The sequence below is a fragment of the Burkholderia cepacia complex sp. TUM26381 genome (genome assembly GCF_057439935.1).
On record NZ_CM172006.1, the window covers coordinates 2150851 to 2205829 of the forward strand.

The window sequence follows — 54979 nt, forward strand, 5'->3', positions numbered from 1 at the left end:
TGATTCCTCCAACGAGATTCCGCCATGAAAACCCTGTCTCCGGATGCCGCACTCTCGCCCGACGGCCGCGCGTCGACATTCGCGCGCTCGACGCTCGCCGCACTCGTCGTGTTCGCGGCGATCACGCCGCTGTTGCTGCTCGTCGCACCGGCCGTCGCCGGCCAGCTCGCGACGCAGCTCGGGCTGTCCGCGTCGCAGATCGGCACGTACTTCTTCGTCGAACTCGGTGCGTTCAGCCTCGCGACCGTGCCGTCGTACCTGTGGCTCGGTCGTGTCGACGCGCGCCGCGTCGCGGCATTCGCCGTCGCGCTGTTCGGCGCGGGCAACCTGCTGACCGCGCTGTGGATGCCGGGCTTTGCCGCGCTGCTCGCGCTGCGCGCCGTCACCGCGCTCGGCGGCGGCTCGCTGATGGTGCTCTGCATGACGAGTGCGGCAACGAGCAGGAACAGCGACCGCGTATACGGCCTGTGGGTCGTCGGCCAGCTGATCGCGGGCGCGGTCGGCCTGTTCGTGCTGCCGCACGTGTTCGCCGCATTCGGGCTGCGCGCGCTGTACGTTGCGCTCGCCGCGCTCGCCCTGCTCGCGGCGCCGCTGTCGCGCGGCTTCCCGTCGTCGCTCGGCACGCAGCCGGCAGCCGCGCACACGGCGCGCGGCGACGCGACGCAAACGCCGCGCAGCTTCGTCGTGCTCGCCATCGGTGCCGTGCTGACGTTCTATCTCGCGATCGGCAGCGTGTGGACGTTCGCGAGCCGCGCGGCGGCCGAGGCCGGGCTCGATCCGCAGTCGACCGGCAACATGCTCGCGATCGCGAGCGTGATGGGGATCGCCGGCGCGGTGCTCGCCTCGTGCGCGGGCGGCCGGCTCGCGCGGCGCGCGATGCTGGCGGCCGGCTATGCGCTGCTTGCGGCGTCACTCGTCGCGCTTGCCACGATGCGTCACACCGGCGGCTACAGCGCGGCGATCTTCGCGTTCAAGTTCGCGTGGACGTTCGTGCTGCCGTTCATCCTCGCGACCGTCGCGCAGATCGACACGTCGGGCCGCCTCGTCGCGACGCTCAATTTCGTGATCGGCGCAGGCCTTGCCGCCGGCCCGCTGCTTGCGGGCCTGATGCTCGACGCCGGCGGCACGATGCGCGCGCTGTTCGTGGCCGCGACGGCCGTCGCGATCGTGTCGTTCGCCGCGCTGCGCCATATCGATCGCCGCGCGCGCCCCACCCTTTCTCCCCAACCGTGACAGGTCACGCACATCCATGAATCGCACTGCCTTTTTCACCGACGAACGCACCTTCTGGCACACCGGCGGCACGCACGCGCTGTTCTTCCCGGTCGGCGGCTGGGTGCAGCCGCCGTCGAGCGCGGGCTACGCGGAATCTCCCGATTCGAAGCGCCGCTTCCTGTCGCTCGTGCAGGCGTCGGGCCTCGCCGCGCAACTCGACCTGCGCGGCGCCGAGCCGGCCACGACCGCCGACCTGCTGCGGATTCATCCGGCGCATTATCTCGACGCGTTCCGCGCCCTCAGCGACGCGAACGGCGGCGACCTCGGCGATCTCGCGCCGTTCGGCAAGGGCAGCTACGAGATCGCCGCGCTGTCGGCCGGCCTCGCGATCGCGGCGGTCGATACGGTCGTCGGCGAGCGCGCGGCGAATGCGTTCTCGCTGTCGCGGCCGCCCGGCCATCACTGCCTGCGCGACCGGCCGATGGGCTTCTGCATGCTGGCGAACATCCCGATCGCGATCGAGGCCGCCCGCGCGAAATACGGCATCGAGCGCGTTGCCGTGATCGACTGGGACGTGCATCACGGCAACGGCACGCAGTCGATCTACTACGACGATCCGGACACGCTGACGATCTCGCTGCACCAGGACCGCTGCTTCCCGCCCGGCTACAGCGGTGCGGACGATCGCGGCGAAGGCGCGGGCGTGGGCGCGAACCTGAACGTGCCGCTGCTCGCGGGCAGCGGCGACGATGCGTATCGCTACGCGTTCGAGCGGATCGTCGTGCCCGCGCTGGAGCGCTTTCGCCCCGAGCTGATCGTCGTGGCAAGCGGCCTCGACGCGAGCGCGGTCGATCCGCTCGCGCGCATGCAGCTGCATACCGACAGCTACCGGTTCATGACGCGCGCGGTGAAGGATGCCGCGCAGCGCCATTGCGGCGGGCGGCTCGTGATCGTTCACGAAGGCGGGTATTCGGAGGCGTACGTGCCTTTCTGCGGGCTCGCGATCGTCGAGGAACTAGCCGGCATTCGCACCGATGTCGACGATCCGATGCTCGATCTCGCGATCGCGCAGCAACCCGGCGAGCGATTCGTTGCGTTCCAGCGCGAGCTGCTCGACGAACTGGCGGCATCGTTCGGGTTCTGACGCGCGGGAACGGACATGAGGGGCCGGCAGGCGCCGGCCCTTGCGCGATCCGCGCGGATGGGGTTTGCTGTGCTTTTATCCATGTTCCGGCCCGATGCCGCACTCATCCGATGAAATCGTCCCCGCGCGATGACAACGACAACGCCAAAACGCGCCGCCAGCCATCGAAGCTGGTCCTGAACATCGCTGCCGTCACGGTCGGCCTCATCACGTTCGCGATCGGCGCGGCGTGGGTGATCTACAGCTGGGTCGTCGATCGCGAAGCGCAGTATTTCGCGATTCCGCTGGTGTTCTCGGTGCCGGTGATCGTGGCCGTCGCAATCCGGAGCTTCTGGGAGTAGGCGCGCCTGTAATGATGAAGCGCAGCGGGTCGGGTGACGCGCGGCGCCGGGTATCGGGCTTGTCCTAGATAACGCGGCGGGCACCGCGATTCGCATGCACGCCGGTCACAGGCCGGGACGCGGGCACGGATTGGAGACCCCGCCCTGATATCCGCCAGTGACGACGCCCAGCAAGGCGCCCGCCAGCGACGTGCCGAGCGCTTTCAGCACGTTCTCGGCCGACAGCGACTCGCCGCTCGACATCACCCGCCCCGAGTACGCGGAACACGCCGACGACGTCGACGTAACCGTCTGTACCGGTTTGGCACTCCACGCGATGTTGTCGGCAGGCGTATTGGCGAATGCCGGCGCGGCCAGCATCAGCGTCAGAACGGAAATCGGGATGCGTATGGTGTTTTTCATCGGCGGCCTCTCGGTTTTGTTGTGCTTCTTGCATGAAACGTGAGCACGATATTACACGCGACTCGGTTTTCCGTGCGAGGCCTGCCTGTCCGGAGAAAATTCGCACCAACAAAAAAGCGCTGCGGTCAGCCGACCGGCAGCGCTTTTTCGTGAACGGCCCCTGACGGGGGGCGTCCGACTTCTGGTGCGTGAGGCCGGACTCGAACCGGCACACCCTTGCGGGCGTCAGGACCTAAACCTGGTGCGTCTACCAATTTCGCCACTCACGCGCAATTTCCGTCGCCTGACCGCGCGGCACGCAAGATACATGCGCCACGCGCCCGGGACATCACGCCGGCCCGAAAACCGGCACGCCCGATCAGGCGAGCGCGAGATTCTACCCGATCCGCGCGGCCTTGTCTCGCCCTGCCGGCACCCGTCGTGCCGCGGTGCTAGAATGCCGCGCTCGACGTTTCGGCACCGCGCCGCCGCGCGTCCCCCGAACCCGCCCCCACCCGATTCCGCCCGTGAACTTCGACGACTACTGTCAGCAAAAGGCTGCCCCCGCAGGCTCCAGCGCCTACTACGCGCTACGCCAGGCGCCACTCGCCACGCAGCCGCGCCTCACCGCGCTGTTCGCGCTGCGCCGCGAACTCGAGGAAACCGTCAAGGAAACCAGCGACCCGACCGTCGGGCACACGAAGCTCGCGTGGTGGCACAAGGAACTCGCAGCGCTCGCCGACGGCCAGCCGTCGCACCCCGTCACGAAGGCGCTCGCGCAACATCATCCGGCGATCGCCGCCGAGGCCGATGCGTTGCGCACACTCGTCAACGGCTACGGGATGGACCTCGAACAGGCGCGCTACCTCGATTTCGCGAACCTGCAGCGCTATATCGCGCAGGTCGGCGGCACGTTCGCGTCGCTGGTTGCGCGCGCCAGTTCCACGAACCCGGCCGACCCGCAACCGTGGGCCGCGGATGCCGGCCGCGCGCTGATGCTCGCGCAGTTCGTGCAGGAACTCGGCAACGACGCGCGCCACGGCCGCATCTATTTGCCGATCGACGAACTGCAACGCTACAACGTGACCGCGGCCGATCTGCTGAATGGCCGCTACAGCCCGGCCTTCACCGAATTGCTGCAATTCCAGACGGCCCGCGCACGCGAAGCGCTCGCGGCCGCCGAAGCGGCGATCCCCGCGACCGAACGCCGCGCGCAGCGCACGCTGCGCGCGCAGCTCGCACTGGCCGGCGCGCTGCTCGACGAAATCGAGCGCGACGGCTACCAGGTGCTGCACCAGCGCATCGCGCTGACGCCGATCCGCAAGCTGTGGATCGCGTGGCGCGCGTCGCGCCGCCGCTGACCCCCACGCGTCACGCCTTCAACAGCGGCAGCGTGTCGAAGCGCTGCTGCAGCACGCGCGTCGCGTCGAGCCCCCACCACGGCCCGAGCACGGTCGCGTAGAGCTGGCGGAAATCCACCGAGACCGGCAGGTTGCCGTTGCCGTCGAGCCGGCCGAGCGCCGGCGGCGCACCGTACAGCCCGCCGGCCACGCGGCCGCCCATCACGAAATGCGGCGCGGCCGTGCCGTGATCGGTGCCGTTGCTCTGGTTCTCGCGCACGCGCCGCCCGAATTCCGCATACGTCATCACGAGCGTCTGGTTCCAGCGCCCGAGTTCGATCAACGCGCCGCGCATCGCACTCATCCCTTCCGCGAACTGCTTGAGCAGCGCGGCCTGCTGCCCCGGCTGGTTCTGGTGCGTGTCGAAGCCGTTGAGCGTCAGGCGCAGCACCGCGACGCCATCCTGCGCGCCGGGCCCGGACGCCTCGCATGCGGCCAGCACCTGCATCGCGGTCTTCACCGACGTGCCGAACGCGCCGGCCGGAAAGGCCGTCCTGAATTCACGCATCCCGCCACGCGGGCGCAGCCGGTCGGCCGCCTTCACGATGTCGTTCTCGACGTCGATGATGTGCGCGAGCGCAGGGTTCTGCTCGCGCAGCGACGACGGCTCGGCGAGCCGGGCCGCCCGGATGAACTGCGCGGGATTGACGAGCGCGATCGCACGCGCGCCGTTCGACAGCGGCCCCATTTCGGCGCTGCCGAGCACGACGCCGTCCGCCGCGAAACCGGGCGGCACGGGCGCCTGCGCAAACGTGCGCGTGAGCCAGCCTTCATGCAGGTACTGGTCCGAGCGCGATGCGGTGTCCCAGATCTCGATCGAGCGGAAATGCGACAGGTTCGGCTGCGGATAGCCGACGCCCTGCACGACCGCGACCTGCCCGTCGCGCCACAGCGGCATCAGCGGCGCAAGCGACGGGTGCAGCCCCGTGTGCGCATCGAGCTGCAGCACCTGCTCGCGCTTGATGCCGATGCTGCGCCGGAACGTGTAGTACAGCGGGTCCGCGTACGGCACCACCGTGTTGAGGCCGTCGTTGCCGCCCTTCAGCTCGACGAGGATCAGCACGTTCGCATACCCGGCCGCCGGCTGCCGCCCCGCCTGCGTCGCGGCAGCCGCCATCGCGGGCGCTTGCCACATCGACACGCCGGCCGCGGCCGCAGCGCCCGTCAGCGTCAGAAAATCACGTCGGTTCATCGCGCATCCTTTGGTTCGCCGTCCGGCACCTTGGCCGCGGCGGCGCCCCGCTTCGTCGTCGTTCGAATCATTTCAGTTGATAGGCCGGATCCATCAGCAGCGCCTCGAGGTACGCGCTGCCGGTCGAATCCGTGTCGATCGCCGCGACCGGCGACAGCTGCAGCACCGCGTGCTGCAGTTGAAGCTCGGTCGACAATCCCGCGATCGCCTGCGGCCGCGCACGATACTGTGCCAGCCAGCGTTCGAGGTCGAAACGCAGGCCGCCGCGCGCCGGTTTCGCGGGCGTGCCGCGCATGCCGGCCGCGGACGCCGTGTCGGCCACCGGCATCGCGTGCGCACGCGCATTCGGCGGCGGCGCCATCGGGTGCGCCGGCGGGTGCATGCCGGCCGTCTCCGTCGCACGGAACAACTGCTCGACGAACTGCTTGCGCGACAGCAGCGTGGTGCTGTTGATCCACAGCGCACCGCCCGGCCAGCCCTTCACGTTCGGCGGATAGAACAGGTTCTGCCCGAGCGTGCGCACGGTGTTCGCGAGCATCTGCGGATCGCCGTACGCCACGTCGAACAGCCGCACCGACCCGACGACGAATTCCGCCGGCGACTTGACGAGCACGCCGCGGTTGCGCGGATCCCAGAACGCGTCGGTCGACCACAGCGCGGCGAGCGCCGCGCGAATATCGTAGCCGCTCGCGCGAAACCGTTCGGCCACCGCATCGAGCGCACCGGGATCGGGCGTATCGGACACGAACTCGCGCCACAGCTTGCCGGCGATGAAACGTGCAGTGCCAGGCCGCTTCAGCAGGACGTCGAGAAAGCCGTCGCCGTCGAACGGCCCCGTTTCGCCGAGGATCGTCTTGTCGCCGGCATCGTGCCACTCGGGCCGCGCCTCGAAGCGCAGCGTGTCGGGATCGACCGTCCAGCCCGTCATCGCGCGCGCGGCTTCGGTCACGTCGTACTGCGTGTAATGCCCTTCGCCGAGCGTGAACAGCTCCATCACCTCGCGCGCGAAATTTTCGTTCGGACGCCCCTTGCGATTGCTCGCGCCGTCGAGATACTGCAGCATCGCCGGATCCTTCGCGACCGCGTGCAGCAGCGTGCCGAAGTTGCCGAGCGCCTCGCGGCGAAACAGCGCGTTCTGCGCGGCCATCGTCTGCGGGTAAGGCACCTTGTCCTGCCCCGACGTGAAGTGCCCGTGCCAGAACAGCGTCATGCGCTCGGTCAGCGGCGACGGCGTGACGACCATCTCGTTGACCCAGGCCGCGCGCAACGCATCGTAACGGACGTTGCGCTCGCGCTGCTCGTCGCGCCGCATGTCGGGGGTCAGCGCCTGGCGCTGCGCGCGCGTCGGCGGCAGCTCGGCGATCCAGTCGGGCCAGGTCGTGACGGGTTCGTGCCGCACGCTGCCGAGGGTGTCGGCCACGGCCTGCGCGCGTGTCATGCCGACGATGCGCGCGACGTCGGCGGGCGCGGGGGAGAAACCGGTGCGGCTCAGGAAAAACAGTGCGTCGTCGGCATCGAGCGGCGACTGCATGGCAGGCGACGGCGCCGGTGCGGCAGCGTTCGCTTTCATCGTCATGGACTCCCGGAACGCACCGGCGGTGCGGATGCCAGTACAACGGCATTCGGCAGGCGAAAGTTGACGGAAAAAGTGCTACGAATTCTTTCCGCGCGGGATGGCCGCGCAGGGGGAAAGACCGCGCATGTCAGCGCTTGTACAGCTCGCGAACGGCGTCTTCGATGTGCTGGCGCAGCAGGTGCCGCTCCTCGGGCGTCATGTGCCCGTCGCGGCGGTGCTGATCGAGATCGGGAGGCACGGCGGAACGAACCGTCATCTCGGCGGTACGGTCGGACTGCGGCGCCTTGCCGCGCGGCAGCTTGCGCGACGGTGCGCCCTGCTCGGGGCGCTGCGCATACGCGAAGTTCGACGCATACGGACCGGCAAGCGCGATCGTCAGCATCAGTGCAATCCGGGCAGATCGCATGACCGTCCTCGCTTCTTTGGTCGATTTGTTCCCTTCGTCACGCGGCAACCGGCTACCTCTGGTACTTGAAAAACCCTGCGGAAATCGGGTGTACAAAGATGAATGATGGAGTGCAGGGGAGTATCTACCGAATTTCGGCTTCGAGTAAAGGAATCTCTATAGCCTGCCTTTACTCGGCGCGACACTACGGGTAAATTTTGTAACCGACTGTAACGCACGAAAATACGTGGCCGTGCGTCAATTCCCATTCGCGATAAGATGCCGATCATGGAAACGAAAAACCCCTCCAAGATTCTCGTCGTCGACGACGACCCTCGCCTGCGCGATCTGCTGCGCCGCTATCTCGGCGAGCAGGGTTTCAACGTATACGTCGCGGAAAACGCGACCGCGATGAACAAGCTCTGGGTACGCGAGCGTTTCGACCTGCTCGTGCTCGACCTGATGCTGCCTGGCGAAGACGGCCTGTCGATCTGCCGCCGCCTGCGCGGCAGCAACGACCGCACGCCGATCATCATGCTCACCGCGAAGGGCGAGGACGTCGATCGCATCGTCGGCCTCGAAATGGGCGCCGACGACTACCTGCCGAAGCCGTTCAACCCGCGCGAACTCGTCGCGCGCATTCATGCGGTGCTGCGCCGCCAGGCGCCGGCCGAACTGCCGGGCGCACCGTCGGAAACCACCGAGGTGTTCGAGTTCGGCGAATTCTCGCTGAACCTCGCCACGCGCACGCTGACGAAGTCGGGCCAGGAAATTCCGTTGACGACCGGCGAATTCTCGGTGCTGAAGGTGTTCGCACGCCATCCGCGCCAGCCGCTGTCGCGTGAAAAGCTGATGGAGCTCGCACGCGGCCGTGAATACGAAGTGTTCGACCGCAGCCTCGACGTGCAGATCTCGCGCCTGCGCAAGCTGATCGAACCGGATCCGGGCAGCCCGCGCTTCATCCAGACCGTCTGGGGCCTCGGCTACGTGTTCATCCCCGACGGCGCCGCCTGACCTTTTTCCTTCCCGGTTTCGCCCGCCCACGGCCCGTCCCATGCGTATCGACCGGCGCCTCCTGCAGCTCGCGTTCGGCGGGCTGTTCTGGCGCACCTTCCTGCTGATCGCGCTGCTGATCTCGGTCAGTCTCGCCGCGTGGTTCCAGAGCTTTCGCGTGATCGAGCGCGAGCCGCGTGCGCAGCGCGTCGCGCTGCAGCTCGTCGCGGTCGTGAAGCTCACGCGCACCGCCCTGCTCTATTCCGATCCCGATCTGCGGCGCGCGCTGCTGCAGGATCTCGAGAGCAACGAGGGCGTGCGCGTGTACCCGCGCGAGAAAACCGACAAGTTCAAGCTGCAGCCCGACGAATCGCTGAACCGCCTGATCGAACACGACATCCGCAGCCGCCTCGGCGACGACACCGTGATCGCGCAGTCGGTCAACGACATTCCCGGCGTGTGGATCAGCTTCAAGATCGACGACGACGATTACTGGGTCGCGCTCGACCGCGACCAGCTCGACAACGTCACGGGCCTGCAGTGGGCCGGCTGGGGGCTGTTCGCACTCGCGCTGTCGCTGTTCGGCTCCGCGTTCATCACGAGCCTCGTGAACCGGCCGTTCTCGCGGCTCGCGCTCGCCGCGCGGCAGATCGGCTCGGGCCAGACACCCGAGCTGCTGCCCGAGCGCGGCATGGGCGTCGCGGCCGAGACCAACCGCAGCTTCAACCAGATGGTGCGCGATCTCGAACAGCTCGAGGCCGATCGCGCGCTGATGCTCGCGGGCATTTCGCACGACCTGCGCACGCCGCTCGCGCGGCTGCGGCTCGAAACCGAGATGAGCCCGTCCGACCAGGCGACCAAGGACGCAATGGTCGACGACATCGAGCAGATGGACCGCATCATCGCGGCCTTCATCGACTACGCGCGCCCGTCGCAGCGCAAGCCCGAGCCGATCGACCTGTCGTCGATCGCGCAGGAAGTTGCCGCGCGCGTGTCGGGCGAGGACGGCGTCGAGATCCGCACGCGGCTCGCGCCGAGCGCGATCATCGAAGCCGACGAGACCGACATGCGCCGCGTGATCGGCAACCTCGTCGAGAATGCGCGCAAGTACGGCCAGAGCAAGCACGACGGCATCTCGCGCATCACGGTCGAGACGCGCGTGACGCATGCGCGCGTCGAGCTGTCGGTGAGCGACGAAGGCCCCGGCATCCCCGAGGATCAACTGCCGCTGGTGATGCGGCCGTTCTACCGCGTCGACACCGCGCGCACCAAGGCGGACGGCACCGGCCTCGGGATGGCGATCGTGCTGCGGCTCGTCGGCCGCTATCGCGGCGCGCTGCGCCTGCGCAACCGCAACCCCGAAGCGGGCCTCGAAGCCACGGTCGAATTCCCCGGCGCCGGCAAGGCGCGTGCGACCGCGTGACGCGCTCGCGCACGCATCCTGCACGTCACACTATCGGTCCGGTTGAAAAAAGCTATGAAGATCGTTAGTCAAAATCTATTGAAGTACTTTACTAATAGTGTTATAGTTTTGCCCATGCTGTCACACCATCGTTGCAGCACCGAGGTAGCTTGACTCAGTCTTCTTCCCAACTCATACAGGAGTATCCGCATGAAAACCGTGGGCGATAAACTCGAAGCTTTCACCGTCGTAGCCGCGAAGCCGGGCTTCAACCATCACGAGGAAAACGGCCAGTCGGCATTCGAGACCGTCACCGAAGCGTCGTTCCCGGGCAAGTGGAAGATCATCTACTTCTATCCGAAGGATTTCACGTTCGTGTGCCCGACGGAAATCGTCGAGTTCGCGAAGCTCACGAAGCAGTTCGAAGAGCGCGATGCCATCCTGCTGGGCGGCAGCTCGGACAACGAATTCGTCAAGCTCGCATGGCGCCGTGAGCACAAGGACCTCGACAAGCTGAACCACTACGCGTTCGGCGACGTCAAGGGCGAGCTGATCGACCAGCTCGGCGTGCGCGACAAGGAAGCCGGCGTGGCCCTGCGTGCAACGTTCATCGTCGATCCGGACAACACGATCCAGCACGTTTCGGTGAACAACCTGAACGTCGGCCGCAGCCCGGAAGAAGTCCTGCGTATTCTGGACGGCCTGCAAACGGACGAACTGTGCCCGTGCAACCGTGCAGTCGGCGGCGCAACGCTGTAAGCGCATCGATGCACGAAGCCCGCGGCGCACGTCCTGCCTGCGGGCTTTTTTAACGGCCAACCCATAGGAGATATCAATGGAATTCATCGACTCGATTAAGGCACGTATCCCCGACTACGCGAAGGACATTCGCCTGAACCTCGACGGCACGATCTCGCGCTCGTCGCTCGAAGGCACCGACGCGGTCGGCGTCGCGCTGGCGGCGGCCATCGCCGCGAAGAGCACGGTGCTCATCAAGACGATCCGCGAAGCCGGCGTCCTGTCGCCCGAAGAAACGAACGCCGTGCTGACGGCGGCCGCGCTGATGGGGATGAACAACACCTGGTATCCGTATGTCGAAATGGCCGACGACGCCGACCTGAAGACGCAACGCGCCGAGCTGCGGATGGGCGCGTATGCGACGCACGGTGGCGTCGACAAGCGCAAGTTCGAGATGTACGCGCTCGCCGCGTCGATCGTCGGCAAGTGCCACTTCTGCGTGAAGTCGCACTATGCGCTGCTGAAGAACGAGCAAGGGATGACCGTCACGCAACTGCGCGACGTCGGCCGCATCGCGTCGGTGATCAATGCCGCCGCGCAAGTGATCGCCGCCGAAGGCGAATAAGCGGTTGCGCCGCCCGACCGGCAGCGATGCCGCGCGCGGCGTCCGTTTCAAACGAAAATGCCACGCTGATGCGTGGCATTTTTCATTTCCGCGGCCCGGTGCGCGGCGCGAACCGCGCGCCGCCGCACGCGGCCGTCAGGCGCCCTGCTTCACCAGCAGCGCGGCGGCCTGCGCCTCGATGCCTTCGCCGCGGCCGAGATAGCCGAGCTTCTCGTTGGTCTTCGCCTTCACGTTCACGCGATCGAGCGGCAGCCCGAGATCGGCCGCGATGTTCGCGCGCATCCCGTCGATATGCGGCGCGAGCTTCGGCGCCTGGGCGATCACGGTGCTGTCCACGTTCTGGATCGTGAAACCGGCCGCCTTCACGCGCTCGGCGCATGCGCGCAGCAGCACGCGGCTGTCGGCGCCCTTGAATGCCGCGTCCGTGTCGGAGAAATGGCGGCCGATGTCGCCGAGCGCCGCCGCGCCGAACAGCGCGTCGGTGATCGCGTGCAGCAGCACGTCCGCATCCGAGTGGCCGAGCAGGCCGCGCTCGTACGGAATCGTCACGCCGCCGATGATGAGGGGGCGCCCTTCGACGAGCTGGTGCACGTCGTAGCCTTGTCCGATTCTGAAATCCATGCGTGTTCCGATTGAGATGGGGGTGAAAGTCAGGAAGCGTTCGCGGGGCGCGCGAGGATCGCCTCCGCGAGCGCGAAATCTTCCGGATACGTGACCTTGAAATTGCGCAGGCTGCCCTGCACGACGCGCGGCGTGTGGCCCGCCCATTCGATCGCGCTGGCTTCGTCGGTCAGGTCGTGCCCTTCGCGCTGCGCGCGCAGGATCGCCTCGCGCAGCATGCCGATGCGGAACATCTGCGGCGTCTGCGCCTGCCACAGCGCGTCGCGCGACTCGGTGCGCGCGATCGCGTCGCCGCCGGCCGGCACGCGCTTGAGCGTATCGGCCACCGGCAGCGCGACGATGCCGCCGACCGGGTCGTCCTTCAGCGTCGCGACGAGCGTGCGGATCAGCTCCGGCGTGATGCCGGGGCGCGCCGCGTCGTGCACGAGCACCCAGTCCTGGTCGGTCGCGCCGAATTCGGCCAGCTCGAGCAGCCCGTTCAGCACCGACGCCTGCCGCGAGCCGCCGCCGCAGCGGCGTACCGCAAAGCGCAGGCCCGCGAAGCGGCGCGCGTCGAAATGGGAATCGTCGGGCGCGAGCACGACGAGCGTCTGCGCGAACTCGCTGCACGCGTCGAACGCGGCGAGCGTGTAGTGCAGCAGCGCGCGGCCGGCCAGCGTGCGGTATTGCTTCGGCACGGCGGAGCCGGAACGGCTGCCGGTGCCGGCACAGGGAATCAGGGCGAAAAGTCGGGGAGTCACGAAGGGAAACGCCGGAAAGATGAAATCGAGAAGCGGATTTTATAATAGGTCTTTCGTCTCGACCGGCGCACCGCGATGCGCCCGTGCACGCCACCCCTGTCGTCCCTATGCCAGATAACGCCTCCAACCCGTCCGCCTCACCCGTTGCGCGCGTCAAACCCGGCCAGCGCTTCGCCTTCGACGGCACGCACGGCTCCGCCGACGCGCTCGCCATCGCCCGCTATCTCGCCGACAATCGCCAGGACGTGCCGCTCCTCGCGGTGATCTGCGCGAACGCGGTCGACGCGCAACGGCTGTCGCAGGAAATCCGCTATTTTTCGCCCGACGCGCGCGTGCGCCTGCTGCCGGACTGGGAAACGCTGCCGTACGACACGTTCTCGCCCCACCAGGACCTCGTGTCCGAGCGGCTTGCCACGCTGCACGACCTCGGCGAAGGCCGCTGCGACATCCTGCTCGTGCCCGCGACCACCGCGCTGTACCGGATGCCGCCTGCGTCGTTCATGGCCGCGTACACGTTCGCGTTCGCGCAGGGCGAGCGGCTCGACGAGGCGAAGCTGAAGGCGCAGCTGACGCTGGCCGGCTACGAGCACGTGAGCCAGGTCGTGCGGCCCGGCGAATACTGCGTCCGCGGCTCGCTGATCGACCTGTACCCGATGGGCTCGCCGCTGCCGTACCGGATCGACCTGTTCGACGACCAGGTCGACTCGATCCGCGCGTTCGACCCCGACACGCAGCGCAGCCTCTACCCGGTGCGCGACGTGCGCCTGTTGCCCGGCCGCGAGTTCCCGTTCGACGAAGCCGCGCGCACGGCCTTCCGCAGCCGCTGGCGCGAAACTTTCGAGGGCGACCCGAGCCGCGCGCCGATCTACAAGGACATCGGCAACGGCGTGCCGTCGGCCGGCATCGAGTATTACCTGCCGCTGTTCTTCGACGAAACGGCCACGCTGTTCCACTACCTGCCGCAGGACGCGCACCTCGTGTTCACCGGCGATCTCGAAGCGTCGATCCGCCGCTTCACCGCCGATACGAAGCAGCGCCACGCGTTCCTCGCGCACGATCGCGAGCGGCCGATCCTCGAGCCGCAGCGGCTGTTCCTGTCCGACGAGGATTTCTTCGCGTTCGCGAAGCCGTTCGCGCGCGTCGTGCTGCCCGCGCAGCCGCCCGGCGGCTGGGCGACCGCGCTGCCCGAGCTGACCGTCGACCGCCATGCGGACGACCCGCTCGCGTCGCTGCGCACCTTCGTCGAATCGTCGGGCAAGCGCGTGCTGCTGACGGTCGAATCGGCCGGCCGCCGCGAAACGATCCTGCAACTGCTCGCCGAGCACCACCTGCGCCCCGCATCGAACGACCACTTCGCGGGCTGGCTCGCGAGCGACGAACGCTTCGCGCTCGGCGTCGCGCCGCTGTCGAGCGGTTTCTCGGTGCCGGGCGAAGGCTACGCGATCGTCACCGAAACCGAGCTGTACGGCGCGCTCGGCCGCCGCGCGGGCCGCCGCCGGCAGGAACAGGCCAGCAACGTCGACGCGATGGTGCGCGACCTGTCCGAGCTGAAGGTCGGCGACCCGGTCGTCCATGCGCAGCACGGCATCGGCCGCTACATGGGCCTCGTGTCGATGGACCTCGGCGAAGGCGAAACCGAATTCCTGCATCTCGAATACTCGGGCGACAGCAAGCTCTACGTGCCCGTCGCCCAATTGCACGTGATCTCGCGCTACAGCGGCGCCGATCCCGACAGCGCACCGCTGCACGCGCTCGGCTCCGGCCAGTGGGAGCGCGCGAAGCGCAAGGCCGCGCAGCAGATCCGCGACACGGCCGCCGAACTGCTGAACCTGTACGCGCGCCGCGCGGCCCGCGAAGGCCACGCGTTCTCGCTCGACCCGCGCGACTACGTGAAATTCGCGGAAAGCTTCGGCTTCGAGGAGACGCCCGACCAGGCCGCCGCGATCGCGGCCGTGATCGGCGACATGACGAGCGGCAAGCCGATGGATCGCCTCGTGTGCGGCGACGTCGGCTTCGGCAAGACCGAGGTCGCGCTGCGCGCCGCGTTCATCGCGGTGCTGGGCGGCAAGCAGGTCGCGCTGCTGTCGCCGACCACGCTGCTCGCCGAACAGCACACGCAGACCTTCGCCGACCGCTTCGCCGACTGGCCGGTGCGGATCGTCGAGCTGTCGCGCTTCAAGACCGCGAAGGAAGTGAACGCGGCCATCGCGCAGATCAACGAAGGCAGCGTCGACATCGTGATCGGCACGCACAAGCTGCTGTCGTCGGACGTGCAGTTCAAGCGCCTCGGCCTCGTGATCATCGACGAGGAACACCGCTTCGGCGTGCGCCAGAAGGAAGCGCTGAAGGCGCTGCGCGCGGAAGTCGACGTGCTGACGCTCACCGCGACGCCGATCCCGCGTACGCTCGGGATGGCGCTCGAAGGGCTGCGCGATTTCTCGGTCATCGCGACCGCGCCGCAGAAGCGGCTCGCGATCAAGACCTTCGTGCGCCGCGAGGAAGAAAGCGTGATCCGCGAGGCGATGCTGCGCGAACTGAAGCGCGGCGGCCAGGTGTACTTCCTGCACAACGAGGTCGAGACGATCGAGAACCGCAAGGCGATGCTCGAGGCGCTCGTGCCCGAGGCGCGGATCGTGATCGCGCACGGCCAGATGCACGAGCGCGAACTCGAACGCGTGATGCGCGATTTCGTCGCGCAGCGCGCGAACGTGCTGCTGTGCACGACCATCATCGAGACCGGCATCGACGTGCCGAGCGCGAACACGATCATCATGCACCGCTCGGACAAGTTCGGCCTCGCGCAGCTGCACCAGCTGCGCGGCCGCGTCGGCCGCTCGCACCACCAGGCCTATGCGTACCTGCTGGTCCACGATCCGCAGTCGCTGACCAAGCAGGCGCAGCGCCGGCTCGAGGCGATCCAGCAGATGGAGGAACTCGGTTCGGGCTTCTATCTCGCGATGCACGACCTGGAGATCCGCGGCACCGGCGAAGTGCTCGGAGACAAGCAGTCGGGCGAGATCCACGAGATCGGCTTCCAGCTCTACACGGACATGCTGAACGACGCGGTGAAGGCGCTGAAGAACGGCAAGGAGCCCGACCTCACCGCCCCGCTCGCCGCCACGACGGAAATCAACTTGCACGCGCCGGCGATCCTGCCGGCCGACTACTGCGCAGACGTGCAGGAGCGGCTGTCGCTGTACAAGCGGCTCGCGAACTGCGAACACGGCGACGCGATCGACGGCATCCAGGAAGAACTGATCGACCGCTTCGGCAAGTTGCCGCCGCAGGCGCACGCACTCGTCGAGACGCACCGGCTGCGGATCGCCGCGAAGCCGCTCGGCATCGTGAAGATCGACGCGAGCGAGGTGGCGATCGGGCTGCAGTTCGAGCCGAATCCGCCGATCGATCCGATGCGGATCATCGAGATGGTGCAGAAGCATCGCCACATCAAGCTCGCGGGGCAGGACAAGCTGCGCATCGAAACGCGCTCGCCCGATCTCGCGATCCGCGTGTCGACGATCAAGGAAACGCTGCGCGCGCTCGGCCCGAAACAGGGCGCGGCCGCCGCGGCGCGCTGACGCGATACTGACGGGCGCGACGTTGCTGCACCGCATCGCGCCCGACGCAGGCGGGCCGGCGCGTTTTTGAGTATGATTTTCCCATTCATCAGACGGAGTTTTGCCATGTCCACTCTCGACGCGACGGCGCCGTCCGCCGCAACCCAGGGCGATGCATCCCTTGTCAGCCTGCCGTGGGTCAAGCAACTGGTGTCGATGGACACGACGAGCCGCGTGCCGAACCTCGGCCTGATCGAAACGGTGCGCGACGCACTCGCCGCGAAAGGGATCGCGTCGACGATCACGCACGATCCGCGCGAAGGCTGGGCGAACCTGTTCGCGACCGTGCCCGCGCACGACGGCTCGACCAACGGCGGCATCGTGCTGTCGGGGCATACCGACGTCGTGCCGGTCGACGGCCAGCAATGGGACAGCAACCCGTTCGCGCCGGAAATCCGCGACGGCCGCCTGTACGGCCGCGGCACCTGCGACATGAAGGGCTTCATCGGCACGGCCCTCGCGCTGCTGCCCGAGATGCAGGCAACCAGGCTCGCGCAGCCGATCCATTTCGCACTGTCCTACGACGAGGAAATCGGCTGTGCGGGCGCGCCGCTGATGATCGCCGACCTCGTGAAGCGCGGCGTGCAGCCGTCCGGCTGCATCGTCGGCGAGCCGACCAGCATGCGGCCGATCATCGCGCACAAGGGCATCAACGCGTACCGCTGCTGCGTGCGCGGCCACGCGGCGCATTCGTCGCTGACGCCGAAGGGGCTCAACGCGATCGAGTATGCGGCGCGCCTCATCTGCCATATTCGCGACATCGCCGACCGCTTCCGCGCCGAAGGCCCGTTCGACGCACTGTACGACGTGCCGTTCACGACCGCGCAGACGAGCACGATCCAGGGCGGCAACGCGATCAACACGGTGCCGGCCGAGTGCCGCTTCGACTTCGAATTCCGCAACCTGCCGACGCTCGATCCCGAGCAGATCTTCACGCGCATCGAAGCGTATGCGCGGGAAACGCTGTTGCCGCAGATGCTGCGCGAGCATCCGAACGCCGCGATCGAATTCTCGAAGATCGCCGCGGCGCCGGGCCTCGACGCGACCGAACAGGCCGCGATCACGCAGCTCGTGCGCGCGCTGACGGCCGACCAGGACAAGCGCAAGGTCGCGTACGGCACCGAGGCCGGCCTGTTCGAACGCGCGGGCATCCCGAGCGTCGTGTGCGGGCCCGGCAACATCGAGCAGGCGCACAAGCCGAACGAGTTTGTCGAGCTCGCGCAGCTCGCCGGCTGCGAGCAGTTCCTGCGCAAGTTCATCCGCAGCATGTCGGTCGACGCGCACTGACTGCCTCCCGCCACGCCGGCTCGCGTGTGCGGGCCGACCCACTCCGCCACCCGCCACGTCATGTCGACTGAACAACAGGGCACGGCCCATACGACGATCGACGGCGAGCCGATTCCGACGCTCGACGAAATCGCCGCGCAGCATTTCGCTTTGTCGCCGTGGGTCGCGCGCACGCCCGTGTTCGAGCGCGCCGACCTGCCGTCCCTCGAGGGCACGCACGTCAACTTCAAGTTCGAGCTGCTGCAGGCGAGCGGCAGCTTCAAGGCGCGCGGCGCGTTCACGCACCTGCTCGCGCTCGACGAGGCGCGCAAGAACGCGGGCGTGACCTGCGTGTCGGCCGGCAATCACGCGGCGGCCGTCGCGTATGCGGCCATGCGGCTCGGCAGCAGCGCGAAGGTCGTGATGTTCCATACCGCGAGCCCGGCGCGCATCGCGCAATGCAAGCAATACCGCGCGGAAGTGGTGCTCGCGGGCAGCGCGTCGCAGGCGTTCGATCTCGTGCGGCGCATCGAGGCCGAGGAAGGCCGCTTCTTCATCCATCCGTTCAACGGCTATCACACGATCCTCGGCACCGCGACGCTCGGCTACGAGTGGGCGACGCAGACGCCCGACCTCGACGCGGTGATCGTGCCGATCGGCGGCGGCGGGCTCGCGGCCGGCATGGCGACCGCGCTGCGGCTCGCGAATCCGCGCGTGCACGTGTACGGCGTCGAGCCGGAAGGCGCCGACGCAATGAGCCGCAGCTTTGCGGCCAACCACACGATCAAGATGAGCGCGATGCAGACGATCGCCGATTCGCTGATGGCGCCGCATACCGAGGAATACAGCTACCAGCTGTGCCGGCGTCACGTCGACCGCATCGTCACCGTATCCGACGACGCGCTGCGCGCCGCGATGCTGTTCCTGTTCACGCACCTGAAGCTGTCGGTCGAGCCGGCCTGCGCGGCCGCGCTCGCAGCACTCCTCGGCCCGCTGCGCGAAACGCTGCAGGGCAAGCGCGTCGGCGTGCTGCTGTCGGGCACGAACACCGACCCCGGCACGCTCGGCATGCATCTCGCGCACGCAAAACTGCAGCACTGACCCCACATCGGGCACACGCAGGCCAACCTAGGGTTATCCCCAGATTATGTTGACAGCCCTGTTGATAACCCGCCGGACAAGCACGCAAGTGGTTGAGCGCGCAGCGTTTTGCGCGCGCGAAGGTCAATCGTCACGAAATGGGCAGATGCGGCCGTTGGTCGCATGCGCGGTGGCGCTCACGCTGCTCGCCGGTTGCGCGACGGCGCCCTCGCCCGTCGCCAACGCGCAACCGGCGTCCTGCACGCAACCGGGCGAAAGCCGCATGCTCCAGGCCGACCTGCTGTTCGGGCGCGACATCACGGGGCGCGGCCCCGTCACCGATGCGGAACGCGCGGCGTTTCTCGCCGACACCGTCACGCCACGCTTTCCCGACGGCCTCACCTACTGGGACACGCACGGCCAGTGGCGCGACCGCACGACCGGCGGCGTCACGCGCGAAGACAGCTTCGTGATCCGGATCATCGCCGACGATACGCCCGACACGCGTACGCGGCTCGCCGCGATCCGGCAAGCGTACCTGCAGCGCTTCCACCAGCAATCGGTCGGCATCACGGTCGTGCCGGCCTGCGCATCGTTCTGACGCCCCTTCTCCCGCTGCCGGCCGTTCGCGCAAAAAAACGGGCGCCCGAAGGCGCCCGTCTCATGTCTGAAGAACAGCGTACCGCTTACTTGCTCTCGAACATGTCCATGATCTGCTGCTTCTCCTGCGGCGTGACAGGCGGCGGCGCAAGCCCTGCCGCGCCGGCGGAACCCAGCGCGTCGTTCGCGCTGATCGCGTTCTCGGCCGGGTTGATGTCGACGTTCGCGACGAAGCCGTTGCCCGGCGTGCGATCGGCGTAGTACAGCTCGCCGTCGATCGAGGTCAGGCCGTCCGGCATCGGCATCTGCTGCTCGGGCACGCCGTTCAGCGCGGTGCGCATGTAGTTCACCCAGATCGGCAACGCGAGCTGCGCGCCGAATTCACGGCTGCCGAGACTCTTCGGCTGGTCGAAGCCCATCCACGCGACCGCGACGAGCGACTGCTGGTAACCGGCGAACCAGCCGTCTTTCGCGTCGTTCGTCGTACCCGTCTTGCCTTGCAGGTCGCTACGGCCCAGTGCGTTGGTACCCGCGCCCGTGCCGGCCGTCGCGACCGAGTGCAGCAGGCTGTTCATCACGTACGCGTTGCGGCCTTCGATCGTGCGCGGCGCCGTGCCGCCCGCGATCACCGGCTGAGACTTCTGCAGTGCCTGGCCGCGCGCGTCGTCGACTTCGGCGATCAGGTACGGATCGACCTTGTAGCCGCCGTTCGCGAACACCGCATAGCCGGTCGCGAGCTGCAGCGGCGTCACGAGGCCCGCGCCGAGCGCCATCGGCAGGTACGGCGGCGTCTTCGCGGGATCGAAGCCGAAGCGCTGCGTTACGTACTGCTGCGCATACTGCGTGCCGATCGATGCGAGGATCCGGATCGACACGAGGTTCTTCGAACGCTGCAGGCCGGTGCGCATCGTCATCGGGCCGTCCGGCTGGTCGTCGTCCTTCGGCTCCCACGCGGTGCCGCCCGGTACGCTCGGCGGGAAGTACAGCGGCGCGTCGTTGATCATCGTCGCCGGCCCCATGCCCTTGTCGAGCGACGCCGAGTAGATGAACGGCTTGAACGACGAGCCCGGCTGCCGCCACGCCTGCGTCACGTGGTTGAACTTGCTCTTGTTGAAGTCGAAGCCGCCGACGAGCGAGCGGATCGCGCCGTCCTGCGGGGCAATCGCGACGAGCGCGCCTTCGACCTGCGGCAGCTGCACGACCTGCCAGCCCGTCTTGCCGTCCTTCAGCACGCGCACGACCGAGCCCGGCTTGATGCGCAGCGCGTTGTTCGCGCGCGGGCCCAATGCAGCCGACACGAAGCGCAGCCCGGCCGGCCCGATCGTCGTGGTCGCACCACCGACGAACTGCACCTCGACCGCGTTCGGCGACGCCGACAGCACGACCACCGACTGCAGGTCGCCGTTGTCCGGGTGATCGGCGAGCGCGTCGTCGATCGCCTCGTCGCGCTCGTCGCCGGCCGCAGGCAGGTTGATCGATGCTTCCGGGCCGCGATAACCGTGGCGGCGCTCGTAGTCGAGAATGCCGCGACGCACGGCCTGGTACGCGGCCTCCTGATCGGCCGAGTTGATCGTCGTCGTGACGGTCAGCCCGCGCGTATAGGTTTCGTCCTTGTACTGCTGATACATCATCTGCCGCACCATCTCGGCGACATATTCGCCGTGCACCGCGTACTGGTTGCCCGGCGTGCGCACGTGGATCTCTTCCTTGATCGCTTCGTCGTACTGCGGCTGCGTGATGTAGCCGACCTCGAGCATGCGCTTCAGGATGTATTCCTGACGCACCTTCGCGCGCTTCGGATTGACGACCGGGTTATACGCGGACGGCGCCTTCGGCAGCCCCGCGAGCATCGCCGCTTCCGCGAGCGTGATGTCCTTCAGGTCCTTGCCGAAATACACGCGTGCAGCGGCCGCAAAACCGTACGAACGCTGGCCGAGATAAATCTGGTTCATGTACAGCTCGAGAATCTGGTCCTTCGTCAGGGCCTTCTCGATCTTGTACGCGAGCAGCATTTCGTAGATCTTGCGCGTGTAGGTCTTTTCGCTCGACAGGAAGAAGTTGCGCGCAACCTGCATCGTGATCGTGCTCGCACCCTGGCGCGCGCCGCCGTGCATCAGGTCGGCCACACCCGCCCGCAGGATGCCGACGAAATCGACGCCGCCGTGTTCGTAGAAGCGGTAGTCCTCGATCGCGAGCACGGCCTTCTTCATCACGTCGGGAATGTCCTGGAAGCGCACGAGGCTGCGGCGCTCCTCGCCGAATTCGCCGATCAGCACGTGATCGGCCGTGAACACGCGCAGCGGCACCTTCGGCTGGTAGTTGGTCAGCGCATCGAGCGACGGCAGCTGCGGCGCCATCACGACCAGCGCATAGCCGACGATCAGCGCGCCGACGATCGCCAGCGTCACGAACAGGCCGGCGAACCACAGCGCGACGCGCGAGCCGAACGTGCGACGGCGGCCTCCGCCGCCGCCGCTGCGCTGCTGCGCGCGGCGGTCGTCGTCGCGATCGTCGTCATCGGGGTAATAGGCTCCGGACGGCGAACGGCGCAGCGTGTAGTGGGGTTCGTTCCTGTCGGAAGAAGAAGGCGGTCGTTTGATAATTGGCATGTCGGAATGGCGGGCGTACGTGGCGCCCTCGGACGCATGCGGAAATGCAAGCGGATGAATCAGATTGAGTGCATCGAGATGCGGCTGTCACGTCGACAGACCCCGCCGCGCGGCGATCCGTTCCCGCGACGTGACAGCGCATTTTAATGAAATCGACCGGGTGCCTTCGCGATTTTTTGTAAAAATTCCCGCAATGCCGTGATTTGCGGAACGTATTGTCGGCATCCTCGGCCTATGATGGACACGCAATATCGCGCGTTACCGATTTTTTCTTTCAATTGCGAAAGGTTCGGCATCCCGATACACGCGCCGCTTGAACTCTCGCGTTTAAGCCGTATTTAAGTGAGCCGGTGGTCTAATATTCACCGGCTCACGCGGGTCGGAACCGGCCCGCAGCGGGCACTGCCGCGGTCACGCGGCGCCTATCAACCACGGAGGATTTCATGTCGCTTTTCGACTCTGTTTCGCGCACGATCAAAGGCCTGCTGAACGATGCGGCCGATTCGGTACAGGATCCGTCGCGCGACGCACGGCAGATCGTGCGGGAGCTCGACGACAGCATCGGCCGTGCCGAGAATTCGCTGATCGAGATCGAGGCACAGGTCGCGACCCAGCGCAGCAAGCGCGATGCGGCCGACGACAAGGTGAAGAAGTACGAGGACGGCGCGAAGCGCGCGCTGCAGTCCGGCGACGAAGCGCTCGCCCGCGAGGCCCTCGCCGCGCAGTCGAACGCGGAAGCCGAGCGCGATGCGCTCGCGGCCGAGCTGACGACGCTCGAGCCGTCGGTCGACAAGCTGAAGGGGCAGATCGCCGACATGCGCCAGCGCCGCAACGACCTGAATGCGCGCTCGAACATCCTGCAGGCCAAGCAGGAAATCGCGCAGGCGAAGGATGTCGCAGCGAGCGCGCTGGGCGGCATCGGCGGCAAGAACCTGTCCGAGGATTTCCAGAAGCTCGAGGACAAGGTCGCGCTGCAGAACGCCCGCTCGGACGCCCGCCTGAATTCGGCCGACACGTCGAGCGGCAAGGCGCTCGACGACAAGCTCGCCGCGCTGAACAAGGGCCCCTCGGTCGAGGATCGCCTCGCCGCGCTGAAGAAGCAGCTCGATACGCCCGCGCAGTAACGGCCACTGCGGGCAACCGCGCCGCGCCCGGCGCGCGGCGCGAACCGATCGTCAGGAGACGGGCCCCGGTGCCCGGTTCGACCATGAAGAAATCTCTCGCCGCACTCGGCCTCTCGCTGATGGTGCTGTCGTCCGCCGCGTTTGCGGTGCCGTCGTTGCAGCAGGTCGAGCAATCGATCGCGCAGCGCAACTGGCAGCAAGCCGACACGCAGTTGTCGCAAGTCATCGACGCCCATCCGAACAACGCGCATGCGCGCTACCTGTATGCGCAGGTGCTGGACCGTGAAGGCCGCGCGTCCGACGCGCTCGCGCAACTGCAGCAGGCGAAAACGCTCGATCCGCAACTGCGCTTCACCGACGCGTCGCACTTCGCGCAGACCGAGTCGCGCATTCGCGCCGACGCCGCGCGCGTAAGCGGCAACGCGCCGTCCGCCACGCAGGCCGGCACGCTGCAATCGTCGCTCGCGCCCGCCGTACCGGCTGAAAAACACGGTCCGTCGACCGGCATGTGGATCGGCCTCGGGCTGATCGTCGCGATCATCGCGCTGGTGCTGCGCTGGACGCTGCGGCGCGCACGCACGGCCGACGACGGCCGCGCCGACGACGAACGCCGCACGCAGCTCAAGCGCGCGACCGACGTGCTGAACGACATCCGTCCGCTGAAACTCGACGCGAAGCTGTCGACGGCGCCCGGCGCCGCGGCGCTGCTGGGCGAAATCGAGGCGGTCGAGACCGACGCGCGCACGCTCGTCGAGGCGCTGTCGAACGGCAAGAATCCGGTGCCGCCGTATCGCGTCGACGAGCTCGAACAGCGCCATGCGAGCGTGAAGGCCCGTGTCGAGGGCCGCCCCGACCCGGCCGCGCAACCCGCAGCGCCGGCGAACGGCAGCGGCTCCGCGTACGCGCAGGAAGCCGATCGCATGACGGGCGCGCAGGGCCAGCCCTACCCGCCACAACCCTATCCGCAACAGCAGCCGCCCGTCGTGATCCAGCAAGGCGGCGGTTTCGGCGGCGGGATGGGCGGGCTGCTGACCGGCGTGCTGCTCGGCGAGGCGATGTCGGGCGGCCGCGAGCGCGTGGTCGAGCGCGACGTGATCGTCGACGGCGAGCGCCGCCGGCAGGAAGCCGACCCGGGCTTCGACCTCGGCCGCGGCGACGCGTCGAACTGGAGCGACGGCAACGGCGGAGGCGGCGGCGGCATGGACCTCGGCAGCAACGACGACGGCTGGACCGACGACAACACCTGACCCTGCGCAGCGCGTCGCCACGCGCTGCCACGCACGCCACGCTCCCCTGCCTGGCCGGCCGCGCCGACGCGCGGATTTGTCAATCATTTCAAGATGGACTACCGGCAATGGGGAGCGTTCGCTATCATGCGGCCATCGGCGTGCCACCGACCCTCATTCGACGCAATGCAATCCCGCGCGTCGCGGCACGCTTCCCCTCGCCCCAACCAGGAGAAAGCCGCTCATGAGCATCATCAAGGAATTCAAGGAGTTCGCCGTCAAGGGCAACGTGATGGATCTCGCCGTCGGCGTGATCATCGGCGGCGCGTTCTCGAAGATCGTCGATTCGGTCGTGAAAGATCTCATCATGCCGGTCATCGGTGTGCTGACCGGCGGTCTGGATTTCTCGAACAAGTTCGTTCTGCTCGGCACCATCCCCCCGACGTTCAAGGGAAATCCCGATTCGTTCAAGGACCTGCAGGCCGCGGGCGTCGCCGCATTCGGTTACGGCTCGTTCATCACCGTGGCGATCAATTTCGTCATCCTCGCGTTCATCATTTTCCTGATGGTGAAATTCATCAACAAGCTGCGCAAGCCGGACGAAGCCGCGCCGGCCGCGACGCCGGAAGACACCGTGCTGCTGCGCGAGATCCGCGATTCGCTGAAGCAGCGCTGATCGCCGCGCGCTCCGCCCGCCAGGCCCGCCGCGTGCGGGCCTTTTTATTGCGCGCGCGATGCGCCGCCGCAAGCGGCCCATCTCACTTTTTTGTGACGGGCGAATGCACGCGCGGGAAAAGCAGGTCTATGATGGAGACTAAACGACAGTACGGGCGCCAAGACGCTGGCTGTGTCGATCAAGGCGAGCAGGTCGACGGGAGACATTGATCGTCGTACTGCACGAATGCAGCATTTTCGTGTGCTATAAAGGATCGACATGCGGCGTACATAGCCGGGAGTGGGTCGCATGAAAGTGCCGCATTTCTTGCAATTGTTTTTGAGGCGAGTGTTTATGTCCTTCCCGAAAAAACGTCGGCGTGCGCAGCAAGATGGCCAGGAGTCATTCCTCGCGGTCTTGCGCCACTCGAAACCGTTTGCTCAACTCGACACCAAGATTGCCCGCGCCCGTGCGCAGGACGAACCCGTCCTGTATGCGCATGTGCTGCCCGGTCTCGACGTGCTCCTGTGCAGCGTGCGCGGCGCCCAGCCGCCCTATCCGGCGATCGCCGAGCTGCGCAAGCGCTGCATCGAATCGATCGCCAACGCACTCGAGCAGCCGCTCGACGGTCTCGAGAACGGCGGCTACTGGTACGAAGCGAACGGCTTCGGCTTCCTCGTATTCGCAAGCCGTGCGCGCGCGCGCATCCTGCCCGAGTTTGGTGCAGGCACGAAGGCAAGCCTGCGCGGCGGCCTCGGCCGCCAGAACGCCGGCGACACGACACCTCGCTCGCTCGGCTGATCCGCCTGCCATTCGATGGGCCGCCTCCGGGCGGCCCATCTGCCATTCACGTGCCCCGCTTGTGCGTCACGACGCCTGCTGACGGCCGTTGCCCGGCCGCACGATGTCGATGAACGCCGCGAAATCGGCGCCGGCGAGCCCTTGCGCGGCGCCGAGCCGCAACACTTGCTGGACCGTGGCCGATACGGGCATCACCGCGCCCGTGTCGCGCGCGGCGTCGGCAATCGCATCGACATCCTTCTGGAACGTGCTGAGCGCGCCGATCGGTGCATGACCACCCGACGTCATGCGCGGCACGAACGTCTGCAGCAGCACCGAGTCGGCCCAGCCGCCGGCCAGCGCCTCGGCCAGACGCGCCGCGTCGATGCCGCTCGCCTGCGCGAGGCCGATAGCCTCGGCGATGGCCGTAACCGTCGCGGTCACGATCGCCTGGTTGCACAGCTTCGCCGTCTGGCCCGCGCCCGCGTCGCCCATGTGCGTGATGCGCGACGCGTACGTGTCGATCAGCGGCCGCACCGCGTCGAGATCGGCCGCGCGACCGCCGGCCATCACCGCGAGCGTGCCGGCCTGCGCGCCCGGCACGCCGCCGGACACCGGTGCATCGACCCAGCCGACGCCGAGTGCAGCCGCGCGCGCCGCGTAGTCGCGCGTCGCCGCGGGCGGAATGCTCGAATGATCGACGATGCGCTTCAGACGGCGCGCGGCGGCATCGCCGGAAAGCAGCCCGTGCTCGCCGAATACGACGTCGCCAACCGCACGGCTGTCGAGCACGCACACGCATACCGTCTCGACGCGTTCGGCCAGCTCACGCGGCGTGCCGACCACCTGCGCGCCGTCCTTGACCAGCGCCTCGGCCTTGTCGCGCGAGCGATTCCACACGCTGACGCGATGCCCGGCCGCCAGCAAATGCCGAATCATCGGCGCGCCCATCAATCCCGGTCCGCAAAATCCGACTTCCACGATGTTCCTCGTCTCCAATATGGGTTGCACTTGCCGCCCATCATACCTATCACTCAAGAAGCCGGGCACGCACGGCACCGCTTCGGGACCGCGGCTTGCACCGGCAATACAGACCGATATCCCAGGGAGCGCATCATGAGCGACCACGTGTACAAGATGATCGAGCTGACCGGTTCGTCGAAGCAATCGAGCGACGACGCGATCCGCAACGCGATCTCGAAAGCCGGCAAGACGCTGCACAACCTGCACTGGTTCCAGGTGACCGAAACGCGCGGCCACATCGAAGGCGACCAGGTCGTGCACTGGCAGGTCACGCTGAAGGTCGGCATGCGCATCGACGACTGACGCGCCCCCGCCTCACCCGCCACGCCGCGATCCGGATCCGCGCAATACGGATCCGTGCGGCGCCGCGCTCCCCGCTTCCCACCCCGCTCGGGCCCCTTGTCGTGGCCCGGCCGACGGGTGTCTGCGGGTATCCATCTCTTGACGCTGGGCCGGCTTCATATTAAAAACGATATACCCCCCTTGCCCCTCGATCAGCCCAGCCATATAAAACGGAGATATCATGAGTCAGCAACGCGAGGCGATCGACACGTACCTCTTGCGCGTCTTGCACACCTTGTTGATGGAGCGCAGCGTCACGCGCGCGGCCGTCAAACTGAACCAGTCGCAACCGGCGATCAGCGCCGCGCTGCGGCGCCTGCGCGACATCACCGGCGATCCGCTGCTGGTGCGCGGCAAATCCGGCATGGTGCCGACCGAATACGGGCTGCGCCTGCTCGAGCCCGTGCAGAACGCGCTGCGTGAAATCGAGCGCATCAAGTTCCAGCAGCACAACTTCGACCCGGCCACGTCGATCCGCTGCTACCGGATCGGCTGCCCCGACTACCTGAACGTGCTGTTCGTGCCGACCGTCGTCGAACGCTTCCGCCAGGCCGCGCCGAACGCGACGCTCGAGTTCCATTCGCTCGGCCCCGCGTTCGACTACGAGCTCGCGCTGGAAGACGGCAAGCTCGACATCGTCGTCGGCAACTGGCCCGAGCCGCCCGAGCAGCTGCACCTGTCGAACCTGTTCGTCGACGAAATCGTCTGCCTGATGAGCAACACGCACCCGTTCGCGAAGCGCGGCGGGCTGACGCTCGACCAGTACCTGAACGCGCCGCATCTCGCGCCGACGCCGTACTCGGTCGGCCAGCGCGGCGCGATCGACGTGCATCTCGCGCGCGAACGCCTCAAGCGCCACGTGGTCGTCACGCTGCCGTACTTCAACCTCGCACCGTACGTGCTCGTGAAGTCCGACCTGATCTTCACGACGACGCGCCTGTTCGCCGATCACTACGCGAAGTTCCTGCCGCTGTCGGTCGTGCCGGCGCCGCTCGACTTCCCGCCGATGCAGTACTACCAGCTGTGGCACGAACGCTGCCACTACTCGGACGAAGTGCGCTGGCTGCGCAGCCTCGTCGCCGAAGCCACCCGCACGCTGATCGAGCCGTAACGGCACACGCTGCCCGCGCCGGCGGGGCGCGTCGCGACAACCTCGCGGCGCGACGACGGCCGGCGGCACGCCCGGCAAGGCGGCCGCCGCACGGCTTCAGTCCTGCTTCAGCGCGACGCCTCGACGAGCGCGTGCGCCAGCGCGTTGTGACGCTCGATGACGGGCGGCAGATCGAGCGTCGCCAACCGCCCTTCCCGCACCACCACCTTCCCGTTCACCACCGTGTACGCCGTCTGCGACGGCGCGCAGAAGACGAGCGCCGCCACCGGATCGTGCAGCGCACCCGCGAACAGCGGCTGGCGCAGGTCGAACGCGGCGAAATCGGCGGCCATGCCGGGCTTCAGCGCGCCGATGTCGTCGCGGTTCAGCACCTTCGCACCGCCGAGCGTCGCGATCTCGAGCGCTTCGCGCGCGGTCATCGCATCGGGCCCGAAGCCGACCCGCTGCAGCAGCAGCGCCTGACGTACTTCGGCGACCATCTGCGCGCCGTCGTTCGACGCGGAGCCGTCAACGCCGAGACCGACCGGCACGCCCGCGAGCCGCATCTTCTTCACCGGCGCGATGCCCGACGCGAGCCGCATGTTCGAGCACGGACAGTGCGCGACGCCCGTGCCGGTGCGCGCGAACAGGCCGATACCCGCATCGTCGAGCTGCACGCAGTGCGCATGCCACACGTCGTGGCCGACCCAGCCGAGATCTTCCGCATATTCGGCCGGCGTCATCCCGAACTTCTCGCGGCTGTACGCGATGTCGTTGACGTTCTCCGCAAGGTGCGTGTGCAGCGACACGCCGTACTGGCGCGCGAGCACGGCCGCGTCGCGCATCAGGTCGCGGCTCACCGAGAACGGCGAGCACGGCGCGACCACCACGCGCAGCATCGCGTAGCGGCCTTCGTCGTGATAGGTCTCGATCAGGCGCTGCGTGTCGCGCAGGATGTCGGGCTCGCGCTCGACGACCGAATCGGGCGGCAGCCCGCCGTCGCGCTGGCCGACGCTCATCGAGCCGCGGCTCGCGTGAAAGCGCATGCCGATCCGCTGCGCGGCACCGATGCTGTCGTCGAGCCGGCTGCCGTTCGGGTAGATGTACAGGTGATCGCTCGACGTCGTGCAGCCCGACTGCAGCAGCTCGGCCATCGCGGTCAGCGTCGACACCTCGATCATCTCGGGCGTCAGGTGCGCCCAGATCCGGTACAGGTTCGTGAGCCAGCCGAACAGCTCGGCGTTCTGCGCTGCGGGCACCGCGCGCGTGAGGCTCTGGTACATGTGGTGATGCGTGTTCACGAGCCCCGGGATCACGAGGTGGCCGCGCAGGTCGAGCACTTCGTCGGCCGTGTCGGGCAGCTCGGCGGTCGGGCCGACCGCGACGATCCGGTTGTCTTCGATATAGAGCCCGGCATCGCGCAGCTCGCGACGCGTGTCGTCCATGGTCACGAGCACGTCGGCGTGCTTGACCAGCAGGGTTTTCGGGCGGGATGAGGAGGTGTTCGGCGCGCGTGCGCCAGCGTGCTGCTCGAGGTTCATGCGTTCTCCGCGTCGGTCTGCCCCCAGGGGCTGTCCTGGAGGCGGTCGCACAGCCGTTCGAACGCTGAATCGCGGCACGCTCCGGTGCCTGCGTCCGTTCGAACGCCCTGGCCCGGTTACCCGGCGTGCTCGCCGTCTTCGGGGTACGCGCGGGCCACCGGCCGACGCGCACGGCGGGAGGATCGCCCAAGCGCGCGCCGCACACAATGCGCGATCCGGAATACCGCGCTTCAGGGTTCCGATATGGTACGCCGCGCAGGCCCTCCCCGAGCGCCTGAAAGCCCGCCGGAAGCCGCGCCCGGCGTGCCGTCGACAGCCGCTCATGCGCGGCGCATTATCTTTGATATCGCGCCCGTATTTGCGCGGGGAACCTTTTTACAATGCCTGCACGGCGCTCGCTTCAATCTCGCCGACGGGTATGTAGCCACGTGACGTGGAGCCTCGATCCGCCGCACAGTCAATGGATCGAGTCGCCGCCGAACCTCGCATTCACACAAGGACAATTGCGAATGGGAAAGCTCACTACCCACGTACTCGATACGGCGCACGGCCGTCCCGGCGCTGCAATCAAGGTGGACCTCTACGCGCTGGACGGCGAATCGCGCCGCGCGATCAAGACCGTGCTGACCAATAGCGACGGCCGCTGCGACGAACCCCTGCTCGAAGGCGCCGCGCTCGCCGCCGGCGAATACGAACTCGTGTTCCATGCCGGCGACTACTTCGCGTCGCTCGGCGTGAAGGTGCCCGAACCCCGTTTCGTCGACCGCGTCGTACTCCGCTTCGGCATCGCCGACACCGGCTCGCACTACCACGTGCCGCTGCTCGTGTCGCCGTGGTCGTACAGCACCTATCGCGGCAGCTGACATACGCATCAGCGCCCACATCAAACAAACGATTTGAGTCTGGAGGAGTTTCATGGAAGGCTTCATCACCGACTGGCTGAACCTCGCGCTGCGATGGCTGCACGTCATCGTCGCCATTGCGTGGATCGGCGAGTCCTTCTATTTCGTCGCGCTCGACAACAGCCTGAAACCGCCGACCGACCCGAACCAGCGCAAGCGCGGTGTGTTCGGCGAGCTGTGGCACGTCCACGGCGGCGGTTTCTACAACATGCAGAAGTACACGGTCGCCCCGCCGGAAATGCCGGATGACCTGCACTGGTCGAAGTGGCCGTCGTACACGACCTGGCTGTCGGGCTTCTCGCTGTTCTTCGTGCTGTACCTGCTCGCACCGAACACGTACCTGATCGACAAGAGCGTGCTCGACATGGGCCCCGTCGTCGCCGTCGCTTCCGCACTCGGCTTCCTCGCGGCCGGCTGGATCGTCTACGACTCGCTGTGCCGCGTCCTCGGCACCAACGATCGCGTGCTCGGCATCTGCGTCGGGATCTACGTCGTCGTCGCAGCGTACCTCGCATGCCACATCTTCTCGGGCCGTGCCGCCTATCTGATCGTCGGCGCAATGCTCGCGACGATCATGTCGGCGAACGTGTTCTTCGTGATCATCCCCGGCCAGCGCAAGATGGTCGACAAGATGCTCAAGGGCGAAGAACCGAACCCGATCTACGGCAAGCGCGGCAAGCAGCGCTCGGTGCACAACACGTACTTCACGCTGCCGGTCGTGTTCGCGATGCTGTCGAACCACTACGCGATGACGTACACGAACAAGTTCAACTGGATCGTGCTCGTGCTGATCATGCTGGCCGGCGCGCTGATTCGCCAGTTCTTCGTGATGCGTCACCGCGGCAAGCAGCTGTGGTACCTGCCGATCGGCGGCGTCGCGCTGCTGTCGGGCGCGCTGGTCTGGACGATGCCCAAGCCGGTCGCACCGGAAGCGCAAGCTGCAAACGCGCCGAAGATCGTGATCAACGACATCATGCCGATCCTGCAGCAGCGCTGCGTCGAGTGCCACTCGTCGAAGCCGACGCTGATGGGCAGCGCTCCCGCAGGCGTGATGTTCGACACGCCGGACGAAGTGTCGAAGAACGCGCAGCGCATCTACGAACAGGCCGTGCGCCTGAAGGCGATGCCGATCGGCAACGTCACGCACATGACCGACGACGAGCGGACCAAGCTCGCCGCCTGGTTCGAGGGTGGCGCGGTCAAGTAAGCCGCCGTGCGCCGGTTGCCGGCGCAATCCTCTCCGTTCGCGGGCCCGGTGACGGGCCCGTTTTTTTTGCGTGCGCGCAATGCGTTTCGTGCGCTAGCCGCGCAGCGCGTCGCGCTGCAGTGCGACGAGCGCCTCGAGTGCGCGCGGGCCGTCGTCGAACGGTACGAAGATGTGATCGTGGTATGCAGCGGCCATCACGTTGCAGCTGATGCCCGCTGCACCCAGCGCCCGCGCGAATGCGGCCGTGAGGCCGACGGCCGCGAGGTCGGAATGGACGGTCAGCGTGATCCATGCGGCGCGGAACAGCACGGGCCAGCCGTAACGGGCAGCCGCTTCCTCGTCGACCACGACCGTCAGCCCTTCCGCTTCACGGAACGTGGCAACTACTTCGGATAACGATACGTCTGCGTCAGACGGCAGCGCGACGAAGGCGAACGCGCCGGGATGCAGGTCGGGCTGCATCGTGCGCAGCAGGATCGCGAGGTCGTTTTCAGGTTGGCTCATCGGAGAATCGCGTCCGGAACCGGACGTCGTACGGTGGCGATGCGGGCACGATAGCACGTGCGGCGATCGCGTCACGCACGCACCATCGCCACCTCGTCCGCAAGCCAGTCGCACAGTGCAACGATGCGAGGATCGCCCTGCGTGTGCTCCGGATACACGACGTGATACGCGAGCCCCGGCGCCACCTCGACGTTCACGTCGAACAGCCGTACGAGGCGCCCGTCCGCGAGATCGCGCGCGATCATGTGCGGCTCCGCCAGCCCGACCGTCGTACCGTCCATGACAGCCTGCACGACGTGGCTTGAATCCGGAAACGCGACACACCGGCTATCGTCGAAACCGTCGATGCCCGCTGCGGTCATCCATGCGGACCAGCGCGGCCAGATCACGCCGTCGACTTCGCAGTCGGCGTGGCAAAGCGTGTGACGAAGCAGGTCGCGCGGCTTGCGCAACGGTGGGCCGGCCGACAACAGCGCGGGGCTGCCTATCGCGACGACCGACGTGCCGAACAGGCGCTGCGTACATGCGCCCCGGTAACGCCCGGTGCCGAAACGGATCGCGACATCCACATCGTCGCCATCGAAATCGCGCAGCCGGTCGGTGATGTCGAACGTCAGTTCGAGCGCCGGATGCGCGGCCTTGAAGCGCGGCAGGCGTGGCAGCAACCAATGCGTCGCGAAGCGCGCGCCGACCGACACGCGCAATTCCGTCTGCTCGCGCGCGATGCGCCGTGCGCGTGCGCTCGCGTGCTGCAGGCCAGCGAGCGCATCGGCCGCCGCCGCAGCCAGCACGGCACCCGCCGGCGTCAGCCGGATGCTGCGGCTCGTACGGACGAACAGCGCCATGCCGAGCTGCGCCTCGATCTCCTTGATCTGGTGACTGACGGCTGCCGGCGTCAGCCCGACCTCGTCGGCCGCCCGCGAAAAATTCAGGTGCCGCGCCGCCGCATCGAACGTTCTCAGCGCGCGCGTACCGGGCCACATGCGTTCCATCGATCTTCAAACAGAATTTGATGACCGTGACAAAACTACTCGTTTTTCATGTCGCCATCAATCGGCAAACAATAGGCTTTCTTGAAGATGCCGTGCGCCGGCCCGTGCGCGCGGCCAACCTGGAGATTCGTCGATGACCGCTGCCCCCTTCCCGTCCGTCGCCCAGATCAACGGCGTGGCCGCTACACGCGAAACACTCGCCGCGCTGGCCTTCGCAGGGCATGCGCATTTCACCGCGATGCAGATACGCGACGGCCGCGTGCGCGGGCTCGACCTGCATCTCGCACGGCTGCGCGACGCGTCGCACGCGCTGTTCGGTCGTGCCCTGCCCGACGAGCGGATTCGCGCGTTCCTGCGCACCGCGCTCGATCGCGCGCCGCCGGCGCTGTCGCTGACCGCGACCGTGCACGCGACGACGGGCGAATTCGTCGCGCCGCGCGATGACGAAGCGCTCGACGTGCTGGTCCGCACAGCCGCGCCGTCGTCGGGGCCGGCCGGCCCGCTCGATCTCGCGCTGTTCGAACACGAGCGCGTGCTGCCGGACATCAAGCACGTCGGCGAAGTCGCGAAGACGCACTTCCTGCGCCGTGCGGTCGCGCAGGGTTTCGACGATGCGGCGTTCATCGATCGCCGCGGGCGCATCAGCGAAGGCTCGATCTGGAACGTCGCGTTCTGGGACGGCAACGCGGTCGTATGGCCGGTGGCCGACATGCTCGGCGGCGTCACGATGGGCATCCTGCGGCGGCAGCTGGCGCGCCTCGGCATCGCGCAGCACGATCGCGAAGTGACGCCGGCCGACCTGCCGTCGATGGCCGGCGCCGTCGTGATGAATTCGTGGACACCAGGAATCGCCGTGCACCGGCTCGGCACGGCGGCGCTGCCCGAGTCGTCGTCGCTCGCCGTGCTGCTGCGTCGCGCATATGAACAGGAGCCGCCCGTCGCGCCGTGACATGCGCACGCCCTGCTCAACCGTCGACAGCCTCCGGCAGCCGCGCGATCACCTTGATCTCGAACTGGAAGCCGTACAGCCAGGTCACGCCGACGGCAGTCAGCGCGGGATGCGGGGCATCGCCCCAGTATTCGGGAACGATCTCCCAGATCCGCTCGAACGTCGCCTCCGGATCGACGAGGAACACCGTCACGTCGACGACGTCGTCGAACGTGCAGCCCGCCGCGTACAGCACCGCATTCAGGTTGTCGAACGCGCGGCGGACCTGCGCGCCCAGTTCCGGCTCGGGCGAGCCATCGTCGCGGCTGCCGACCTGCCCGGACACGAACAGGAAGCCGTTCGAGCGCACTGCCGGCGAATAACGGTTGCGGTCATACAGCGCCTGGCGACCAGGCGGAAAAACTACGCTACGCTTTGCCATTCAACCCCTCCATCGGTCTGCGGGGCGACACCGCCCCTGTCTCAACGATGAAGGCACTTTAAGGACCGTTGCGCGGCAGATAAACCGGCAACCTTGTCCAACACTGTTTGCGCTCTCCAAACAATGTCCGAGCGACGCGGAGCCCTGACCCGATGGATCGATTCGACGCAATGCAGGCGTTCGCCCGCGTGGTGGAAGCCGGCAGCTTCACGAAAGCGGCCGACACGCTGCACATGAGCCGCACCACCGTCACGCAACTGGTGCAGCAGCTCGAAGCGCGGCTGCGCGTGAAGCTGTTCAATCGCACGACGCGCAAGGTCGTCGTCACGGCCGACGGCGCCGCGTACTACGACCGCGTCGTGCGCCTGCTGGCCGACATGGACGATGCCGAAACGAGCCTGTCCGCTGCGTCGGCGTCGCCAAGGGGGCGGCTGCGTGTGGACGTGCCGAGCCCGTTCGCGCGCCTGATCCTGATCCCCGCGCTGCCCGCGTTCCATGCGCGCTATCCGGACCTCCAGCTCGACATGGGCGTGAGCGACCGCGTGGTCGACGTGATCGGCGAGAACGTCGACTGCGTCGTGCGCGGCGGCGAACCGGCCGATCGCTCGCTGGTTGCACGCCGCGTCGGCGACCTGCGGCTCGGCGTGTACGCATCGCCGGCCTATCTCGCGCGCGCCGGCACGCCAACGCATCCGGGTGACCTCGAAGATACGCATCACCGCATCGTCGGTTTTCTGTGGGCGCGCACCGGCAAGGCATTGCCGTTTGCGATGGCGCGCGACGGCGAGCAGATCACCGTACGCGGACGCTACGTGCTCGCGGTCGACGACGGCAATGCGTATCTCGAAGCCGGTCTCGCGGGGCTCGGCATCCTGTGGCTGCCCGACTACATGGCCAGCGCGTATCGCACGCGTGGCGAACTGGTGCCGCTGTTCGAGCAGTGGCAACTCGAACCGATGCCGATGTACGTCGCGTTCCCGCCGAACCGGCACGTCAGCGCGAAGCTGCGCGTATTCGTCGACTGGGTCGCCGACCTGATGGCGCAGCATGCGCCGGTCGCGAACCGGCGTCGCGGCGGCGGTTCGCGCGACACGCGCAAGGCCGTGGCAACCTGAATCGCGAGACAGCGACCGCACATAAAAAAACCCGCGCACCTTGCGCGGGTTTCGGCAGGCATGCAAACATGCCTGTCAGTCGCGAGAACGCCGGCGACTCAGGCCGTCAGCGCATGCAGCGCTTCGTCGGTGAGCCACAGCGATTCCTGCAGATCCTGCTCGTTCAGGTTCAGGCCATCACCGCCGCGATCGACGACGATGAAGTCGCTGACGCCGCCGAGCGCGATCAGCGGGTGATGCCACACGCCCTTCGCATAGTTGACGCCCTGCCAGCCGCTCGTCACGAATGCGCGGATCTGCGCCGGATCGAGGTCGCCCGCGGGCGCGACGACGACGAGATACGGCTGGTCGTTCAGCGGCACGAAAGCCTGACTGCCGAGCGGGTGCCGCTCCAGCATCTTCACCTCGAACGGCAGCGTGCGCGGCTGGCCGCGGAACAGGTTCACGAGCGTGCGGCCGTCTTCATCGGTCACGTCGACTGTCGCGAGATCGTGAAAGCGGATCGTCGTGCCGAGGTTGATCGGGATCTGCTTCGCCCCTTCCGTTTCGATCACGTCGCCGAACGGCGCGAAGGCTTCCTTGGTCAGCGGTTCGATTGCAAGCGTCTTCATTTGTCGAGCGTCCCCCACAGACGCAGGCGCGACACGCCACCGTCCGGAATGATGTTCAGTCGCACGTGCGTGACGGGGCCGAGCGACGCGATGCCGTGTTCGAAGTAATGCTGCTTGTCCATCTGCAGCTTCTGTTCGCCGAGCAGCACCGGCCAGAACATCGACTGCGTGATCAGCGAGCTGTCCGTGCCGCCCGACACGTACGCGGCCTGGATCGAGCAGCGGTCCGGGTAGTTGCCCTTGAAGAACGCGGTATCGACTTCGATCTTGCGGATCACGCCCGGCTGCGCGAGCGCGATGATCGCCCAGTCGTTGCCCGGTTCGCGACGGCGGCGGGTTTCCCAGCCATCGCCCATGTTCACGCCGCGGCCCGGCAGCAGCAGGTTCGACGCGACGCCGAAGTGCTGGTTGTTCGCGGCCACGACGTAACCGCCGTTTTCCATCGCCGCGAGGTCGAACTGCTCGGTCGCGCTCGCACCGGCCCAGTCGAGCTGCGGCTGGCCGTACACGCGCAGGCGCGCGATGCCGCCGTCCGGGTAGATGTTCACGCGCAGGTGCGTGAACGCTCGCGCGTCGCTCGCTTCGACGTAGTGATGGCTGTTGCCCTGCAACGTCGTCGACGGCACGATCTCGACCCACTCGGTCGCATGCGTCGGTGCGCCGTCGGCCACGAACGCGGCCTCGATCGACGCGGCCGGCGGGAAGTTGCCGGTGAAGTGGCTCGTGTCGATGTCGAAGCCCTTGATCACGCCCGGGCGCGCGAGCTTGACGATGCACCAGTCAAAGCCCGTCGTGCGCTTGCGGCGCGTTTCCCAGCCGTCCATCCACTTGCCGTGGTCGTCGTACTTGCCGGGAATGAAGACGGCCGGCTCGGGGTTCAGCATCCGGTCCTTCGGCGCGAAGAAATCGTCGCTGGCCTCGAGCGCCTGCGCACCGAGACGCGGGTCGGCAAGATTCACGTAGCGCCGCGTGAAATCGGGTGCGTTGGGATCGAGAAGCGGAACAGCCATGATGTTTCCTTGTTTCAGTGATGCGATCAGGCCGCTGCGACGCAGCAGGCCGTATTGCGGTGTCAGGCGTCGATCAGGTCGTCGAGGCGGAAGCGCGCGATCCGGTAGATCTGGTCCAGGCTCGCACGCAGTTCCTCGTTGCGCGAATGATTCACACGCGACTCGAAGTTCGCGATGATGCCGTGACGGTCATAGCCGCGCACCGCGAGGATGAACGGGAAGCCGAACTTCTCGCGATACGTGCGGTTCAGCGTCAGCAGCTTGTCGAACTCTTCCTGCGTGCACTGGTCGAGGCCCGCGCCGCTCTGCTCGCGCGTCGACTCGGCCGTCAGCTCGCCGCGCACGGCGGCCTTGCCGGCCAGCTCCGGGTGAGCGTTGATCAGCGCGAGCTGGCGCACTTCGCCGCCCGCTTCCACCGCACCCGACATCGTCTTGTGCAGCGCGTCGATGCTCGCGAACGGCCGCTCGCCCGCGGCGACCTCGGCCACCCACGGCGAATGTTCGAAGATCCCCGACAGCGCCGCGACAAATGCGCTCGGCGCCATCGTGTTCAGTTGTTCCAACGTGTAGCGCATCGCCTTCATGCTTTCCCTTCGTTTTGATGATTGGGCTGATACGGATGATGTTCACGCCAGTGACGCGCGATATCGACACGGCGCGTCACCCATACGCGCTCGTGCTTCTCGATGTGATCGAGGAAACGCTGCAGCCCGCGGAACCGGCCCGGCCGGCCGAGCAGCCGGCAGTGCATGCCGATCGACAGCATCTTCGGCGCCTCGTCGCCTTCCGCGTACAGCACGTCGAATGCGTCGCGCAGGTAGTCGAAGAAGTGATCGCCGGTGTTGAAGCCCTGCGGCGTCGCGAAACGCATGTCGTTCGTGTCGAGCGTGTACGGCACGATCAGTTGCGGCGACGTGCCGCCGCCCGACACCTTGACGTCCATCCAGAACGGCAGGTCGTCGCCGTAGTTGTCGGAGTCGTACAGGAAGCCGCCGTGTTCGGCGACCAGGCGGTGCGTATTGGGGCTGTCGCGGCCGGTATACCAGCCGAGCGGGCGCTCGCCCGTCACGCGCTCGATCGCTTCCATCCCGAGGCGCATGTGTTCGGCTTCGAGTTCCGGCGTCATGCTCTGGTAGTGGATCCAGCGCCAGCCGTGGCACGCGATTTCATGGCCCAGCTCGACGAAGGCGCGCGCAAGCTCCGGATGACGCTCGATCGCCATGCCGACGCCGAATACCGTCAGCGGCATCCCGCGCTTCTCGAATTCGCGCAGGATCCGCCACACGCCGGCCCGCGAACCGTATTCGTAGATCGACTCCATGCTCATGTGGCGGTCCGGATACGCGGCCGCGCCCACGATTTCGGACAGGAACTGCTCGGAGCCCGGATCGCCGTGCAGCACGCAGTTCTCGCCGCCCTCCTCGTAGTTCAGCACGAATTGCACGGCGACGCGGGCGCGCCCCGGCCAGTTCGCCTGAACGGGATGGCGGCCGTAGCCGATCAGGTCGCGAGGATAGTTGGGATCGAGTGGCATGGGTTCGAAATGCGGCGAAAGCGGGCTGAAATAATGGGTTCGCATCGACTGCGCGGCGCCCGGAGGCCGACCGCACAAGCCGATGCGATGACGGCCCAGTGTAGCGAAAACGTTCATACGCGCCCATACAGCGACGCAGATAGTGCGTGTCAGACGGTGTGTATGTGCGGTTGCGGCAAATTCCCGACCGGTTCCGCCGCATCCCCGTCCGGCGGGCTGAAGCGGGCGAATGCGCCGTCGTAGCGCTTCGGCAGCGGCCGCGCGAAATCGCCGCGTTTCGCGGTCGCGAGGCGCAGCGCGACGAGCGCCTCGGCCCATTTGACCGCCGCCGTGACGCCCTCGACCACCGGCGCGCCGATCTGCTGCTCGATCTCGTGCGCGAACTCGGCCATTCCCGCGCAGCCGAGCACGATCGCGTCGGCGCCGTCCTCGTCGAGCGCGCGCCGGCATTCGTCGACGATGATCCGGCGCGCGGCCGAGCCCGGCCGGTCGAGTTCGAGCACCGCGACGTCGGTCGCGCGCACGTTGCGGCAGAACCGCTTCATCCCGTAGCGCTCCGCGAGGTGCCACGCCATCCCGCAGGTGCGGGCGAGCGTCGTGACGACCGAGAAGCCCGGCGCGAGCACGCTCGCCGCATGCATCGCGGCCTCGGCGATACCGATCACCGGCCCGCGTGCGAGCTCGCGCGCCGCATACAGGCCCGGGTCGCCGAAGCATGCGATCACGTACGCATCGCAGCCGTCGCGCTCGCCCTGCGCGATCTCGGCGAGCAGCCCCGGCGTCGCGAGCGCCTCGTCGTAATAGCCTTCGATCGACGGCGGCCCCATCGGCGGGCTCACCGCAACGATCTCCGTGCCCGCGGCCGCGACCTCGCGTGCGCAGCGGCCCATCGCGTCGGTCATCCGCTGCGTCGTATTCGGATTGATCAGTCGAATCTTCATCGCTCGCTCCTCACGCCTTCGTGCTCACGAGCAGCCGGTAGAACACGAAGCCGAGCCCCGCGCCGATGAACCACGAGAAGTTCGCGACGCCTTGCCAGCCGGGCACCATCACGCAGACGACAGCGATCACCGCGGCCGGCAGCAGCGCGGCGAGCGCGCGGCGGTTCACGCCGCCCGTGTACCAGTACGCGCCGCTCTCCGACATCGTGTACAGGTCGTCGCGCACGAGCCGGCAGCGCTTGACGAGGTAGAAGTCGGCGATCAGCACGCCGTACAGCGGGCCGATGAACGCGCCGAGCACGTCGAGCGTGTAGTGGATCACGGCCGGGTTGTTGAACAGGTTCCACGGCGTGATGAAGATCGACGCGACGGCCGCGAGCATCCCGCCCGCGCGCCAGCTGATCAGCCGCGGTGCGACGTTCGAGAAATCGAACGCGGGCGACACGAAGTTCGCGACGATGTTGATGCCGATCGTCGCGATCGTGAACGTCAGCGCGCCGAGGATCACCGCGGTCGGATGGTCGATGCGGCCGACCGTCTCGACCGGGTCGGTGATGAGTTCGCCGAACACCGGCAAGGTCGCTGCCGTCGTGATCACCGTGACGAGCGAGAATGCGAGGAAGTTGACCGGCAGCCCCCAGAAATTGCCGCGCTTCACTTCGCCGAACGAGCGGCAGTAGCGCGAGAAATCGCCGAAGTTCAGCATCGGCCCGGAGAAATACGACACGACCAGCGATACGGCCGTGATCATCACCGGGATCACTTCCGCGCCGTGATACTTGACGCCGCCGAGGTTGATGCCGATGTTGCGCCAGCCCGCGCGCCACACCATGTAGCCGGCGAGGATGAACATCACGACGTAGACGGCCGGGCCCGCGAAGTCGATGAACTTCTTGATCGTCTCCATCCCGTTCCAGAACACGAATGCCTGCAGCACCCACAGCAGCATGAAGCCGGCCCACCCGACCGCCGACAGCCCGAGGAAGCCGTAGCGGTGGACGTCCGCATACGGCAGCCATTGCGGGACAAATTTCAGCACGACGATCACGAGCGCGCTCGACGCGAGATAGGTCTGGATGCCGTACCACGCGATCGCGATCAGCCCGCGGATCACGGCCGGCACGTTCGCGCCGAGCACGCCGAACGTCGCGCGGCACGCGACCGGATACGGCACGCCGATCTGCTGGCTCGGCCGTGCGATCAGGTTGCACAGCACGTTCACGAGGCCGATCCCGACGATCAGCGCGATCAGCACCTGCCAGCTCGTCAGCCCGAGCGCGAACAGGCTGCCTGCGAACACGTAGCCGCCGACGCTGTGCACGTCCGACATCCAGAACGCGAAGATGTTGTACGAGCCCCACGTCTGATTCTTCAGGGGTGCCAAATCTTCGTTGTACAGACGTTCGCTGAAACCATTCGGCAGCGCCGGGTCGCCGCCCTCGCCGCCTTCTTCCGCCGGATAGGCGCTGTCGTGCGCCACACTGAACTGAGCCATGACTTCTCCTTGACGCGGCCGGGCGGCCGCTCCACCGTCATCGATATCGCTCCGGATCGACGCCCGGAGTCGGACCAGCGGCCCGCGGCAAACGCCGCAGGCCTGCATTGCTCTCGTTCTGTGGCGCGCGGCCGGGTTCGCGTCGCCGCTCAGGCGCCGCCGAACACTTCGCGCAGATCGACCTGCCCTTGCGCGGGCCGGTCCAGCATCTTCAGTTCGACATGCTGCAGGTGGCGCGCCATCAGCGTCACCGCCTGCTTCGGATCGCCTGCCTCCAGCGCGGCGAGGATCTCGTCGTGGTCGTCGCACGAGCACGGGCTGCGCCCGTGCGATTCGTACAGCGCCGACATCAGCGTCGAGCGTGCGACGAGCCCTTCGAGGCACTCGCTGAGCGTCGCATTGCCCATCAGTGTCGCGAGCGCCGTGTGGAATTCGCCCGACAGCCGGATCCATGCCGCGACGTCGTGCCGCTCGAACGCCCTGCGTTCCTTGTCGATCAACGTGGCGACACCCTTCAGCCGCTTCGCGCCGGGCCCGGTTGCGAGCCGCTCGACCACCGCAAGCTCGATGATCCGGCGCATCTCGAACACCTCGTGCACGTCCTGCAGCGTCGGGCTCGCGACGAACGCGCCGCGGTTCGGCTCGAGGTCGACCAGCTTGTCGGTCGCGAGCTGCGCGAGCGCCTGGCGAATCGTCCCGCGCTTCACGCCGAACACGTCGCAGAGCTGCGCCTCCGTCAGCTTCGCGCCGGGCGCGAGCCGATGCTCGAGGATCGCGGTGCGGATCCGCTCGGCGATCGCTTCGGGACCGGCTGCGCCGGACGGATGGGAATCGGGCTCGTTCATGATCTGCATCGTGTGATGGTCCTCATCCTAGGGCGGACATAAAGATTGTCAACAATTCTTTTGGCGGATTCCGCACAATCGGCGTGCAGCGGTGTGCCGTCACGCGGTGCAAGACGCACGAAATCCATGCATGACAAGGCTGACAGGCATGACAGAGGCCCTTCTCGTCGTATACCCTTCCAGCGATTTTGTTGACAAACTTGGTGCACAACCGGGTGAACAACGGGTTTGCGTCGACGAAAATTCCAGACCGTTAGTTGCGTGCTTACATAAAGAAAAAGGCGGGGAAACCCGCCTTTCGATCGATCGCGCCGGCATCAGCCGAGATGCGGATAGTCCGACAACGTCAGCCGGAAGCCGTGAGCATTCGCGACCAGTTGCGCCTGCGCGCCGAACGGCAAAGTCAGCAAGTCGGGCACGTGGCCGAACTGGAGCCCCGTGACGACCGGAATCCCGATCACCGCCCGCACCTGGTCGATCATTGCCTGCATGTCGTAGCCGTTGTCGTACTCGAACGGCCGCGCACCGGTGAACTGGCCGAGCACGAGCGCCTGCTGGCGCGCGAGCAGGCCCGACAGGTGCAGTTGGTAGATCATCCGCTCGATCCGGAACGGCTGCTCGTTGACGTCCTCGATGAACAGGATGCCGCCCTCGATATCGGGCATGTACGGCGTGCCGACGAGCGACGTGAGGATCGCGAGGTTGCCGCCCCACAGCGTGCCCGTCACGTTTACCGCCTGCACCTGCGGCGCCTCGGTGACGATCGTCGTGCTCGGCTGCGTCAGCGTCTGCCAGAAGTGCTGCATCGTGAAGTCGCTCGGCGTTTCCGCGCCGAAGTCGGCCGACAGCATCGGGCCGCCGAACGTCTTGATGCGCGCCTTCGCGTACAGCGCAAGCTGGATCGCCGTGAAGTCGCTGTGGCCGACGAGCGCGACCGGCTGGTCGCGCAGCCGGCGTTCGAGCCCGCGATAGTCGAGCCCGTGCAGGATTCGCGCGGCACCGTAACCGCCGCGCACCGCGAGCGCGATGTCCGGCAGCGGCCGCTCGGGATCGGCAAGGCGGTTCAGGTCGCCTGCCCGCTCGCCGTCGGTCCCGCCGAACCGCTGGAAGCGCCGCTGCGTCGCCTCGATGTTCTCGATGCGTTGCTGCGCGGTGCTGAGGCGCTCGAGCGCGCGGTTGATCGCATCGGGGTCGTGCGGATAGCCGGACGGCGCCAGCAGGCGGATGGTGTAGGACGCGGCGGGCTGGAAGGACATGGCGAAAGGTGTCGGGTCGTCAAACCTGCTTAGAGGGTCCGAACCGTCTCCGGTTCACGGAACCGTGCACGCCCGGAACGCCGGGCGCGGCCGGGGCGCCTATGACGCGCCGGATTCGGCGTCGCGGGCGTGCCGCGCTTCGCGCAGCGCGCGGCGGCGCTCGGCGAAGAACGACTTCAGCGCGGCCCCGCATTCGTCCGCGAGCACGCCGCCGGTCACTTCGGTATGGTGGTTGAGCTGCGGATTCGCGAACGCGTCGATCACGCTGCCGCACGCGCCCGTCTTCGGATCGGCGGCGCCATAGACCACCCGTGCGATGCGCGCATGCATGATCGCGCCGGCGCACATCAGGCACGGTTCGAGCGTCACGTACAGCTCGCATCCGGGCATCCGGTAATTCTGCAGATGCTGCGCGGCCATGCGCAGCGCGGCCATTTCCGCATGTGCCGACGGATCGTGCCCGCCGATCGGATGGTTGAAGCCGCGTGCGATCACTTCGTCGCCGCGCACGAGCACCGCGCCGACCGGCACTTCGCCGGCCGCCCGCGCCTCTTCGGCGGCAGCCTGCGCAAGACGCATGAAATGCAGGTCGCGCGCCGATACGGGCGCGGCTTCGGGAACGGGAGAATCGGCAGCGGGGTCAGCGGCCGGGCGGGCTGCGTCGTGCAGCGCGTCGGACGTCACATCGTCCCCGCTTCGGCGGGCGCGTCGTCGAGCCCACGCTCGCACAGGCGTTCGGCGATGCGCCGGCAGTAGTCGCGCGGCATCACCATCGGGCCGCCGCGCAGCGATTCCAGCGCCATGTCGAGTGCAAGGATCTTGGCCTGCAGCCGGCAGCGCGCGGCACGGTCGCTGACCGCCTGCACTTCGTCGTGCAGGTTGCGCAGCGCGCGCAATTGCTCGACGGCCGGCGGCACGAAGCCCGCGTTCTTCAGGATACGGTTGGCCACCCGCACCTCCTCGGGCACGAGCAGGTCGTCATCCAGCGCCTGTGGCGCGCCGGTACCCGGCAAATCGTCGAACTCGCCCCGCGCGGCGGCGGCGGCGATACGTTGTTCGACCAGGGCGTCAAGCAATCTCATCAGTCAATCGGAACAATGCGGCAGGCCGAATTCTAGCAGGGTGACGCGGCGATGACAGGCTCTTCGAATATATGCTCGATATTGCGTTTTTTAGGGGCCGAATCGCGGCGCATGCACGCCGATCGCCGTCACTTCCCGCTCTGCTGCGCCGCAGCAGGCTGAGCGCCGTCCGGGCCATCGCAAATGCAAGCGGTGTCGGGCCCTGTTTTTTGTTCGTAACGACGCGGGGCGAACCGGGCCGGTCCGGCGAAACGGCAGCTGACCTGCTTCCGTCGCCGTGTTACGCGGCCACCGTTTCCGGCCGCGTTTTCGCGAACGGCCGGAACGTCGTCGCGATCAGGAACGCACCGATGCCGATCGCGAACGAGCCGAGGTACAGCCAGCCGTAGCTGCCGAACGTATCGACGATCAGGCCGCCGGCGACCGGGCCCGTGGCCATCCCGAGGCTGCCGGCCATCGCGCAGCCGCCGATCACGGTGCCCATCATCCGCAGCGGGAAATTCTCGCGCGCGAGCACCGAATACAGCGGCATCACGCCCGCATAGATGAAGCCGAACAGCGTCGCGACCGCGTAGAACCCGTCGAGCGAGCGCACGAAGTAGTAGCCGAGCGCGCCGAGCGCCTGTGCGAGCAGCCCGGCCACCAGCATGCGCTTCGCACCGAGGCGGTCGCCGAGAATCCCGAACGCGATCCGGCCGCCCATGCCCGCGAGCCCTTCGACGCTGTAGATCGACACCGCGACGATCAGCGGGATCCCGCACGTGACTGCGTAGCTAACCGTATGGAAGATCGGGCCCGAGTGCGTCGCGCAGCAGAAGAAATTGGTCAGCAGCAGGATCGTGAACTGCGGCGAGCGCAGCGCGTCCGAGACCGACATCGCCGCGGGTGCGCCGGCAGGCGCGGGCGCGGGCGCGGGCGCGGGCGCATGATCGAGCGCGGGCGCCCGCCGCACCAGCAGCGACGCCGGAATCATCACGACGGCCGCCAGCGCGGCAATCAGCAGCATCGACGTGCGCCAGTCACGCACCGACACGAGCCACGCGGCGAGCGGCGCCATCGTCATTGGCGCCATCCCCATGCCGGCCGACACCAGCGACACCGCGAGGCTGCGATGCGTGTCGAACCAGCCCGTCACGCACGCCATCATCGGCGCGAATATCGCGGCCGTCGCACTGCCGACGGCCAGGCCGAAGGTCAGCTGGAACACGAGCAGCGACGGCGCGCGGCTCGCCAGCGCGAGGCTCGCCGACAGCAGCACCGCGCCCGCGATGACGACCGGCCGCGTGCCGATCCGGTCCGACAGGCTGCCCCACGCCATGCTCGCGAAGGCCATCGCGATGAAGCCGAGCGTCATCGCGCCGGAAATGCCGGTCATCGACCAGCCCGTGTCGCGCGCAATGGCCCGCAGGAACACGGGCAACGAAAACATCGCGCCGATCGCGACGCAGCCCATCAGGCCGCCCGCGGCGACGATCACCCAGCGGTATCGGGAATCCGGCATGTGACGTCTCCTGGTTCGTTCTTACCGTCCTCGGCAACCCGGTGCAGGCCACGTGCGCGGCGCGATACCCGGTCGACATGACTACGACGGGCGACGCATCGGGAAATCGACATGCGCGGCGCACGGACGCGTGGTTTTTTTCATTGTCGGCGATTCCACGCGGCTCGCAAGGGGCGGATCGTCCGTACGCCCCGCTTTTCCGCAACCGGAAATTCGAAATCAGAAAAAGTTGGTTGGGGCACGCGATCGCGCTGACTACACTCGTCCCATCTTGTCATAACAAGTTGACCGATGACCCCACCCAACGTCGTGCCGCTGTCGGCGGCCCCGCTCTACGTGCAGATCAAGGACACGCTGCGCGCGCGCATTCTCGACGGCACCTATGCGCCGCACAGCCGCATGCCGTCCGAGCACGAGCTTTGCGCGATGTTCGACGTCAGCCGCATCACGGTGCGTCAGGCGCTCGGCGACCTGCAGAAGGAAGGCCTGCTGTTCAAGCTGCATGGCAAGGGCACGTTCGTGTCGAAGCCGAAGGCATTCCAGAACGTCACGTCGCTGCAGGGGTTCGCCGAGGCGATGTCGTCGATGGGCTACGAGATCGTCAACCAGCTGCGCAGCCTGCGCACCGTGAAAGCCGACCGCCATCTGGCCACCAAGCTGAACGTGCCGGAAGGTGCGCCGCTCGTCGAGATCCACCGCGTGCGGCTGCTGAACCGCGAGCCGGTGTCGCTCGAACAGACCTGGGTGCCCGAGGCGCTCGGCAAGCGGCTCGCCGGCGCCGATCTCGCGACCCGGGACATCTTCCTGATCCTCGAAAACGACTGCGGCGTCCCGCTCGGCCATGCCGACGTGTCGATCGACGCGATCCTCGCCGACGACGAGATCGTCGACGCGCTGCACGTCGAGGAAAGCAGCCCCGTGCTGCGCATCGAGCGCCTCACGCACGACGCGTCGGGTGCACCGATCGACTACGAATACCTCTACTTCCGCGGCGACGCCTTCCAGTACCGGTTGCGCGTCGACCGGCAGAAGGCGCGCAAACCTGCAAGGAACCCGCGATGAATACCCATGTGCACGAATACGACATCGTCGTGGTCGGCGGCGGCACGGCCGGCCCGATGGCGGCCATCAAGGCGAAGGAGCGCGATCCGTCCTTGCGCGTGCTGCTGCTCGAGAAGGCCAACGTGAAGCGCAGCGGCGCGATCTCGATGGGCATGGACGGCCTGAACAACGCGGTGATCCCCGGTCATGCGACGCCCGAGCAGTACACGCGCGAGATCACGATCGCCAACGACGGGATCGTCGACCAGGAAGCCGTGTACGCGTATGCGACGCACAGCTTCGCGACGATCGAGCAGCTCGATCGCTGGGGCGTGAAGTTCGAGAAGGACGGCACCGGTGACTACGCGGTCAAGAAGGTCCATCACATGGGCTCGTACGTGCTGCCGATGCCGGAGGGACACGACATCAAGAAGGTGCTGTACCGGCAACTGAAGCGCGCGCGCATCGCGATCACGAACCGGATCGTCGCGACGCGCGTGCTGACCGACGCGCAGGGCCGCGCGAGCGGCGTGCTCGGCTTCGACTGCCGCACCGCCGAATTTCACGTGATCCGCGCGAAGGCCGTGATCCTCTGCTGCGGCGCGGCCGGCCGCCTGGGGCTGCCGGCGTCGGGCTACCTGATGGGCACGTACGAGAACCCGACCAACGCGGGCGACGGCTACGCGATGGCCTATCACGCGGGCGCGGCACTCGCGAACCTCGAATGCTTCCAGATCAACCCGCTGATCAAGGACTACAACGGCCCCGCGTGCGCGTACGTGACGGGCCCGCTCGGCGGCTTCACCGCGAACGGCAAGGGCGAGCGCTTCATCGAATGCGATTACTGGAGCGGCCAGATGATGTGGGAGTTCTATCAGGAGCTGCAGAGCGGCAACGGTCCCGTGTTCCTGAAGCTCGACCACCTCGCGGAAGAAACGATCCGCACCATCGAGCAAATCCTCCATACGAACGAGCGGCCGAGCCGCGGCCGCTTCCATGCAGGGCGCGGCACCGACTACCGCAGCCAGATGGTCGAGATGCACATCTCCGAGATCGGCTTCTGCAGCGGTCACAGCGCATCGGGCGTGTACGTGAATGCACGCGCGGAGACGACCGTGCCCGGGCTTTACGCAGCCGGCGACATGGCGGCCGTTCCGCACAACTACATGCTCGGCGCGTTTACGTACGGCTGGTTCGCCGGGCAGAACGCGGCCGACTACGTGGCCGGCCGCGAACTCGCACCGGTGGACGACCAGCAGGTCGATGCCGAGCGCACCCGCGCGCTCGCCCCGCTGCTGCGCGAGCGCGGCCTGGCGCCGGCACAGGTCGAGTACAAGCTGCGCCGCATGGTGAACGACTACCTGCAACCGCCGAAGGTGACGCGCAAGATGGAAATCGGCCTTCAACGTTTTGACGGAATTATTGAGGATATCGAAGAAATCAAGGCAAACCACCCGCACGAGCTGATGCGCGCGGCCGAAGTGCGCGCGATCCGCGACTGCGCGGAAATGGCTGCGCGCGCGTCGCTGTTCCGCACCGAGAGCCGTTGGGGGCTGTACCACCATCGCGTCGACTTTCCGCACCGCAACGATGCCGAATGGTTCTGCCACACCTGGCTGCGCAAGGGCGCCGACGGCGCGATGCGCAGCGAGAAACGGCCGGTCGAACCGTATCTCGTGCCGCTCGCCGACGACGAACGCGGCGCCTATGCGCAACTGCGCATCCGCGAACCGGCCGCGCTCGCGGCCGCCCTTTGAGGAACCTGCCATGTCCCATACCCCGCACGACATCTTCCAGCGCAGCAGCGCACCCGTCACGATCGACGAGGCCCTGTGCATTGCCGACAAGGGCTGCACCGTCTGCGTCGACGTGTGCCCGCTCGACCTGCTCGCGATCGACGTCACCCAGGGCAAGGCCTACATGCAGTTCGACGAATGCTGGTACTGCATGCCGTGCGAGCGCGACTGCCCGACGGGCGCGGTCAAGGTCGACATCCCTTATCTGCTGCGCTGACACGGTGCGCGACCGGCGCACCGCGCCCCCTCTCCCGGACTCACGACACATGAAAAGAACGCTACGGATGTTCCGCCTGCTCGCCGCGTCGATCGCGGTCATGGCCACCGGTTTTGCGCATGCGGAGACGATCCGCGTGGCGATCGGCACGCAGGACACGACGATCAACTGCGCGACCGGCGGCTTGCTGATCCGCGAATTGCACCTGCTCGACAGGTACCTGCCGCGCACCGGCAAGTACCAGGACGTGAAGTACGACGTGCAGTGGAAGGATTTCACGTCCGGCGCGCCGCTGACCAACGAGATGGTCGCCGGCAAGCTCGACTTCGGCGCGATGGCCGATTTCCCCGGCGCGCTGAACGGCGCGGCATTCCGCAAGGCCGGCCGCCGGAGCGTATTCATCACCGTGCTCGACGGCAGCATCGACGGCAGCGGCAACGGGATCGTCGTGCCGGTGAATTCGACGGTACGCGCGCTGGCCGACCTGAAGGGCAAGACGATCTCGGTACCGTTCGCGTCGACCGCGCACGGCATGCTGCTGCGCGCGATCAAGGCCCAGGGCTGGAACCCCGACACCGACGTGAACATCGTCACGCAGGCGCCGGAAGTAGCCGGCAGCGCGCTGAAGGCCAACAAGATCGACGCGCATGCGGACTTCGTGCCGTTCGCCGACCTGTTTCCGTACCGCGGCATCGCGCGCAAGATCTACGACGGCGCGCAGACCCATGCGCCGACCTTCCACGGCGCGCTCGTCGACGCGGACTACGCGCAACGCTATCCCGAAGTCGTGGTGGCCTATCTGCGCGCCACGATCGAGGCAAACCGCCTGTTCACGCAGAACCCGGAGAAATACAGCCTGCTGATCGAGAAAGTCACCGGCATCGAGGCGCCCGTCGACTACCTGTATCACGGGCCGCTCGGCATCCAGACCCGCGACCTCACCTGGAAGCCCGAATACCGGCAAGCCGTCGCGACGGCCATCGATACGCTGAAGCTGCTGAAGAAAACCGACTCGGCGCCCGACCCCGCGACATTCGTCGACGACCGCTATATCCGCGCGGCGTTCAAGGCGTCCGGGCTCGACTACGACGCCGCGCTGACGCACTACGGCAAGCAGCCGCTGGCCGCGAACGATGCGTCGACCGGCAAGCCGATCCGCGATTTCAACGACGTCGCGCAAGTATGGCTCGCCGGCGACGACGCCGTGCGTCACTACGCGAGCCCCGCGGCCGCCTTCGCCGCGCTCGGGAAGCTCGGCCCGTCCGCGAAGGTCCGTGCAGTGTTCGTGCACGACCACGCGAGCGGCCTGAAGCTGTTCGCCGACCAGGCGTGGTACGTGAAGGACGCGCACGGCGTGCTGACCGCGTTCCTGCTGAAGTCGGGCGCCGATGCGTATGCGCAGCAGGTAGCGGGCGCGGTGGTCGACTACGCGGCCGCGAAGGCCGTCACCGCGCCGGCACTCGCCGCGCGCTGAACGCCGCGCGCGCCCCTTCTCTCCATTCGTCGACACGGGACCTCCGTATGGCCGCCACCCTCGAACTCGTCAAACGCCGTTTCACCGCGGCACCGCGTACCGGCGACGCGCGCCTGCCGCACAGCGCCGCGCGCCGCCATTCGACGCCCATGCGCCGCCGCGCATGGCGGATCGCGTCGCTCGCCGCGTGCATCGCGCTGTGGCAGGCGGCCGTCCACTGGCGGCTGTCGCTCGGCATCGTCACGTTCGCGAACGTGCCCGCGCCGGCCGACGTCGGCCCCGCGCTGGCATCGTTCCTGCAATCGCCGAAGCTGCCGATGCACCTGTTCGCGAGCGTCACGCGCGTGTTGGCCGGCTTCGTCGCCGCGGCGGTCGCGGGTATCGGCCTCGGGCTCGCGATCGGCCGCTATCGCCTGCTCGAAGACGCGCTGCTGCCGCCGCTCGAGATGCTGCGGCCGATTCCGGCCGTCGCGTGGATTCCGCTCGCGATCCTGATGTTTCCGTCGTCCGAGCTGAGCATGATGTTCATCACGTTCGTCGGCGCGCTGTTCCCGATCCTGCTCAATACCGTGCATGGCGCCGAAGCCGTCGACCCGCGGCTCATCGCGACCGCGCGCAGCCTCGGCACGCGCGGCATCGCGCTGTATGCGGAAGTGATCCTGCCCGGCGCCGCGCCGTCGATCTTCACGGGCCTGTCGATCGGAATGGGCACCGCATGGTTCTGCCTCGTCACGGCCGAGATGATCGCGGGCCAGTACGGCATCGGTTACTTCACGTGGGAGTCCTATACGTTGCAGAACTACCCGGACATCGTGGTCGGCATGGCGCTGATCGGCCTGCTCGGGATGGGCAGCAGCCTGCTCGTCAAGCGCATCGGCACCGCGCTCACGCCGTGGTACGCCCCGCGCGGAGGCCGGCAATGAGCGCAACAGGCGTTGCACCGCCCGCACCGGGCCGCGTCGGCGTGCGTGCGCTGACGATCGAGCTGGGGCCGCCGCATGCGCGCTTCGCGGCGCTCGACGCACTCGACGTCGACATCGCGCCCGGCGAATTCGTCTGCGTGCTCGGCCCGTCGGGCTGCGGAAAATCGACGCTGCTCGGCGCACTCGCCGGCCACGTCGCGGCCACGCAGGGCGAGATCGTCGTCGATGGCGAGACCGTCGATCGCCCGCATCCCGATCGCGGGCTCGTGTTCCAGCAGCACACGCTGTTTCCGTGGAAGCGCGTGATCGACAACGTCGCGTTCGGCCTGAAGATGAAGGGCGTGCCGGCGCGCGAGCGCCGCCGCGAAGCCGCCGCGCTGCTCGAACTCGTCGGGCTCGGCGAGTTCGGCGCGCACTACCCCGCGCAGTTGTCCGGCGGCATGCAGCAGCGCGTCGAGATCGCCCGCGTACTGATCAACCGTCCGCGCGTGCTGCTGATGGACGAACCGTTCGGCGCGCTCGACGCGCAGACGCGCCGGATGATGCAGACGCTGTTGCTCGACATCTGGTCGCGGATCGGCACGACCGTGCTGTTCGTCACGCACGACATCGAGGAAGCGCTGTTTCTCGGCGACCGCATCCTGATGCTGTCGCCGCGGCCCGCGCGCATCGTCGCCGACATCCGCGTGCCGCTCGCGCGGCCGCGCACCGACGACAGCACGACCGAGCCCGCGTTCGTCGACATCAAGCGCCGCTGCCTTGCGCTGCTGCGCGATGCGGCCTGAGCACGCGCCCCGTCCATTCATCGCTCCGACTTTGCTCCCATGACCGTCTCCTCCTCCGCTTTCCCGCTGCCCGGTGTGCCGGCCTCCGACCACGCCGCGCTTGTCGCGCGCCTCGCCGCATCCGATGCGTCGGTGCGCCGCGTTGCGCTGCTCGAACTCGCCGATCTCGATGCGCCCGAACTCGTGCCGTCGTTCGTCGCGGCGCTGCGCGACGACCCGTCGGCCGACGTGCGCAGCGAGGCTGCGCGCGTGCTCGACGCATGGGAACAGCCCGATGTCGTCGACGCGCTGTGCCATGCGCTGCTCGATCCGGACGACCGCGTGCGCGCGACCGCCGCGCAGAGCCTGTCCGAACTGAAGGACGCGGCATCGGGCGCCGTGCTGTGCCGCTGGGCCGACCGGCAGGAGCCGTTCGTGCGCGGCGCCGTGCTGCGCGGGCTGCGCGAGTTGCGCGCCCCCGATGCGTTCGCGCCCGCGCTGCGTGCCCTCGACGCGAGCACCGCTGCCGTCCGCGCGGAGGCGGTCGTCGTGCTCGGCTGGCTCAAGGATGCTCGCGCGCTGCCGCCGCTCGCCCGCGTTGCAACGACGGACGCCAGTGCGGACGTGCGGCGCGCCGCGGTCGGCGCGATCGGCTTCGCACCAGCCGGCGACGCGGCCGTCGCCGCCGCGTTGCTCGCGGCGCTGCGAGACGCCGAATGGCAGGTGCGCGAGGAAGCGGCCGCCACGCTCGGCAAGCTGCGCATCGCGGCTGCGCGCGACCCGCTCGTCGCCGCGCTCGACGACGACTACTGGCAGGTGCGCCTGCGGGCCGCGCGTGCGCTCGGGCAATTGCGCGACGCCGCCGCGGCACCGGCCGTCGCCGCACTGCTTTCGCATACGATCAGCAACCTGCGCAAGGAAGCTGCGCTCGCGCTCGGCGAATTGCACGACCGGGCGACGCTGCCCGCGCTGAACGACGCGCTGGAAGATCGAGATCCGGAAGTCCGCAAGGCCGTGCGGATCGCGATCCAGCAAATCGGCGCGGCGGCGCGATGATCGTACCGACCGAAATCGCACTCGATCATCCGGCACGCGCGCTGACCCTGCGCTGGCCCGACGGCGGCACGCAGCGCATCGGCTATGCGCAGTTGCGCAGCGATTGCCCGTGCGCGGAATGCCGACGGATCCGGTTCGACGGCGGCCAGATCGACGCGCGGTCCGGCCTGACGCTGGACGGCGTGGAAGCGCTCGGCTACGGCATCCGCTTCGTGTTCGGCGACGGCCATGCGCGCGGCATTTATCCGTGGCCGTACCTGGCGGACATCGCCTAGCGTCCGTGACGCGGCTTCCCCGGATCGCGCGGGCGGAATGGCAGGCGTACGAAAACGCTGCGATACTGACGCCCATGATCGTCTCCACCCACCGTGGGAGCAGGCACATGCAAACAGCAGTCGGATTCATCGGACTCGGCGTGATGGGCACGCCGATGGCGCTCAATCTCGCGCGGGCCGGCACGCCACTCGTCGCATGGAGCCGGTCGCACGGCAGCGACGATGCGCTGCGCGACGCCGGCGCGCGCGTCGTCGAGCATGCCGACGACGTGTTCGCTGCCTGCCGCACCGTGATCCTGATGCTCGCGAACGACGCGGCGATCGATGCCGTCCTCGCGCGCGGCACACCCGGTTTTGCTGCCCGTGTCGGCGGCCACACGATCGTGAACATGGGCACCAACGCACCCGGGTATTCGCGTGCGCTGGCCGATGACATCGCTGCCGCGTCGGGCCGTTACGTCGAAGCGCCCGTGTCGGGGTCGCGCAAGCCGGCCGAAGCCGGGCAACTCGTCGTGATGCTCGCCGGCGCACCGGCCGACGTCGACGACGTCCGCGCGCTCGTGAAGCCACTGTGCCGCGACAGCTTCGTGTGCGGCGACGTACCGTCGGCGCTGACGATGAAACTCGCCGTGAACCTGTTCCTGATCACAATGGTCACCGGCCTGACCGAAGCCACGCATTTCGCGCAACGCCACGGCATCGATCTCGCCCGCTTCGCCGACGTGCTGAACGCGGGCCCGATGGCGAGCGACGTGTCGCGCGTGAAGCTCGGCAAACTCGTCGCGGCCGATTTCTCCGTGCAGGCCGCGATCACCGACGTGCTGAAGAATGCGCGCCTCGTCGCCGAATCCGCGCGCGGCATCGGCATCGCGTCGCCACTGCTCGACATCTGCCATGCGCTTTACGGCGAGACCGAGCGGGCCGGACATGGCGCGGACGACATGGTCGCCGTGATCCGCGCGATCGAGCGGCGCACCGGCGACGCGCAATGAATCGTCGCCGGCCGCCACACATACTCGAACGCACCCGCGCGTAGAACCGCATGTCCGACTCGCCCCGCTCCCCGACCGGCGTCACCGCCTCCGTTCGCCCCGTTCCCGCCGTGATCGGCATCGTCCTGCGGGAGCGCGACGTGCTGCTGGTGCGCCGCGCCAATCCGCCCGATGCGGGCTGCTGGGGCTATCCCGGCGGCAAGATCGAAGCGGGGGAATCGATTGCGAACGCGGTCGTGCGCGAGATCGTCGAAGAAACCACCGTCGACGTCGAGGCACTCGACGTCTTTACCGCGCTCGATGCGTTCGATTACGATGCTGGCGGCGGCGTGCGCCAGCATTTCGTCATGGTCGCGGTGCTGTGCCGATG

The 54979-nt window shown here is 67.6% G+C and carries 56 protein-coding genes and 1 tRNA gene (2 of these 57 running past the window's edge); 33 read left to right on the forward strand and 24 right to left on the reverse strand.

Features of this window, described 5'->3' with window-relative positions:
- The 4 genes from ACWMMN_RS10035 to ACWMMN_RS10050 form a co-directional block, all read left to right on the forward strand.
- Nucleotides 1–3, forward strand: the end of a protein-coding gene (locus ACWMMN_RS10035; RefSeq protein WP_342702337.1) for a porin. Its footprint begins 1044 nt before the window's first position; the window shows 3 of its 1047 coding nt (coding positions 1045–1047); its start codon lies beyond the left edge, outside the window; its stop codon occupies nt 1–3.
- A 21-nt stretch (nt 4–24) separates the two neighbouring features.
- Nucleotides 25–1233, forward strand: coding sequence for an MFS transporter (locus ACWMMN_RS10040; RefSeq protein WP_174993009.1), 1209 nt, complete (start codon nt 25–27; stop codon nt 1231–1233).
- Nucleotides 1234–1249: 16 nt separating this feature from the next.
- A complete protein-coding gene (locus ACWMMN_RS10045) occupies nt 1250–2359 on the forward strand; it encodes a class II histone deacetylase (RefSeq protein ID WP_174993010.1) in 1110 nt (369 codons plus the stop codon).
- Between the two features lie 110 nt (nt 2360–2469).
- Complete coding sequence (locus tag ACWMMN_RS10050; RefSeq protein ID WP_059233918.1) at nt 2470–2700, forward strand: hypothetical protein; 231 nt, start codon at nt 2470–2472, stop codon at nt 2698–2700.
- Between the two features lie 105 nt (nt 2701–2805).
- Here ACWMMN_RS10050 and ACWMMN_RS10055 read toward each other — a convergent pair whose 3' ends face one another.
- A complete protein-coding gene (locus ACWMMN_RS10055) occupies nt 2806–3102 on the reverse strand; it encodes a hypothetical protein (RefSeq protein ID WP_059233917.1) in 297 nt (98 codons plus the stop codon).
- 182 nt (nt 3103–3284) lie between these two features.
- Nucleotides 3285–3371, reverse strand: a tRNA-Leu gene (locus ACWMMN_RS10060).
- Nucleotides 3372–3608: 237 nt separating this feature from the next.
- Between ACWMMN_RS10060 and hpnD the strand changes: the two genes are divergently transcribed.
- Nucleotides 3609–4442 (forward strand): presqualene diphosphate synthase HpnD, encoded by an 834-nt coding sequence (hpnD, locus tag ACWMMN_RS10065; RefSeq protein ID WP_059233916.1) that lies wholly within the window; start codon nt 3609–3611, stop codon nt 4440–4442.
- 10 nt (nt 4443–4452) lie between these two features.
- On the opposite strand, the gene ACWMMN_RS10070 is transcribed toward hpnD, so the two are convergent.
- The 3 genes from ACWMMN_RS10070 to ACWMMN_RS10080 all read right to left on the reverse strand — a co-directional run bounded on the left by ACWMMN_RS10070 (nt 4453) and on the right by ACWMMN_RS10080 (nt 7655).
- Nucleotides 4453–5673: a DUF1501 domain-containing protein gene (locus ACWMMN_RS10070; protein ID WP_059233915.1), complete on the reverse strand. Its 1221-nt coding sequence runs from the start codon at nt 5671–5673 to the stop codon at nt 4453–4455.
- 67 nt (nt 5674–5740) lie between these two features.
- Entirely contained in the window at nt 5741–7243 is a 1503-nt protein-coding gene (locus ACWMMN_RS10075; protein WP_256085006.1) for a DUF1800 domain-containing protein, read from the reverse strand.
- A gap of 133 nt (nt 7244–7376) precedes the next feature.
- Nucleotides 7377–7655 (reverse strand): hypothetical protein, encoded by a 279-nt coding sequence (locus ACWMMN_RS10080; RefSeq protein ID WP_059233914.1) that lies wholly within the window; start codon nt 7653–7655, stop codon nt 7377–7379.
- Between the two features lie 258 nt (nt 7656–7913).
- On the opposite strand from ACWMMN_RS10080, the gene ompR reads away from it, so the two are divergent.
- The 4 genes from ompR (at nt 7914) to ACWMMN_RS10100 (ending at nt 11392) form a co-directional block, all read left to right on the forward strand.
- Nucleotides 7914–8648, forward strand: coding sequence for an osmolarity response regulator transcription factor OmpR (ompR, locus tag ACWMMN_RS10085; RefSeq protein ID WP_006478565.1), 735 nt, complete (start codon nt 7914–7916; stop codon nt 8646–8648).
- A 40-nt stretch (nt 8649–8688) separates the two neighbouring features.
- Entirely contained in the window at nt 8689–10050 is a 1362-nt protein-coding gene (locus ACWMMN_RS10090; RefSeq protein ID WP_059233913.1) for an ATP-binding protein, read from the forward strand.
- A gap of 189 nt (nt 10051–10239) precedes the next feature.
- Nucleotides 10240–10788, forward strand: coding sequence for a peroxiredoxin (locus ACWMMN_RS10095; RefSeq protein WP_011352387.1), 549 nt, complete (start codon nt 10240–10242; stop codon nt 10786–10788).
- A gap of 76 nt (nt 10789–10864) precedes the next feature.
- The gene (locus tag ACWMMN_RS10100; RefSeq protein WP_011352388.1) at nt 10865–11392 is read left to right on the forward strand and encodes a carboxymuconolactone decarboxylase family protein; all 528 of its coding nucleotides are present in this window, start codon (nt 10865–10867) and stop codon (nt 11390–11392) included.
- A gap of 135 nt (nt 11393–11527) precedes the next feature.
- On the opposite strand, the gene ispF is transcribed toward ACWMMN_RS10100, so the two are convergent.
- Nucleotides 11528–12013: a 2-C-methyl-D-erythritol 2,4-cyclodiphosphate synthase gene (gene ispF / locus ACWMMN_RS10105; protein WP_175845318.1), complete on the reverse strand. Its 486-nt coding sequence runs from the start codon at nt 12011–12013 to the stop codon at nt 11528–11530.
- Nucleotides 12014–12042: 29 nt separating this feature from the next.
- Nucleotides 12043–12753: a 2-C-methyl-D-erythritol 4-phosphate cytidylyltransferase gene (ispD, locus tag ACWMMN_RS10110; protein WP_059233911.1), complete on the reverse strand. Its 711-nt coding sequence runs from the start codon at nt 12751–12753 to the stop codon at nt 12043–12045.
- A gap of 107 nt (nt 12754–12860) precedes the next feature.
- On the opposite strand from ispD, the gene mfd reads away from it, so the two are divergent.
- From mfd to ACWMMN_RS10130, 4 genes are all read left to right on the forward strand, one after another.
- Entirely contained in the window at nt 12861–16331 is a 3471-nt protein-coding gene (gene mfd, locus ACWMMN_RS10115) for a transcription-repair coupling factor (RefSeq protein ID WP_059233910.1), read from the forward strand.
- Nucleotides 16332–16436: 105 nt separating this feature from the next.
- A complete protein-coding gene (gene argE, locus ACWMMN_RS10120; RefSeq protein WP_486422627.1) occupies nt 16437–17657 on the forward strand; it encodes an acetylornithine deacetylase in 1221 nt (406 codons plus the stop codon).
- A 60-nt stretch (nt 17658–17717) separates the two neighbouring features.
- Nucleotides 17718–18737: a threonine/serine dehydratase family protein gene (locus tag ACWMMN_RS10125; RefSeq protein WP_174993013.1), complete on the forward strand. Its 1020-nt coding sequence runs from the start codon at nt 17718–17720 to the stop codon at nt 18735–18737.
- A gap of 145 nt (nt 18738–18882) precedes the next feature.
- Nucleotides 18883–19317 carry a DUF3574 domain-containing protein gene (locus tag ACWMMN_RS10130; protein ID WP_174993014.1) on the forward strand — a complete coding sequence of 145 codons (435 nt, stop codon included), beginning with the start codon at nt 18883–18885 and terminating at the stop codon, nt 19315–19317.
- A gap of 85 nt (nt 19318–19402) precedes the next feature.
- On the opposite strand, the gene ACWMMN_RS10135 is transcribed toward ACWMMN_RS10130, so the two are convergent.
- Nucleotides 19403–21925, reverse strand: a complete 2523-nt coding sequence (locus ACWMMN_RS10135; protein ID WP_486422628.1) for a penicillin-binding protein 1A — start codon at nt 21923–21925, stop codon at nt 19403–19405.
- Between the two features lie 443 nt (nt 21926–22368).
- On the opposite strand from ACWMMN_RS10135, the gene ACWMMN_RS10140 reads away from it, so the two are divergent.
- The 4 genes from ACWMMN_RS10140 to ACWMMN_RS10155 all read left to right on the forward strand — a co-directional run bounded on the left by ACWMMN_RS10140 (nt 22369) and on the right by ACWMMN_RS10155 (nt 25731).
- On the forward strand, nt 22369–23049 hold the full coding sequence (locus ACWMMN_RS10140) for a PspA/IM30 family protein (protein ID WP_059233905.1): 681 nt from the start codon (nt 22369–22371) through the stop codon (nt 23047–23049).
- An 83-nt stretch (nt 23050–23132) separates the two neighbouring features.
- Nucleotides 23133–24296 carry a tetratricopeptide repeat protein gene (locus ACWMMN_RS10145; protein WP_486422629.1) on the forward strand — a complete coding sequence of 388 codons (1164 nt, stop codon included), beginning with the start codon at nt 23133–23135 and terminating at the stop codon, nt 24294–24296.
- Nucleotides 24297–24519: 223 nt separating this feature from the next.
- Nucleotides 24520–24951, forward strand: coding sequence for a large conductance mechanosensitive channel protein MscL (gene mscL, locus ACWMMN_RS10150; RefSeq protein ID WP_059233903.1), 432 nt, complete (start codon nt 24520–24522; stop codon nt 24949–24951).
- A gap of 333 nt (nt 24952–25284) precedes the next feature.
- The gene (locus ACWMMN_RS10155; protein ID WP_027784713.1) at nt 25285–25731 is read left to right on the forward strand and encodes a hypothetical protein; all 447 of its coding nucleotides are present in this window, start codon (nt 25285–25287) and stop codon (nt 25729–25731) included.
- Between the two features lie 66 nt (nt 25732–25797).
- Here ACWMMN_RS10155 and ACWMMN_RS10160 read toward each other — a convergent pair whose 3' ends face one another.
- Nucleotides 25798–26691, reverse strand: coding sequence for an NAD(P)-dependent oxidoreductase (locus ACWMMN_RS10160; protein ID WP_486422630.1), 894 nt, complete (start codon nt 26689–26691; stop codon nt 25798–25800).
- A 135-nt stretch (nt 26692–26826) separates the two neighbouring features.
- Here ACWMMN_RS10160 and ACWMMN_RS10165 point away from each other — a divergent pair, with 135 nt between their 5' ends.
- Both ACWMMN_RS10165 and ACWMMN_RS10170 read left to right on the forward strand, forming a co-directional pair.
- Nucleotides 26827–27036 (forward strand): dodecin, encoded by a 210-nt coding sequence (locus tag ACWMMN_RS10165; RefSeq protein ID WP_011352399.1) that lies wholly within the window; start codon nt 26827–26829, stop codon nt 27034–27036.
- 220 nt (nt 27037–27256) lie between these two features.
- Nucleotides 27257–28186: a LysR substrate-binding domain-containing protein gene (locus tag ACWMMN_RS10170; protein ID WP_006490213.1), complete on the forward strand. Its 930-nt coding sequence runs from the start codon at nt 27257–27259 to the stop codon at nt 28184–28186.
- A gap of 107 nt (nt 28187–28293) precedes the next feature.
- On the opposite strand, the gene ACWMMN_RS10175 is transcribed toward ACWMMN_RS10170, so the two are convergent.
- On the reverse strand, nt 28294–29706 hold the full coding sequence (locus tag ACWMMN_RS10175) for an 8-oxoguanine deaminase (protein WP_486422631.1): 1413 nt from the start codon (nt 29704–29706) through the stop codon (nt 28294–28296).
- A gap of 509 nt (nt 29707–30215) precedes the next feature.
- Here ACWMMN_RS10175 and uraH point away from each other — a divergent pair.
- The gene (uraH, locus tag ACWMMN_RS10180) at nt 30216–30569 is read left to right on the forward strand and encodes a hydroxyisourate hydrolase (protein ID WP_011352401.1); all 354 of its coding nucleotides are present in this window, start codon (nt 30216–30218) and stop codon (nt 30567–30569) included.
- Nucleotides 30570–30621: 52 nt separating this feature from the next.
- Nucleotides 30622–31815 (forward strand): urate hydroxylase PuuD, encoded by a 1194-nt coding sequence (locus tag ACWMMN_RS10185; protein WP_059233900.1) that lies wholly within the window; start codon nt 30622–30624, stop codon nt 31813–31815.
- A 93-nt stretch (nt 31816–31908) separates the two neighbouring features.
- Here ACWMMN_RS10185 and ACWMMN_RS10190 read toward each other — a convergent pair whose 3' ends face one another.
- Both ACWMMN_RS10190 and ACWMMN_RS10195 read right to left on the reverse strand, forming a co-directional pair.
- Nucleotides 31909–32319, reverse strand: a complete 411-nt coding sequence (locus ACWMMN_RS10190; protein ID WP_059233899.1) for an ACT domain-containing protein — start codon at nt 32317–32319, stop codon at nt 31909–31911.
- A 71-nt stretch (nt 32320–32390) separates the two neighbouring features.
- On the reverse strand, nt 32391–33311 hold the full coding sequence (locus ACWMMN_RS10195; protein WP_256085008.1) for a LysR substrate-binding domain-containing protein: 921 nt from the start codon (nt 33309–33311) through the stop codon (nt 32391–32393).
- A gap of 133 nt (nt 33312–33444) precedes the next feature.
- On the opposite strand from ACWMMN_RS10195, the gene ACWMMN_RS10200 reads away from it, so the two are divergent.
- The gene (locus tag ACWMMN_RS10200; protein WP_486422632.1) at nt 33445–34260 is read left to right on the forward strand and encodes an aminotransferase class IV family protein; all 816 of its coding nucleotides are present in this window, start codon (nt 33445–33447) and stop codon (nt 34258–34260) included.
- Between the two features lie 16 nt (nt 34261–34276).
- Here the strand turns inward: ACWMMN_RS10200 and ACWMMN_RS10205 are convergent, their stop codons facing one another.
- Complete coding sequence (locus ACWMMN_RS10205; protein WP_059233896.1) at nt 34277–34681, reverse strand: RidA family protein; 405 nt, start codon at nt 34679–34681, stop codon at nt 34277–34279.
- A 152-nt stretch (nt 34682–34833) separates the two neighbouring features.
- On the opposite strand from ACWMMN_RS10205, the gene ACWMMN_RS10210 reads away from it, so the two are divergent.
- A complete protein-coding gene (locus ACWMMN_RS10210; protein WP_059233895.1) occupies nt 34834–35796 on the forward strand; it encodes a LysR family transcriptional regulator in 963 nt (320 codons plus the stop codon).
- A 98-nt stretch (nt 35797–35894) separates the two neighbouring features.
- On the opposite strand, the gene ACWMMN_RS10215 is transcribed toward ACWMMN_RS10210, so the two are convergent.
- The 11 genes from ACWMMN_RS10215 to ACWMMN_RS10265 all read right to left on the reverse strand — a co-directional run bounded on the left by ACWMMN_RS10215 (nt 35895) and on the right by ACWMMN_RS10265 (nt 46071).
- Nucleotides 35895–36407, reverse strand: a complete 513-nt coding sequence (locus ACWMMN_RS10215; protein WP_059233894.1) for an ureidoglycolate lyase — start codon at nt 36405–36407, stop codon at nt 35895–35897.
- Nucleotides 36404–37417 (reverse strand): allantoicase, encoded by a 1014-nt coding sequence (gene alc, locus ACWMMN_RS10220; RefSeq protein WP_059233893.1) that lies wholly within the window; start codon nt 37415–37417, stop codon nt 36404–36406. Before alc ends, ACWMMN_RS10215 begins: the two co-directional genes overlap by 4 nt.
- 62 nt (nt 37418–37479) lie before the next feature.
- On the reverse strand, nt 37480–38001 hold the full coding sequence (gene uraD / locus ACWMMN_RS10225) for a 2-oxo-4-hydroxy-4-carboxy-5-ureidoimidazoline decarboxylase (protein WP_342702365.1): 522 nt from the start codon (nt 37999–38001) through the stop codon (nt 37480–37482).
- On the reverse strand, nt 37998–38951 hold the full coding sequence (puuE, locus tag ACWMMN_RS10230; protein ID WP_486422633.1) for an allantoinase PuuE: 954 nt from the start codon (nt 38949–38951) through the stop codon (nt 37998–38000). Before puuE ends, uraD begins: the two co-directional genes overlap by 4 nt.
- Before the next feature lie 149 nt (nt 38952–39100).
- Nucleotides 39101–39892 carry an aspartate/glutamate racemase family protein gene (locus ACWMMN_RS10235; protein WP_059233890.1) on the reverse strand — a complete coding sequence of 264 codons (792 nt, stop codon included), beginning with the start codon at nt 39890–39892 and terminating at the stop codon, nt 39101–39103.
- Between the two features lie 10 nt (nt 39893–39902).
- On the reverse strand, nt 39903–41387 hold the full coding sequence (locus tag ACWMMN_RS10240; protein WP_486422634.1) for an NCS1 family nucleobase:cation symporter-1: 1485 nt from the start codon (nt 41385–41387) through the stop codon (nt 39903–39905).
- A 149-nt stretch (nt 41388–41536) separates the two neighbouring features.
- Nucleotides 41537–42241 (reverse strand): GntR family transcriptional regulator, encoded by a 705-nt coding sequence (locus tag ACWMMN_RS10245; protein ID WP_059233888.1) that lies wholly within the window; start codon nt 42239–42241, stop codon nt 41537–41539.
- A 308-nt stretch (nt 42242–42549) separates the two neighbouring features.
- A complete protein-coding gene (gene ldcA, locus ACWMMN_RS10250; RefSeq protein WP_059233887.1) occupies nt 42550–43488 on the reverse strand; it encodes a muramoyltetrapeptide carboxypeptidase in 939 nt (312 codons plus the stop codon).
- Nucleotides 43489–43587: 99 nt separating this feature from the next.
- Entirely contained in the window at nt 43588–44172 is a 585-nt protein-coding gene (gene tadA / locus ACWMMN_RS10255; protein ID WP_059233886.1) for a tRNA adenosine(34) deaminase TadA, read from the reverse strand.
- Nucleotides 44169–44570, reverse strand: a complete 402-nt coding sequence (locus ACWMMN_RS10260) for a DnaJ family domain-containing protein (protein ID WP_027784729.1) — start codon at nt 44568–44570, stop codon at nt 44169–44171. The genes tadA and ACWMMN_RS10260 overlap by 4 nt, the downstream gene beginning before the upstream one ends.
- Before the next feature lie 280 nt (nt 44571–44850).
- Nucleotides 44851–46071: an MFS transporter gene (locus ACWMMN_RS10265; RefSeq protein ID WP_486422635.1), complete on the reverse strand. Its 1221-nt coding sequence runs from the start codon at nt 46069–46071 to the stop codon at nt 44851–44853.
- A 291-nt stretch (nt 46072–46362) separates the two neighbouring features.
- Between ACWMMN_RS10265 and ACWMMN_RS10270 the strand changes: the two genes are divergently transcribed.
- The 10 genes from ACWMMN_RS10270 to ACWMMN_RS10315 form a co-directional block, all read left to right on the forward strand.
- Nucleotides 46363–47133 carry a GntR family transcriptional regulator gene (locus tag ACWMMN_RS10270; protein ID WP_059233884.1) on the forward strand — a complete coding sequence of 257 codons (771 nt, stop codon included), beginning with the start codon at nt 46363–46365 and terminating at the stop codon, nt 47131–47133.
- Nucleotides 47130–48869 carry a fumarate reductase/succinate dehydrogenase flavoprotein subunit gene (locus ACWMMN_RS10275; protein WP_486422636.1) on the forward strand — a complete coding sequence of 580 codons (1740 nt, stop codon included), beginning with the start codon at nt 47130–47132 and terminating at the stop codon, nt 48867–48869. Before ACWMMN_RS10270 ends, ACWMMN_RS10275 begins: the two co-directional genes overlap by 4 nt.
- Nucleotides 48870–48879: 10 nt before the next feature.
- A complete protein-coding gene (locus ACWMMN_RS10280; protein WP_486422637.1) occupies nt 48880–49125 on the forward strand; it encodes a 4Fe-4S dicluster domain-containing protein in 246 nt (81 codons plus the stop codon).
- Nucleotides 49126–49174: 49 nt separating this feature from the next.
- Nucleotides 49175–50599: an ABC transporter substrate-binding protein gene (locus ACWMMN_RS10285; protein ID WP_256085011.1), complete on the forward strand. Its 1425-nt coding sequence runs from the start codon at nt 49175–49177 to the stop codon at nt 50597–50599.
- 47 nt (nt 50600–50646) lie between these two features.
- A complete protein-coding gene (locus ACWMMN_RS10290; RefSeq protein ID WP_486422638.1) occupies nt 50647–51522 on the forward strand; it encodes an ABC transporter permease in 876 nt (291 codons plus the stop codon).
- The gene (locus ACWMMN_RS10295; RefSeq protein ID WP_486422639.1) at nt 51519–52307 is read left to right on the forward strand and encodes an ABC transporter ATP-binding protein; all 789 of its coding nucleotides are present in this window, start codon (nt 51519–51521) and stop codon (nt 52305–52307) included. The genes ACWMMN_RS10290 and ACWMMN_RS10295 overlap by 4 nt, the downstream gene beginning before the upstream one ends.
- Before the next feature lie 39 nt (nt 52308–52346).
- Nucleotides 52347–53342: a HEAT repeat domain-containing protein gene (locus ACWMMN_RS10300; RefSeq protein WP_486422640.1), complete on the forward strand. Its 996-nt coding sequence runs from the start codon at nt 52347–52349 to the stop codon at nt 53340–53342.
- The gene (locus tag ACWMMN_RS10305) at nt 53339–53617 is read left to right on the forward strand and encodes a gamma-butyrobetaine hydroxylase-like domain-containing protein (protein WP_486422641.1); all 279 of its coding nucleotides are present in this window, start codon (nt 53339–53341) and stop codon (nt 53615–53617) included. The genes ACWMMN_RS10300 and ACWMMN_RS10305 overlap by 4 nt, the downstream gene beginning before the upstream one ends.
- Before the next feature lie 107 nt (nt 53618–53724).
- Nucleotides 53725–54609, forward strand: coding sequence for an NAD(P)-dependent oxidoreductase (locus tag ACWMMN_RS10310; protein WP_256085015.1), 885 nt, complete (start codon nt 53725–53727; stop codon nt 54607–54609).
- Between the two features lie 50 nt (nt 54610–54659).
- A protein-coding gene (locus ACWMMN_RS10315; RefSeq protein ID WP_059233875.1) for an NUDIX hydrolase crosses the window boundary here: on the forward strand, nt 54660–54979 show its 5' portion. It continues 172 nt past the right edge of the window; only the first 320 of its 492 coding nucleotides appear in the window; it begins with the start codon at nt 54660–54662; the stop codon falls past the right edge of the window.

Coding starts and splice junctions, on each gene's coding strand:
- ACWMMN_RS10070 (WP_059233915.1), bottom strand. CDS start 5,673: ATGAACCGACGTGATTTTCTGACGCTGACGGGCGCTGCGGCCGCGGCC.
- ACWMMN_RS10125 (WP_174993013.1), top strand. CDS start 17,718: ATGTCGACTGAACAACAGGGCACGGCCCATACGACGATCGACGGCGAG.
- ACWMMN_RS10140 (WP_059233905.1), top strand. CDS start 22,369: ATGTCGCTTTTCGACTCTGTTTCGCGCACGATCAAAGGCCTGCTGAAC.
- ACWMMN_RS10265 (WP_486422635.1), bottom strand. CDS start 46,071: ATGCCGGATTCCCGATACCGCTGGGTGATCGTCGCCGCGGGCGGCCTG.
- ACWMMN_RS10155 (WP_027784713.1), top strand. CDS start 25,285: ATGTCCTTCCCGAAAAAACGTCGGCGTGCGCAGCAAGATGGCCAGGAG.
- ACWMMN_RS10205 (WP_059233896.1), bottom strand. CDS start 34,681: ATGGCAAAGCGTAGCGTAGTTTTTCCGCCTGGTCGCCAGGCGCTGTAT.
- ompR (WP_006478565.1), top strand. CDS start 7,914: ATGCCGATCATGGAAACGAAAAACCCCTCCAAGATTCTCGTCGTCGAC.
- puuE (WP_486422633.1), bottom strand. CDS start 38,951: ATGCCACTCGATCCCAACTATCCTCGCGACCTGATCGGCTACGGCCGC.
- ACWMMN_RS10245 (WP_059233888.1), bottom strand. CDS start 42,241: ATGCAGATCATGAACGAGCCCGATTCCCATCCGTCCGGCGCAGCCGGT.
- ACWMMN_RS10190 (WP_059233899.1), bottom strand. CDS start 32,319: ATGAGCCAACCTGAAAACGACCTCGCGATCCTGCTGCGCACGATGCAG.
- ispF (WP_175845318.1), bottom strand. CDS start 12,013: ATGGATTTCAGAATCGGACAAGGCTACGACGTGCACCAGCTCGTCGAA.
- ACWMMN_RS10200 (WP_486422632.1), top strand. CDS start 33,445: ATGACCGCTGCCCCCTTCCCGTCCGTCGCCCAGATCAACGGCGTGGCC.
- ACWMMN_RS10305 (WP_486422641.1), top strand. CDS start 53,339: ATGATCGTACCGACCGAAATCGCACTCGATCATCCGGCACGCGCGCTG.
- ACWMMN_RS10300 (WP_486422640.1), top strand. CDS start 52,347: ATGACCGTCTCCTCCTCCGCTTTCCCGCTGCCCGGTGTGCCGGCCTCC.
- ACWMMN_RS10270 (WP_059233884.1), top strand. CDS start 46,363: ATGACCCCACCCAACGTCGTGCCGCTGTCGGCGGCCCCGCTCTACGTG.
- ACWMMN_RS10185 (WP_059233900.1), top strand. CDS start 30,622: ATGGAAGGCTTCATCACCGACTGGCTGAACCTCGCGCTGCGATGGCTG.
- ACWMMN_RS10090 (WP_059233913.1), top strand. CDS start 8,689: ATGCGTATCGACCGGCGCCTCCTGCAGCTCGCGTTCGGCGGGCTGTTC.
- ACWMMN_RS10275 (WP_486422636.1), top strand. CDS start 47,130: ATGAATACCCATGTGCACGAATACGACATCGTCGTGGTCGGCGGCGGC.
- ACWMMN_RS10095 (WP_011352387.1), top strand. CDS start 10,240: ATGAAAACCGTGGGCGATAAACTCGAAGCTTTCACCGTCGTAGCCGCG.
- ACWMMN_RS10240 (WP_486422634.1), bottom strand. CDS start 41,387: ATGGCTCAGTTCAGTGTGGCGCACGACAGCGCCTATCCGGCGGAAGAA.
- ACWMMN_RS10100 (WP_011352388.1), top strand. CDS start 10,865: ATGGAATTCATCGACTCGATTAAGGCACGTATCCCCGACTACGCGAAG.
- ACWMMN_RS10045 (WP_174993010.1), top strand. CDS start 1,250: ATGAATCGCACTGCCTTTTTCACCGACGAACGCACCTTCTGGCACACC.
- ACWMMN_RS10055 (WP_059233917.1), bottom strand. CDS start 3,102: ATGAAAAACACCATACGCATCCCGATTTCCGTTCTGACGCTGATGCTG.
- uraD (WP_342702365.1), bottom strand. CDS start 38,001: ATGAAGGCGATGCGCTACACGTTGGAACAACTGAACACGATGGCGCCG.
- argE (WP_486422627.1), top strand. CDS start 16,437: ATGTCCACTCTCGACGCGACGGCGCCGTCCGCCGCAACCCAGGGCGAT.
- ACWMMN_RS10235 (WP_059233890.1), bottom strand. CDS start 39,892: ATGAAGATTCGACTGATCAATCCGAATACGACGCAGCGGATGACCGAC.
- mfd (WP_059233910.1), top strand. CDS start 12,861: ATGCCAGATAACGCCTCCAACCCGTCCGCCTCACCCGTTGCGCGCGTC.
- ACWMMN_RS10290 (WP_486422638.1), top strand. CDS start 50,647: ATGGCCGCCACCCTCGAACTCGTCAAACGCCGTTTCACCGCGGCACCG.
- ACWMMN_RS10310 (WP_256085015.1), top strand. CDS start 53,725: ATGCAAACAGCAGTCGGATTCATCGGACTCGGCGTGATGGGCACGCCG.
- ACWMMN_RS10280 (WP_486422637.1), top strand. CDS start 48,880: ATGTCCCATACCCCGCACGACATCTTCCAGCGCAGCAGCGCACCCGTC.
- ACWMMN_RS10145 (WP_486422629.1), top strand. CDS start 23,133: ATGAAGAAATCTCTCGCCGCACTCGGCCTCTCGCTGATGGTGCTGTCG.
- alc (WP_059233893.1), bottom strand. CDS start 37,417: ATGGCTGTTCCGCTTCTCGATCCCAACGCACCCGATTTCACGCGGCGC.
- ACWMMN_RS10165 (WP_011352399.1), top strand. CDS start 26,827: ATGAGCGACCACGTGTACAAGATGATCGAGCTGACCGGTTCGTCGAAG.
- ACWMMN_RS10260 (WP_027784729.1), bottom strand. CDS start 44,570: ATGAGATTGCTTGACGCCCTGGTCGAACAACGTATCGCCGCCGCCGCC.
- ACWMMN_RS10130 (WP_174993014.1), top strand. CDS start 18,883: ATGCGGCCGTTGGTCGCATGCGCGGTGGCGCTCACGCTGCTCGCCGGT.
- ACWMMN_RS10040 (WP_174993009.1), top strand. CDS start 25: ATGAAAACCCTGTCTCCGGATGCCGCACTCTCGCCCGACGGCCGCGCG.
- ACWMMN_RS10075 (WP_256085006.1), bottom strand. CDS start 7,243: ATGAAAGCGAACGCTGCCGCACCGGCGCCGTCGCCTGCCATGCAGTCG.
- ACWMMN_RS10050 (WP_059233918.1), top strand. CDS start 2,470: ATGAAATCGTCCCCGCGCGATGACAACGACAACGCCAAAACGCGCCGC.
- ACWMMN_RS10135 (WP_486422628.1), bottom strand. CDS start 21,925: ATGCCAATTATCAAACGACCGCCTTCTTCTTCCGACAGGAACGAACCC.
- ACWMMN_RS10080 (WP_059233914.1), bottom strand. CDS start 7,655: ATGCGATCTGCCCGGATTGCACTGATGCTGACGATCGCGCTTGCCGGT.
- ACWMMN_RS10295 (WP_486422639.1), top strand. CDS start 51,519: ATGAGCGCAACAGGCGTTGCACCGCCCGCACCGGGCCGCGTCGGCGTG.
- ACWMMN_RS10285 (WP_256085011.1), top strand. CDS start 49,175: ATGAAAAGAACGCTACGGATGTTCCGCCTGCTCGCCGCGTCGATCGCG.
- ACWMMN_RS10195 (WP_256085008.1), bottom strand. CDS start 33,311: ATGGAACGCATGTGGCCCGGTACGCGCGCGCTGAGAACGTTCGATGCG.
- ACWMMN_RS10175 (WP_486422631.1), bottom strand. CDS start 29,706: ATGAACCTCGAGCAGCACGCTGGCGCACGCGCGCCGAACACCTCCTCA.
- ACWMMN_RS10170 (WP_006490213.1), top strand. CDS start 27,257: ATGAGTCAGCAACGCGAGGCGATCGACACGTACCTCTTGCGCGTCTTG.
- ldcA (WP_059233887.1), bottom strand. CDS start 43,488: ATGTCCTTCCAGCCCGCCGCGTCCTACACCATCCGCCTGCTGGCGCCG.
- ACWMMN_RS10210 (WP_059233895.1), top strand. CDS start 34,834: ATGGATCGATTCGACGCAATGCAGGCGTTCGCCCGCGTGGTGGAAGCC.
- mscL (WP_059233903.1), top strand. CDS start 24,520: ATGAGCATCATCAAGGAATTCAAGGAGTTCGCCGTCAAGGGCAACGTG.
- uraH (WP_011352401.1), top strand. CDS start 30,216: ATGGGAAAGCTCACTACCCACGTACTCGATACGGCGCACGGCCGTCCC.
- ACWMMN_RS10215 (WP_059233894.1), bottom strand. CDS start 36,407: ATGAAGACGCTTGCAATCGAACCGCTGACCAAGGAAGCCTTCGCGCCG.